At 73.4% G+C, this 55,528-nt stretch carries 54 protein-coding genes and 2 pseudogenes (1 of these 56 cut by a window edge); 26 read left to right on the top strand and 30 right to left on the bottom strand.

Translation table 11 applies throughout. The annotated features are described in order from the left end of the window. On the bottom strand, window positions 1–12 hold the start of the coding sequence (locus AB0H53_RS24030; RefSeq protein ID WP_362116936.1) for a cytochrome P450. It extends 1,182 nt beyond the left edge of the window; 12 of the gene's 1,194 nt are visible here — the first part of the coding sequence; the start codon lies at window positions 10–12; the stop codon falls past the left edge of the window. A gap of 230 nt (window positions 13–242) precedes the next feature. Between AB0H53_RS24030 and AB0H53_RS24025 the strand changes: the two genes are divergently transcribed. Next, entirely contained in the window at window positions 243–794 is a 552-nt protein-coding gene (locus tag AB0H53_RS24025) for a TetR family transcriptional regulator (RefSeq protein ID WP_362116984.1), read from the top strand. A gap of 162 nt (window positions 795–956) precedes the next feature. Here the strand turns inward: AB0H53_RS24025 and AB0H53_RS24020 are convergent, their stop codons facing one another. The 3 genes from AB0H53_RS24020 to AB0H53_RS24010 form a co-directional block, all read right to left on the bottom strand. Further along, the gene (locus AB0H53_RS24020; protein WP_362116933.1) at window positions 957–1,178 is read right to left on the bottom strand and encodes a helix-turn-helix transcriptional regulator; all 222 of its coding nucleotides are present in this window, start codon (window positions 1,176–1,178) and stop codon (window positions 957–959) included. Beyond that, the gene (locus AB0H53_RS24015) at window positions 1,178–1,675 is read right to left on the bottom strand and encodes a DUF2975 domain-containing protein (protein ID WP_362116931.1); all 498 of its coding nucleotides are present in this window, start codon (window positions 1,673–1,675) and stop codon (window positions 1,178–1,180) included. Before AB0H53_RS24015 ends, AB0H53_RS24020 begins: the two co-directional genes overlap by 1 nt. A gap of 335 nt (window positions 1,676–2,010) precedes the next feature. After that, complete coding sequence (locus AB0H53_RS24010) at window positions 2,011–2,793, bottom strand: NAD(P)H-binding protein (protein WP_362116928.1); 783 nt, start codon at window positions 2,791–2,793, stop codon at window positions 2,011–2,013. A gap of 83 nt (window positions 2,794–2,876) precedes the next feature. Here AB0H53_RS24010 and AB0H53_RS24005 point away from each other — a divergent pair, with 83 nt between their 5' ends. Then, window positions 2,877–3,350 carry an Rrf2 family transcriptional regulator gene (locus AB0H53_RS24005; protein WP_362116925.1) on the top strand — a complete coding sequence of 158 codons (474 nt, stop codon included), beginning with the start codon at window positions 2,877–2,879 and terminating at the stop codon, window positions 3,348–3,350. A gap of 121 nt (window positions 3,351–3,471) precedes the next feature. After that, a complete protein-coding gene (locus AB0H53_RS24000; protein ID WP_362116922.1) occupies window positions 3,472–3,804 on the top strand; it encodes an NIPSNAP family protein in 333 nt (110 codons plus the stop codon). A 70-nt stretch (window positions 3,805–3,874) separates the two neighbouring features. On the opposite strand, the gene AB0H53_RS23995 is transcribed toward AB0H53_RS24000, so the two are convergent. From AB0H53_RS23995 to AB0H53_RS23940, 12 genes are all read right to left on the bottom strand, one after another. Then, on the bottom strand, window positions 3,875–4,456 hold the full coding sequence (locus AB0H53_RS23995; RefSeq protein WP_362116919.1) for a nucleoside 2-deoxyribosyltransferase: 582 nt from the start codon (window positions 4,454–4,456) through the stop codon (window positions 3,875–3,877). 58 nt (window positions 4,457–4,514) lie between these two features. Then, window positions 4,515–5,162 (bottom strand): class I SAM-dependent methyltransferase, encoded by a 648-nt coding sequence (locus tag AB0H53_RS23990; RefSeq protein ID WP_362116916.1) that lies wholly within the window; start codon window positions 5,160–5,162, stop codon window positions 4,515–4,517. A gap of 67 nt (window positions 5,163–5,229) precedes the next feature. After that, on the bottom strand, window positions 5,230–7,128 hold the full coding sequence (locus tag AB0H53_RS23985) for a hypothetical protein (protein WP_362116913.1): 1,899 nt from the start codon (window positions 7,126–7,128) through the stop codon (window positions 5,230–5,232). 256 nt (window positions 7,129–7,384) lie between these two features. Continuing rightward, complete coding sequence (locus tag AB0H53_RS23980) at window positions 7,385–8,707, bottom strand: MFS transporter (RefSeq protein WP_362116910.1); 1,323 nt, start codon at window positions 8,705–8,707, stop codon at window positions 7,385–7,387. A 74-nt stretch (window positions 8,708–8,781) separates the two neighbouring features. Further along, window positions 8,782–10,062, bottom strand: a complete 1,281-nt coding sequence (locus AB0H53_RS23975; RefSeq protein WP_362116907.1) for an ATP-dependent carboxylate-amine ligase — start codon at window positions 10,060–10,062, stop codon at window positions 8,782–8,784. Then, window positions 10,059–11,237 carry a DegT/DnrJ/EryC1/StrS family aminotransferase gene (locus tag AB0H53_RS23970; protein WP_362116904.1) on the bottom strand — a complete coding sequence of 393 codons (1,179 nt, stop codon included), beginning with the start codon at window positions 11,235–11,237 and terminating at the stop codon, window positions 10,059–10,061. The genes AB0H53_RS23975 and AB0H53_RS23970 overlap by 4 nt, the downstream gene beginning before the upstream one ends. Beyond that, on the bottom strand, window positions 11,234–12,412 hold the full coding sequence (gene blsG, locus AB0H53_RS23965) for an arginine 2,3-aminomutase (RefSeq protein WP_362116901.1): 1,179 nt from the start codon (window positions 12,410–12,412) through the stop codon (window positions 11,234–11,236). The genes AB0H53_RS23970 and blsG overlap by 4 nt, the downstream gene beginning before the upstream one ends. A gap of 88 nt (window positions 12,413–12,500) precedes the next feature. Next, entirely contained in the window at window positions 12,501–13,469 is a 969-nt protein-coding gene (gene blsF / locus AB0H53_RS23960; RefSeq protein ID WP_362116898.1) for a CGA synthase-related protein, read from the bottom strand. A gap of 157 nt (window positions 13,470–13,626) precedes the next feature. Beyond that, window positions 13,627–14,616 carry a cytosylglucuronate decarboxylase gene (gene blsE, locus AB0H53_RS23955; protein WP_362116895.1) on the bottom strand — a complete coding sequence of 330 codons (990 nt, stop codon included), beginning with the start codon at window positions 14,614–14,616 and terminating at the stop codon, window positions 13,627–13,629. 189 nt (window positions 14,617–14,805) lie between these two features. Continuing rightward, complete coding sequence (locus AB0H53_RS23950; protein ID WP_362116892.1) at window positions 14,806–16,143, bottom strand: hydroxymethylcytosylglucuronate/cytosylglucuronate synthase; 1,338 nt, start codon at window positions 16,141–16,143, stop codon at window positions 14,806–14,808. Between the two features lie 1,152 nt (window positions 16,144–17,295). Beyond that, entirely contained in the window at window positions 17,296–17,793 is a 498-nt protein-coding gene (locus tag AB0H53_RS23945) for a peptidylprolyl isomerase (protein WP_362116889.1), read from the bottom strand. Window positions 17,794–17,971: 178 nt separating this feature from the next. Next, a complete protein-coding gene (locus AB0H53_RS23940) occupies window positions 17,972–18,433 on the bottom strand; it encodes a DUF6234 family protein (RefSeq protein WP_362116885.1) in 462 nt (153 codons plus the stop codon). A gap of 296 nt (window positions 18,434–18,729) precedes the next feature. Here AB0H53_RS23940 and AB0H53_RS23935 point away from each other — a divergent pair, with 296 nt between their 5' ends. Next, window positions 18,730–19,167: a nitroreductase family deazaflavin-dependent oxidoreductase gene (locus AB0H53_RS23935; protein ID WP_362116882.1), complete on the top strand. Its 438-nt coding sequence runs from the start codon at window positions 18,730–18,732 to the stop codon at window positions 19,165–19,167. A gap of 310 nt (window positions 19,168–19,477) precedes the next feature. On the opposite strand, the gene arsB is transcribed toward AB0H53_RS23935, so the two are convergent. Beyond that, window positions 19,478–20,560 (bottom strand): ACR3 family arsenite efflux transporter, encoded by a 1,083-nt coding sequence (gene arsB / locus AB0H53_RS23930; protein ID WP_362116879.1) that lies wholly within the window; start codon window positions 20,558–20,560, stop codon window positions 19,478–19,480. After that, a complete protein-coding gene (locus tag AB0H53_RS23925; protein WP_362116876.1) occupies window positions 20,557–20,862 on the bottom strand; it encodes a metalloregulator ArsR/SmtB family transcription factor in 306 nt (101 codons plus the stop codon). Before AB0H53_RS23925 ends, arsB begins: the two co-directional genes overlap by 4 nt. Window positions 20,863–20,956: 94 nt before the next feature. On the opposite strand from AB0H53_RS23925, the gene AB0H53_RS23920 reads away from it, so the two are divergent. From AB0H53_RS23920 to AB0H53_RS23910, 3 genes are all read left to right on the top strand, one after another. Beyond that, entirely contained in the window at window positions 20,957–21,370 is a 414-nt protein-coding gene (locus AB0H53_RS23920; protein ID WP_362116873.1) for an arsenate reductase ArsC, read from the top strand. A 331-nt stretch (window positions 21,371–21,701) separates the two neighbouring features. After that, window positions 21,702–22,115, top strand: a complete 414-nt coding sequence (locus AB0H53_RS23915; RefSeq protein ID WP_362116870.1) for an SSI family serine proteinase inhibitor — start codon at window positions 21,702–21,704, stop codon at window positions 22,113–22,115. 357 nt (window positions 22,116–22,472) lie between these two features. Next, entirely contained in the window at window positions 22,473–23,567 is a 1,095-nt protein-coding gene (locus tag AB0H53_RS23910; RefSeq protein ID WP_362116867.1) for a glutamate--cysteine ligase, read from the top strand. A 45-nt stretch (window positions 23,568–23,612) separates the two neighbouring features. Here the strand turns inward: AB0H53_RS23910 and AB0H53_RS23905 are convergent. After that, a pseudogene (locus AB0H53_RS23905) lies at window positions 23,613–23,747 on the bottom strand (ketosteroid isomerase); the annotation flags it as partial. Between AB0H53_RS23905 and AB0H53_RS23900 the strand changes: the two are divergent. Further along, a pseudogene (locus AB0H53_RS23900) lies at window positions 23,731–23,877 on the top strand (IS5/IS1182 family transposase); the annotation flags it as partial. The pseudogenes AB0H53_RS23905 and AB0H53_RS23900 sit on opposite strands and share 17 nt — an antisense overlap. Window positions 23,878–24,077: 200 nt before the next feature. Here AB0H53_RS23900 and AB0H53_RS23895 read toward each other — a convergent pair. Then, the gene (locus tag AB0H53_RS23895) at window positions 24,078–25,130 is read right to left on the bottom strand and encodes an aldo/keto reductase (RefSeq protein ID WP_362116864.1); all 1,053 of its coding nucleotides are present in this window, start codon (window positions 25,128–25,130) and stop codon (window positions 24,078–24,080) included. Between the two features lie 122 nt (window positions 25,131–25,252). Here AB0H53_RS23895 and AB0H53_RS23890 point away from each other — a divergent pair, with 122 nt between their 5' ends. From AB0H53_RS23890 to AB0H53_RS23870, 5 genes are all read left to right on the top strand, one after another. Next, window positions 25,253–25,873, top strand: a complete 621-nt coding sequence (locus AB0H53_RS23890) for a TetR/AcrR family transcriptional regulator (protein WP_362116861.1) — start codon at window positions 25,253–25,255, stop codon at window positions 25,871–25,873. Window positions 25,874–26,129: 256 nt separating this feature from the next. Then, complete coding sequence (locus AB0H53_RS23885; protein ID WP_362116858.1) at window positions 26,130–27,509, top strand: serine hydrolase domain-containing protein; 1,380 nt, start codon at window positions 26,130–26,132, stop codon at window positions 27,507–27,509. 253 nt (window positions 27,510–27,762) lie between these two features. Further along, a complete protein-coding gene (locus AB0H53_RS23880) occupies window positions 27,763–29,310 on the top strand; it encodes an alpha/beta hydrolase (RefSeq protein WP_362116855.1) in 1,548 nt (515 codons plus the stop codon). A gap of 287 nt (window positions 29,311–29,597) precedes the next feature. Next, window positions 29,598–31,016, top strand: a complete 1,419-nt coding sequence (locus AB0H53_RS23875; RefSeq protein ID WP_362116852.1) for a DEAD/DEAH box helicase — start codon at window positions 29,598–29,600, stop codon at window positions 31,014–31,016. A gap of 127 nt (window positions 31,017–31,143) precedes the next feature. Then, entirely contained in the window at window positions 31,144–32,145 is a 1,002-nt protein-coding gene (locus tag AB0H53_RS23870) for an NAD-dependent epimerase/dehydratase family protein (RefSeq protein WP_362116849.1), read from the top strand. A gap of 196 nt (window positions 32,146–32,341) precedes the next feature. On the opposite strand, the gene AB0H53_RS23865 is transcribed toward AB0H53_RS23870, so the two are convergent. Beyond that, complete coding sequence (locus tag AB0H53_RS23865; protein WP_362116846.1) at window positions 32,342–32,812, bottom strand: helix-turn-helix domain-containing protein; 471 nt, start codon at window positions 32,810–32,812, stop codon at window positions 32,342–32,344. Window positions 32,813–32,912: 100 nt separating this feature from the next. Between AB0H53_RS23865 and AB0H53_RS23860 the strand changes: the two genes are divergently transcribed. Together AB0H53_RS23860 and AB0H53_RS23855 are read left to right on the top strand one after the other, a co-directional pair. Then, window positions 32,913–34,382, top strand: coding sequence for an MFS transporter (locus AB0H53_RS23860; protein ID WP_362116843.1), 1,470 nt, complete (start codon window positions 32,913–32,915; stop codon window positions 34,380–34,382). Window positions 34,383–34,784: 402 nt separating this feature from the next. Further along, the gene (locus tag AB0H53_RS23855; protein WP_362116840.1) at window positions 34,785–35,282 is read left to right on the top strand and encodes a carbonic anhydrase; all 498 of its coding nucleotides are present in this window, start codon (window positions 34,785–34,787) and stop codon (window positions 35,280–35,282) included. A gap of 403 nt (window positions 35,283–35,685) precedes the next feature. On the opposite strand, the gene AB0H53_RS23850 is transcribed toward AB0H53_RS23855, so the two are convergent. Together AB0H53_RS23850 and AB0H53_RS23845 are read right to left on the bottom strand one after the other, a co-directional pair. Continuing rightward, window positions 35,686–35,958 (bottom strand): hypothetical protein, encoded by a 273-nt coding sequence (locus tag AB0H53_RS23850; protein ID WP_362116837.1) that lies wholly within the window; start codon window positions 35,956–35,958, stop codon window positions 35,686–35,688. A 306-nt stretch (window positions 35,959–36,264) separates the two neighbouring features. Further along, window positions 36,265–36,978 (bottom strand): GAF and ANTAR domain-containing protein, encoded by a 714-nt coding sequence (locus AB0H53_RS23845; RefSeq protein ID WP_362116834.1) that lies wholly within the window; start codon window positions 36,976–36,978, stop codon window positions 36,265–36,267. A gap of 672 nt (window positions 36,979–37,650) precedes the next feature. Here AB0H53_RS23845 and AB0H53_RS23840 point away from each other — a divergent pair. The 7 genes from AB0H53_RS23840 to AB0H53_RS23810 all read left to right on the top strand — a co-directional run bounded on the left by AB0H53_RS23840 (window position 37,651) and on the right by AB0H53_RS23810 (window position 45,802). Further along, window positions 37,651–39,147 (top strand): ABC transporter substrate-binding protein, encoded by a 1,497-nt coding sequence (locus AB0H53_RS23840; RefSeq protein ID WP_362116831.1) that lies wholly within the window; start codon window positions 37,651–37,653, stop codon window positions 39,145–39,147. Further along, window positions 39,144–40,862, top strand: a complete 1,719-nt coding sequence (locus tag AB0H53_RS23835; RefSeq protein WP_362116828.1) for an ABC transporter permease subunit — start codon at window positions 39,144–39,146, stop codon at window positions 40,860–40,862. Before AB0H53_RS23840 ends, AB0H53_RS23835 begins: the two co-directional genes overlap by 4 nt. Further along, entirely contained in the window at window positions 40,852–41,859 is a 1,008-nt protein-coding gene (locus tag AB0H53_RS23830) for an ABC transporter ATP-binding protein (RefSeq protein ID WP_362116825.1), read from the top strand. Before AB0H53_RS23835 ends, AB0H53_RS23830 begins: the two co-directional genes overlap by 11 nt. Then, window positions 41,856–42,545, top strand: a complete 690-nt coding sequence (locus AB0H53_RS23825; RefSeq protein ID WP_362116822.1) for a dipeptide/oligopeptide/nickel ABC transporter ATP-binding protein — start codon at window positions 41,856–41,858, stop codon at window positions 42,543–42,545. Before AB0H53_RS23830 ends, AB0H53_RS23825 begins: the two co-directional genes overlap by 4 nt. Further along, window positions 42,542–43,798, top strand: coding sequence for an MFS transporter (locus AB0H53_RS23820; RefSeq protein WP_362116819.1), 1,257 nt, complete (start codon window positions 42,542–42,544; stop codon window positions 43,796–43,798). Before AB0H53_RS23825 ends, AB0H53_RS23820 begins: the two co-directional genes overlap by 4 nt. Before the next feature lie 102 nt (window positions 43,799–43,900). Beyond that, window positions 43,901–45,106: a glutamate--cysteine ligase gene (locus AB0H53_RS23815; RefSeq protein ID WP_362116816.1), complete on the top strand. Its 1,206-nt coding sequence runs from the start codon at window positions 43,901–43,903 to the stop codon at window positions 45,104–45,106. Between the two features lie 195 nt (window positions 45,107–45,301). Beyond that, window positions 45,302–45,802 (top strand): hypothetical protein, encoded by a 501-nt coding sequence (locus AB0H53_RS23810; RefSeq protein ID WP_362116813.1) that lies wholly within the window; start codon window positions 45,302–45,304, stop codon window positions 45,800–45,802. A 23-nt stretch (window positions 45,803–45,825) separates the two neighbouring features. On the opposite strand, the gene AB0H53_RS23805 is transcribed toward AB0H53_RS23810, so the two are convergent. The 5 genes from AB0H53_RS23805 to AB0H53_RS23785 form a co-directional block, all read right to left on the bottom strand. Beyond that, window positions 45,826–46,308 (bottom strand): hypothetical protein, encoded by a 483-nt coding sequence (locus tag AB0H53_RS23805; RefSeq protein ID WP_362116810.1) that lies wholly within the window; start codon window positions 46,306–46,308, stop codon window positions 45,826–45,828. 219 nt (window positions 46,309–46,527) lie between these two features. Further along, entirely contained in the window at window positions 46,528–47,124 is a 597-nt protein-coding gene (locus tag AB0H53_RS23800) for a hypothetical protein (protein ID WP_362116807.1), read from the bottom strand. 335 nt (window positions 47,125–47,459) lie between these two features. Further along, window positions 47,460–47,912 carry a PRC-barrel domain-containing protein gene (locus tag AB0H53_RS23795; RefSeq protein WP_362116804.1) on the bottom strand — a complete coding sequence of 151 codons (453 nt, stop codon included), beginning with the start codon at window positions 47,910–47,912 and terminating at the stop codon, window positions 47,460–47,462. Between the two features lie 231 nt (window positions 47,913–48,143). Next, window positions 48,144–48,893, bottom strand: a complete 750-nt coding sequence (locus AB0H53_RS23790; protein WP_362116801.1) for a trypsin-like serine protease — start codon at window positions 48,891–48,893, stop codon at window positions 48,144–48,146. A gap of 592 nt (window positions 48,894–49,485) precedes the next feature. Beyond that, the gene (locus AB0H53_RS23785; protein ID WP_362116798.1) at window positions 49,486–50,709 is read right to left on the bottom strand and encodes a GDSL-type esterase/lipase family protein; all 1,224 of its coding nucleotides are present in this window, start codon (window positions 50,707–50,709) and stop codon (window positions 49,486–49,488) included. Window positions 50,710–50,929: 220 nt separating this feature from the next. Between AB0H53_RS23785 and AB0H53_RS23780 the strand changes: the two genes are divergently transcribed. Continuing rightward, entirely contained in the window at window positions 50,930–51,061 is a 132-nt protein-coding gene (locus AB0H53_RS23780) for a hypothetical protein (protein WP_362116795.1), read from the top strand. Between the two features lie 408 nt (window positions 51,062–51,469). After that, complete coding sequence (locus AB0H53_RS23775) at window positions 51,470–51,712, top strand: hypothetical protein (protein ID WP_362116792.1); 243 nt, start codon at window positions 51,470–51,472, stop codon at window positions 51,710–51,712. A gap of 30 nt (window positions 51,713–51,742) precedes the next feature. Here AB0H53_RS23775 and AB0H53_RS23770 read toward each other — a convergent pair whose 3' ends face one another. Further along, entirely contained in the window at window positions 51,743–52,603 is an 861-nt protein-coding gene (locus tag AB0H53_RS23770; RefSeq protein ID WP_362116789.1) for an alpha/beta hydrolase, read from the bottom strand. A 315-nt stretch (window positions 52,604–52,918) separates the two neighbouring features. After that, window positions 52,919–53,395: a hypothetical protein gene (locus AB0H53_RS23765; RefSeq protein ID WP_362116786.1), complete on the bottom strand. Its 477-nt coding sequence runs from the start codon at window positions 53,393–53,395 to the stop codon at window positions 52,919–52,921. A gap of 329 nt (window positions 53,396–53,724) precedes the next feature. Here AB0H53_RS23765 and AB0H53_RS23760 point away from each other — a divergent pair, with 329 nt between their 5' ends. Both AB0H53_RS23760 and AB0H53_RS23755 read left to right on the top strand, forming a co-directional pair. Next, window positions 53,725–53,985, top strand: coding sequence for a GlsB/YeaQ/YmgE family stress response membrane protein (locus tag AB0H53_RS23760; RefSeq protein ID WP_362116783.1), 261 nt, complete (start codon window positions 53,725–53,727; stop codon window positions 53,983–53,985). 665 nt (window positions 53,986–54,650) lie between these two features. Then, a complete protein-coding gene (locus AB0H53_RS23755; protein ID WP_362116780.1) occupies window positions 54,651–55,418 on the top strand; it encodes a hypothetical protein in 768 nt (255 codons plus the stop codon). Window positions 55,419–55,528 lie beyond the last annotated feature (110 nt).

Raw genomic sequence — 55,528 nt, 5'->3', positions numbered from 1 at the left:
AGCGGTCGTCACGGGGAACCTCCCTGGTGTAAGCAGCTGCTTACAAAACTAGAGTTGACCACCCGGCCGGTCAACGGCGCCTCCGTCCGTGGCCGTTGGCGGCGCACGGGCCGAGTGGGAAGGGATGAATGGTGGCGAAGAGGCCGGAAGTGGCGGCAGTACCGGCGGACACCGGGGCGGCACCGGAGGGCGCCGGGGCGGCGGCCGCGCGCCCACAGGACGGCACGTCGACGCGGGACCGGCTGCTGGTCGCCGCGTCCGCCCTGTTCGCCGAGCGCGGGTACGAGCGGGCGACCGTGCGGGACATCGCAGCCCGGGCCGGCGTCAACCAGGCGCTGCTGTTCCGCCACTTCGGGTCGAAGCGGGCTCTCTTCGGTGAGGTGATCTCGCGGAGCGGCCTGGAGCAGCTGCGGAGCACTCCTGCCGCGTCGCTGGTCGAGACGGTGCTGTCGAGCATGCTCCGTCCCGCGCCGGCCGAGGGCGGGGGCGGCCGGTCGCTGGAGACCCTGCTGCGGTCGGTGGGCGCCGACAACGAGGTCTCGGCGGCGGTCACGGCACTGGGCGACGACTACGCCTCGGCGCTGGCGACGCTGAGCAGCACCGGCGACAGCGGGCTGCGCGCCGATCTCGCCCTGTCCTGGCTGCTGGGCATCGGGCTGATGCGGGTGGTCATCGGCAAGCGGCCCCTGGCGGACGCGGACCCGGACGAGGTGAGCCGTCTGGTGGTGGGCGCGCTGGGCCACCTGCTGGAGGGCCTGCCGGATCCGGCGGAACGCGCCGAGGAGCGGGACTGACGGCGGGGAGGTGGTGGGAACCCTGACCGGAACGGGCACGGCGGGGCGGGCCCCGCGCTCGACCCGGGGTCAGGCGCGGGTGCCCCGCGGCGGCGGTCGGTCAGGCGTCCGCCGTGGGACGTTCCGCCCGGGCGGTGAGACAGGGATCGGGCCCGACCGGCGTCACCCGGTGGCGGCGTCCTCGGCCTCCCAGCGCAGCAGGTCGCCCGGCTGGCACTCGAGCACCTGGCAGAGCGCGGCGAGCGTCGCGAAGCGGACCGCCTTGGCGCGGCCGTTCTTGAGCACCGCCAGGTTGGCGGGCGTGATCCCGACGCGTTCCGCGAGCTCACCGACGGACATCTTCCGTTTGGCCAGCATCACGTCGATGTCGACGACGATCGGCATCAGATCACGCCGTCCAGCTCGTCCTGCATCCGCGCCGCCTCGGCATCGCGCGCGACGGCCTGGGCGAGCAGCATCCGCAGCACGAGCACGATCAGGGCGACCCCCAGGATCGCCACGGCGACCCCGCCCAGCAGGAGGACCACGCCCGGCGCGACGGCCTCACCCGGCGCCAGGAGGACCCCCAGGGCGAAGACCAGCAGGGCGGCCGCCACGAGCGCGCCGATCACGACGTGCACGTACCGGAAGGCGGCGTGGGAGAAGAGGGTGCCGCGTTTCACCATCGTCACCAGCCGCCAGACGCAGACCAGGACCACCTGGACCGTCACCAGGCCGAGGACCGTGATCACGAGGATCGGGGCGCGCAGGTGCGCGAGATCCCCGTCGAGCTCCCCCAGGTCCCTGGCCAGCAGGGCCACCATCACGGTCTGCACGAACACCGAGCCGGCGAGCAGTACCGCGAGCACGGCACGCAGCGCGAGCACTGTCAGTTTTCCCATCGCCTCTCCCTCACCCGAGTAACGATGGAAATCTATCGATTCTCGATAGGCGAAGCAAGGGGCCGGCCGGTCGGCCCATGGCTCCGTAGGCGCGGCGCGCCCGCCGGCCGGTGGGCGGCCACCCGGTGGACAGGCGAAGATCCCCGGCGGGGTGGAACGGACCTCACTGTCGATCGGCCACGCCTCCGGCGGGTCGGACGCCTCGTCCGCGGCGCCGTGGAGGGGCGGGCGTGAGCACCCGTGCGAGACGCCGCCCCACCAGGCCCTCGGGCCCCCGCCCGCTCCGGGTGGTGGGCGTCCCGCCGACCTCTTCGGCCGCGCGCCAGGACCCGCGCCTACACCGCGCCGCCGGCCCGGTCCGCGCGACCGGAGAGCCGGCGCTGGTCCGCGAGCCACTCGTCGAAGGTGGTCGGTGCGATCCGGGCACCCGGGCCCGGCAGCAGGACGTCGCCGGCCATGGACGTACCGAACCCCGCCGACCACGTCGGCACCAGCCGCACCGCGCGACCACGCGCCTCATGGGTGCGCCGGGCCATGTCGACCAGGTCCTGCGGCTCGGGTCCGGCCACGTCCGGGTAGCGCCCGTGCGGCTCGCCCGTCGCGATCTCGGCGAGGACGTCGGCCACATCGGCGGGGGCCACCGGCTGCACCAGCAGCGGCGCGACGGCTGCGACACCGTCCCGCTCGGTCCAGCCCGCCACCATCGCGGCGAAGTCGTGGAACTGCGTCGCTGGAACGATCGTCCACGGCACCGGCCCCTCGGCCACCAGGCGCTCCTGCTCCCGCTTGGCGGCGTAGTGGGGGTTGCCCTCGACCCGGTGGATCCCGGCGATCGAGAGGAGTACATGGTGACGGACGCCGGCCCGCTCCTCGGCGGCGAGCAGGTTCCGCGTGGCCGTGCCGAAGTACGCCACCGCCTCGTCCCGGTCGGCCGCCGGCCCGTTGGTCGCGTCGACGACCGCCTCGACGCCGGCCAGGGCGCCGTCCAGTCCGTCGCCCGTCGACAGGTCCACGCCGAGCGAGCGGCTGACCCGCACGACCTGGTGCCCGTCCCGTTCCAGGGCGCTGACGGTGAGAGCCCCGATGTTCCCCGTCGCGCCGGCAACCGCGATCCGCATGATGTCCTCTCCTCGCCCCTCGACTGCTCGAACGCTATCTCGGACTAAATAGATCCGCAATATCGTTCATTAGACTCGGGGGCATGAAGTTGCCTGTGAGCACCGAGTGGGTACTGCACTGCGCCACGACCCTGGCGCAGCTGGAACCGGGAGCCTCCGCGTCGGCGGCACAGCTCGCGCGCTACTACGACCTGCCGGCGGCCTACCTAGCCAAGCAGCTTCAGGCGCTCGTCAGGGCGGGTGTGCTGACCGCGACGACCGGCCCGCGCGGCGGATTCCGGCTCGCGCGGCCCACTGCCGAGATCACCCTGCTCCAGATCGTCGAGGCGGTGGACGGCACGTCCGCACCGTACGAGTGCCGCGAGATCCGCCAGCGGGGGCAGGGAGCGCTGCCCCCCGAGGACTGCCACAACACCTGCGTCCTCGCCCACAGGATGGCGCGGGCCCACGAGGCATGGCGGCGCAGCCTCGCGGAGGTCTCACTCGCCGACATCCTGAGCGAACTGCCCCCGTCGGCCCCGGCCCGCACCCGTCTCCGCCTGACCGGGAGCGCGTAGCGCGGCCACCCGGCCGGCCCGCGCCGGGCCCGGGTGCCTACCCGGCCACCGCAGTGCGTCGGGCACGGTGGATCGCGCGTCGGAACGGCCTCGGCCGGGCCGGCGCACTAGCCTCGTACGGGTGCTTACTTGTGTGGTTGAGTACGTGATCGACCCGGCGAAGATCGAGGCGTTCGAACGCTTCGGGCGCCGCTGGATGGAGCTGGTCGACCGGCACGGTGGCTCGCACCACGGGTACTTCCTGCCGGCGGAGGGCGCCAGCGACAAGGCGCTCGCCCTGTTCAGCTTCCCCAGTCTCGCCGCGTACGAGGAGTACCGGACGCTGTTCGGCCAGGACCCCGAGTTCGTCGAGGCGGACCGGATCAGGGACGACAGCGGCTGCGTACTGCGCTACGAGCGCACCTTCATGCGCCCGCTCCTGCCGGGCTCCCCACCCGGTCCGTCATACGGGTGACGCCCGCGTCGGCGGGGGTCACCGGCCGTCCGTGCCACCCGCGGGCGCCGGGCCCGCGGGTGGCGGTCGGTCAGCCCGCCTGACCGGCGGCGTCGCGGTGCCGGGCCACCACCCGGCGCAGTGCGGCGTCCACGGCCGGCAGGACCTCGGCGATGTCCGTGCACTCCACGTACTCCACCGTGGCCACCGTGTGCAGCCCCTGTACCAGGAAGGTGTACTCCCGGTCCTTCTCCAGCAGCAGCACGATCGGCTTGTCGAACGCGCTGGCCCACCCGATCTCGATGTGGGTGCCGGGGGACGCCGGGTGGCCGGGCATCGCGACGAAGACGTCCGCCTTGCGGATCTCGTCCTGGTCGATCCGCGTGCAGACCTCCGGGCGCATCAGCTCCGCGCCCCAGGCCTCCCTGCGGTGGGCGTTGTGCACGGCGAGGCCCTGCGCCTCGAAGTGGTCGATGAGCACCGTGAAGGGCGCCTGGGCGTCCGACGGCATCCGGCCGGTGAGCGGGTCGAGGAGCTGGATGAACGGTCCGGCCAGGAACAGCGAGTCCACCCCGACCAGTTCCGGCGGCTCGGCCGCGGTGGACAGCGGGGCCGGGGCCGGGAGGGGAGCGGCTGCGGTCGGAAGGGGGGACGTGGTCGGTTCGGCGGTCATGCGGGCCTCCGGGGCGTCGTCGGCAGTCTGGGGCGGTCGGTGGCGGGGAGGGTCCGGTTCAGCTCTTCACGAAGCACTGGATGTACGCGTCGCCACTGGTTCCGTAGGTGTATTCCGTCGTGTCGTACGCCGTGTACGGGTGCCGCACGACCCGGATCTCCCGGAAGTGCGGCAGGTACTGCCACCGCAGTTCGGGCTTGGTGCTGAAGAAGGGGATGAACACCCCGCCGGGCCGCAGGACCCGGACCACCTCGGGCACGGTCCGCTGCCACAGCGCCTCGTCCTTCCAGACGTCCATGTCCAGCGCCGGGTCGAAGAAGATGCCGTCGATGCTCTCCGACGGCAGCTCGAAGATCCGCTGGAAGAAGTCGCCGCGCTCGATGCTGAGCGTGTCGGGCAGTTCCGGGTTGCGTTCCCGGAACAGTTCCTCGACCTCGTCGAACAGCTCCAGGACCCGGTGGCTGCGGGTGGCGGGGTTGTTGGCGATGCGGAGGGCCGACAGCCCCAGGCCGAGACCGACTTCGTAGAAGTCCCGGCCGTACTCGCACAGCATGTCGGCGCTGGCCCACATCAGGTCGCGCTCCCAGGCCTGCATGGCCTGCTCGCCGCCGATGCTGAGCGTCACTTCGCCGTCCTGTTCGACGAGCTCGATGGCGGGCTTGGTACCGGGGCCGGAGCCGGCCTCGGGCTTCGTGGCGTTCTCCATGACAGCACTCCTTCGCGTGGTGCGGTGGTGTGTGAACAGGGGGAGACGGTCCGGGCGGGGCGCGGGCTCACGCCCCGCCCGGTACGACGCCGAAGTGGCGCCGGGCTGTGGAGACGGCGAGGTCCTGCACGGCGAAGACGGTGAAGTAGTAGGCCTGCGGTGCCGTCTCGGGCCGGAAACGCACCCGGAACGTCACGTCCTGGGCCTGCTCCCCCTTGGCCCGTACCTTCACCGTGGCGGGTTCCACCGTGGTGTCCTCACGCAGATAGGTGGGCAGGAACAGACCCAGCCGGACGGGACCGGGCCGGGGCGCGGTGAGTTCGGCGCGTACGACCAGCTCGCCGCCCTGTGCGGCCTCGTCGTCGGCGTGGGCGAGCAGGACGGGGGCACCGGGCAGCCGGAAGGTGACGTCACCGCACCGCATGCAGACCACGCAGAGCGTGTCGGGGATCTGCGGGAGCAGTCCGCGCCGGGTGAACTCCTGCGCCGGGCGCCCGCAGTGGCAGGTCACTTCGCGTACTTCCGGGTCGAGCCGGCTGCGGTCGCCGAAGTGCGCGGGATAGTTCATGATCTCGTTCTCGGGATCGGCCGCCACCTGCTCGGCGATCACGTGGTCGAGCGACTGGAGGTCGGCGGTCAGCGAGCCGTGGATCTCCTCGGCGGACTGGTCGGCGAGGTGGGTGGGACGGGCCACCCACAGGTCGACCTTGCGGGCCAGCTTGGTCAGCCGGGGGCGCAGCGGGTGGCGCTGGGTGAGCAGATCGGACCCGAGCAGGGCGTTGAGCCGCTCCCCCACCGTGAGCAGCAGGGGGTCGGGCCGGTGGTCGGAGGGGACCGGGCCGGGCAGCGGCCGCGTCGGCACGGCCGGCAGGCCGAAGCGCATGAACGCCGGGTACGGGTGCGAGCCGGCGAGGCTCGCGTTGAGGACGTCCACGGTGTCGGCGCCGTCGAGCGCGGCTCGCATCCAGGCGGTGTTCTCGGGCCGGTCGGAGTCGTGGACGGAGACCGCGGACGCCACGAGCCGGGCGGGGCTGTCCAGCGCGTTGAGCAGCAACTGGTATTTGGGGTCGTACAGGGCCAGGTCGGCGAGCGGACCGCTGTTGCAGGCGCTGAGCACCACTTCCACCGCCCGCACTTGGTGCAGCGGGACCAGCTTGTCCTCCGGCTTGTAGCACGGCAGCCCGTAGGAGCAGCGCGGTCCGAGGAGTCCGGGGCGGGCCGGGGCCGCCTGGCTGAGGCCGCAGATGGTGAACTCGCCCAGGTTGAGGCTGTCGTCCTTGCCGTGGCCCTGGAAGACGACGCGCCGCCACAGGGTGTGGAGGATCTCGCCCTGGATGTCGGCGGCCGGCCGGTCGAAGTCGCGGTCGTCGAAGACCCGGACGCCGGGCTGCCGGGGGGGCCGGTCGGTGTCGGTGAACAGCCCGACGGCGTCGGCCTCCGGGGCGGCGGTGGCGTACTGCTTGGCGACGTTCCAGGCGACGGAGTCGCCGTCCCGCCCGCTGAGCAGGGTCAGGGCGTGCTCGGGGCCCCGGTAGGTGGACAGCAGCAGGTCACGCACGACGTCCAGGGTGAGCCGGTCGTACGCCCCGAGCAGCAGCACGGTGCCGGGGTGCCGGTCGAGGAAGGTGCGCGGCTCGCCCAGGTCGTCCTCGGTGAGCCAGGTACGGGCGAGCGGGCGCGCCAGTTCGACGGTGCCGTCCGGGAGGTCCTTCGCACCCAGGACGACGCCGGTGTCGAGCGGACGGGGCAGCGCGCTGCCCGCGTAGAGCTGGGCGGCCAGCGCGATGCTCTCCGCCAGATCGGGCCGGCCTTCGACCGGTACGGGCACGGGTGTGCGGTCGGGCGCCCGCAGGAACGCCTCGACCGCGCCGGGCAGTTCCGCGTAGTCGACCGGGCGGAACGGTCCGGTGCCCGGCAGGGGCAGGGAGCGCCCGTGCTGCCGCTGGTCGTTGGTGGCTGCGTTCATGACAGGGGTACCTCGGGTTCCTGGGGTCATCGGTGGGACGGGGCGGCCGCTCGTGAGGGGCCGTACGAGGGGGACGGTGGAACGGGCGAACGGAGCGCGGCCGACGGGCGGGAACCGTCCGGCGCCGGAGCAGGGCGGGCCGGCCGGGGCGCCGCGGACGGCACCCGCGGCGGCCCGGGCGCGGGCGGGGTGCCGCTCCCCGGGTACGGGCGGCGCGCGGCGCTCCGGCCGGCTGCGGGTGACGCCGGGCGGCGGGTCACGCGGTGCGCTCCGGCGTCTCGGTGGCCTTTCTGCCCAGCAGCGTCTGGCAGCCGAAGGCCAGAACCGCGCCCGCCAGCGCGGTCGCCAGGGCGACCGCGAACACCCCGCGCGGGCCGATCGCTTCCACCAGCAGTCCGCCCGCCTGCTGGCCCAGCGCGTCGCCCACGACTGTGGCCAGCGAGGCCCAGGTGAACGCCTCCGCCAGGAGCCGGCCGTCGGCGACCTGGCTGACCAGGGTCATCTCGCTCGCCGACACGAGCGCGATGGGCAGCCCACCGACGGCCAGGGCGACCCCGAGGGTGAGCGGCGACGTGGCCAGCAGTGGCAGCCCGGCGCCCAGCGCGAAGGCCAGCACCAGCCAGGGGAAGCGGCGGTGCACCGCCACCTCCGGCTTCGACCGGCCCAGCAGCAGGGCGCCCAGGGCGCTGCCCACTCCCCAGCAGGCGTACACCACCCCGGTCCCCCCGGTCGACCCGTACTGGTCGACGAAGGCCGGGATCGCCAGCGTGAGCAGTCCGACAGGTACGGCGCAGGTCGCCATGACGGCGGTGAGGACGGCCATCGCGGGTGTCCGCATCGGACCCAGCCAAGGCCGTCCGGTGCCGTCGGCGTCCGCCGGCCTCCTCTCCGGGACCCCGGACGGCAGTGGTGTCAGGGCGAGGCCCAGGGCCCCGGCACCGCCCATCGCCGCGACGGTGACGACGGCCGTCCCCGCCGACCCGAGGAACATCAGCCCGGCGAGCATCAGCGGTGCCCCGATCACCAGCACTTCGGTGAGCAGCGCCTCCCAGAGGTAGGCGGTCTCGCGCTCCTCGTCCCGCAGCGGCAGCCGGGCCCACAGCGACCGCATGACCGCGTTGGCCGGCGGCAGGGCGATCCCGGCCGCGACGGCCGCGACGGGCTGCGCCCAGTCGCCGGGGCGGGTGGCCCACACCAGCAGCGCGAGTGCGGCGGGGTAGACGACGCCGGTGACGAGCAGCACCGCGCGCCGCCCCTGGCGGTCCACCCGCCGCGCGACGAGCGGGCTGCCCACCGCCATGCCCAGGGTGTAGAGCGCGGCGACGAAACCCGCCTGTGCGTAACCGCCGCCCTGCTCACGGACCACGAGGACCATGGCCAGCGACATCAGGTACACGGGCAGCCTGGACACCACGCTCCACCAGGCGGCCCCCGCCACGTGCGGGCGCGTCAGCAGGACGAGGAACTGGCGGGGCACACCGCTGGCCACGTGCTCGATCTCCCTTCCGCGGCCGTCGCCCTCGGGCGGCCGGCCGTTCGGCGTACGGCCGCGGTCGCGGCCGTGCGGTCCGTTCTTCACTGTCGTTCCGTGCGCTCGGCCCGGACGGCCGTCGCCGTCGCACCGGGCACGGGTGCCGATGGGCCGGAGCGGGGTCAGAGGGGCGCCGCCCCGGGTCGCGCGGCGCCCGGCTCCGGCACCGGGTCGAGCTCGATGCTGAAGGTCCCGAGCACCTCCCGCATACGCTGTTCCACCTCGCTGACGGACGCCCCGGCGACATGGACGTACCCGGAGGCGTTGTGCGAGGCCCGGCGGCCGGTGACCGTCGCGCCCGCCCCGACCTTGAGAACGGCGTCGAGGACCCCGGGGATGCGCTTCAGCTCCTCGGGGCTGGTCACGCGCCGGACCACGCCCGAGCCGGGAAGCGGCAGCAGCAGGTCGCCCACGCAGCGGCGGTGGCGGTAGCGCAGCTCCGGGCGGCGGCCGAGGTAGACGTCCAGGGTGGCGCCGAAGATGTCGAAGCCGTACGCGAGACCGTGGTTGGCCGGGATCTCGCAGCCGGCCAGCCGGATCCCGATCTCGCCCATGCGCACCGTGTCGCCGTCCACGAAGAACTCCAGGTGGGCGTAGCCGTGGTCGATGCCCATGCCGCTGACGATGCGCTGGACCAGTTCCCGTACGTCGACGGGCGGGCCCTCCCCGCTCCCGACGCTGATGTTGGCGTTCATGGCACCGTCCACGATGTCCAGCGGTCGGCAGGGCATCGCGCTCGGCCAGGCGTCGAGCACCTCTCCGGCGTGGATGAGGGCGCACGCCTCCCATTCGGTGCCGGTGAGGAACTCCTCGACCATCCACTCCCGCGCCGTGAAGTCGATGGGGCCGAGGTCGTCCGGGCCCTCCAGCCGGTAGGTGTCGACGCACGCGAAGGAGTCGACGGGCTTGAGGACCAGGGGCCAGCCGTGGCGACCGGCGAAGCGCGCGACGTCCGAGGGGGTCCGCACCCGGGCGTAGCGGGCGGTGTCCAGGCCCAGTTGCCGGAACTTGTCCTTCATCGCCGCCTTGTCGCGTACCCACCGCACCTGCCGTCGTGTCAGGTGCGGCAGTCCGGCGAGGGCGGCGAACCGCTGGGCCACGGCCTGGCGGGGTTCGGAGGGGTTGCAGAAACGGGTCGGACGCGCCGGCAGCGAATCGGCCCAGACACGGTACCGCTGCGCCTCCTCCTCGAGTGGCACTCCCTCCCGTACCCAGAAGGCGGGCAGGTGCGCCGTCTCGCGCAGGTACTCGCGCGACAGGTCGCGCCGCAGCTCGGTGAAGCGCAGCAGTACCAGCCGGCCGTCCAGGGCACGGGCCGCGTGCCGGGTGAAGGAGGAGGCCCGGTCGTCGGTCATCAGCAGCACCGGTGGTCGGCCGTCCGCCCGGTCGGGGGCGCCGCTCACACCGCCTCCAGGACCTGGCACACGGCCTTGGCGGCGACGATCTGCTCCTGTTCCGGCAGTTCGGGCGAGAGCGGTACGCACAGGGTGCGGTCCAGCAGATCACGGGTGCGCGCGAACCCGTCGCGGCTCAGGGCGAGCGGCCGGCCGGGCGCGTGGTTCCAGGGGAACCCGTCCGCGTACAGCGACCTGCGGGCCTTGAGGACGGGATGGTCGGCCAGCAGGTACTTGTCGAGGGTCCAGTTGGCGATGCCCCGGGCGGTGAGCGCGTCGACGGCCGCGTCCCGCAGCTCCCGGCTCTCCCAACGGAAGCGCAGGCTGACCTTCGCGTCACCGGCGGCCCGTGGCAGGAACCGCAGGTCCGGGCGGTCGGGCAGCAGGTCCGTGGCGATGGCGTACATGCGTTCCAGCCCGGTCAGCACCTCGTCGAGGTGGCGGAACTGCTGGGACTGCACGGCGGCCACCTCCTCACTGGTGACGAAGTTCTCCCCGTAGTGGGCGTCCTCGTCCCACGTCGGGTAGCGACCGGGGACGCGGGCCGAACCATGGTCGTGGTACGAGCGCATCCTGGCCCATGCCTCGGGGTCATTGGTGACGATCAGGCCACCCTCGCCCGACGTGAGCACCTTGTTGTGGTGGAAGCTGTACGTGCCCGCGTAGCCGGCCGTTCCGGCGTGCCGTCCGTCGGGCAGCCGCGCGCCGAGCGACTGGGCGCAGTCCTCGATCACATACGGCACGTCCCGCGGGACCCGGGCCACGGTGCCCTCCATGTGGGCCACCACCACCCTCCGGGCGTCGGGCGGCAGCAGTGTCGGGTCCATCGAGAGGGAGTCGTCCGCGTCGACGAGGACCGGGATCAGTCCGCAGGAGAGGACGGCACCGGCCACCGCGACGAAGGTGACGGCCGGGATGTGGACGAGGTCCCCGATGGAGGGACGGGTCGAGATCAGGCACAGGCGCAGTGCCTCGGTGCAGTTGTGCACCGCGAGGGCGTGGGCCGCGCCGAGGCGGTCGGCCACCGTCCGCTCCAGCCGGGAGGCCATGCTCTCGGACTCCGTCTGGTAGCGGAAGAGGACCTGCTGCTCGACGACCTCGCGCAGTTCGCTCATGTCGGACCAGGCGAGGTAGTTGGCCCCGTAGGGCAGGAAGCGCTGTCCGAGCCGTTTGTCGAGGGTCATCGCAGATCGGTCTCCCGGATCGGGTGCACCGAGCTGTCGACGACCATCTCCTGGCCGCGGTAGTTGCGCAGCAGCAGGCCGTCCGGGGTCTCGCTGTAGGAGGGCCGGGCGATGGGAATCTTGCCGATTTTGGTCGTCAGGACGTACTGCGGCACACCGAACCCGGTGATGTGGCCCTGCAGTCCCTCCATGATCTCCCACCCCTTCTCCACGGAGGTCATGAAGTGGGAGACGCCCGTGACGTTGTCGCAGTGGTAGAGGTAGTAGGGCCGCACCCGGATGCGCAGCAGCTCGGTCATGAGCGTGCGCATGGTCGCCACGTCGTCGTTGATGCCGCGCAGCAGGACCGTCTGGTTCCCCACCGGGATCCCGTGCCGCAGCAGGCGGTCCACCGCGGCGGCCGCCTCCTCGGTGATCTCCTTGGGGTGGTTGAAGTGGGTGTTCAGCCAGACGGGGTGATAGCGGGCGAGCATCTCGCACAGCTCGTCGGTGATCCGCTGCGGCAGCAGCACCGGGAAGCGGCTGCCGATGCGGATGATCTCGACGCTGGGAATGGCCCGGAGCCCGGAGATGATCTCCTCCAGTTTGCCGTCCTGGTACGAGAGGGGATCACCGCCCGTCAGCAGGACGTCCCTGATCTCGGGGTGCTCGGCGATGTACCGCAAGTCCTCGTCGTACGAACCGCCCTCGTCGTCACGGAAGTACGTACCGTCGACGTCGGTCGTGTGGAACTTGCGGGTGCAGTGCCGACAGTAGACCGGGCACGCCTCGGTGACCAGCATGATCACCCGGTCCGGGTACTTGTGCACCACGCGGTTGGTCTTGCGGTAGAACATGTCGCCGACCGGGTCGACCTCGGCGCCGGAGAACTCGGCCAGTTCGCCCATCGCGGGCACGGCCTGACGCCGGACGGGGCAGTCGGGGTCGTCGGGGTCCATCAGGGACGCGTAGTACGGCGTGATGCTCCAGCGGTACTTGCCCGCCGCCTTGACGATGGCCTCCTCCTCGTCGGGGCTCAGCCGGATCCACTGCCGGGCCTTCTCCGCGTTGGTGACACGCTTGCGCATGTGCCAGCGCCAGTCGCGCCACTGCTCGTCGGGGACAACCGGGCGGAAGGGCGCCGGAACCGCGTCCGGGGCCGTGGCGGCGTCGGTCTCACCGGGGGTACGGGACATGGCAACTCCAGTGTCGACAGGGTGGGGCAGGGGTCGGGAGGCGCGGATCGCGCCCGCTCGCGGACGGCAGGCGGTCACCACGGGGGCGTCACAGCGGGGCGAAGGAGAGCTGGCGCAGGGTGCGGGCGACACGCTGGGCGCCGCGCAGGTCGTCCGGTGCGGCGGCGAGCTCCCGCCACGGGCCGGCGGCCGGGTCCTGGGGCGGCGTCCACAGCTCCGGGTCGGCGGGGTCGGCGGCTTCCGGCAGGGACACCGCGGTACGGGTCCGCTCGGCCAGGTCCCGCTGGGCGGCGCCCAGCGCGGGCAGCAGGGCCAGGGGGGCGCGGCGCGCCTGGGCCAGCGTCAGCGCGGCCAGTGTGGGGGAGGCCAGGAACACCTCGGCGCGGGCGTGCAACGCGTCCACGTCGACCTCGTCGGCGCGGTGCGTGTCGACACTCCCGGTGGTGCCGGCCGCCACCTCCGCGCCGTTGCTCAGGGCGGCGTGGACCAGGGGACCCGCGGTGTCGTGGACGATGTCGCAGTGGCCGGTGCGGCGTGCCGCCTCCCGGGCCAGTGCCACCATCGGGCCTGCCACGAAGGCCGCCGCCTCGGCCTCCGGCACGCCCCACAGCGACAGCAGCAGCAGCGTGCCCGCCCGGGTCCGGCCACGGCTCAGCCGGGCGGGAGCCAGCGTCCCCGTCGTGCGGACGTCGCGGCCCGTGGGACGCGGGCCGGGCAGCCACCCCGGCAGGTGCACCCTGCGCAGGGCACCGGCCAGGGCCTCGTCGGCCGGCGCCGTGTCGGGTTCGTGCCCGGAGCGCAGGTGCACCACCGGCACCCCGAGTGCCAGCAGCCGGACGGCCGCGTCCCGGTCGTCGCACACGAGCGCCACATCCGGCGGGGGCCCACCGGGGTCCTCGTCGGGACGGCCGCCGGGTCCGGTGGCGCGGGCGAGGCGCAGGTCGCCGGTGTGGGCGGCGATCCGGCGCCCGGCCAGCAAGGAGTCGAGTTCGTCGTCCCGCGACACCAGGAGCAGGCGGTGGCGCGTGGCGGCCGGGACCTCCTGGGGGATGTTCATGGGTGCCTCCCTCCGTCTGCTTGTCGGGTCTTGGGGTCGTCCGGGCCCCGGTCCCCCGGTCGCCCGGGGCCGGGCGGCCGGGCGGGGAGGTCGGCGGGCGCGGGTGCTCCGGCGCGAGGGGCCACGTGGGTGCTCCGGCCGGCAGGGGCCCGCTGGTTCAGTACTGCCAAGGGGTCGCCGTCCCGAGCCTGGCGACGTCGTCGCTGTAGCCGGCGGCCGTCGTGGAGCAGCCGGCGCACAGCTCCGGGCCCCGGTCACGGAAGAAGTCGGCGTGCGCCCGGAACACCGGGGTGTCCAGGCTGATCGCCCCGCCCTCGCGCAGCGGCGCACCCCCCGGGCCGCTGTCGTCGTCCCGGTGCGGCAGGCAACTGCACGCGTACATCCGCTCGTTCTTGCCGTCGATGTAGATCACGTCGTCGACGACGTGGCACAGCGGCCGGGAGGCGCGTGGCGTCTGCGACTCGGTGAAGTACCGCTCCTGTTCATCCGGGGTGTCGCCGTAGAAGCGCTTGCCCAGGGGCACGAGCCAGGTCGCGGGATCGGCGTCGTACACCGGGTCGCAGACCGCGCGGACCTGATCCGGGTCGGGGTAGCGGATGGAACGGTCGAGCTTCAGGGCGGACAGCTCCCACTGCTTGACCCCGGCCTCGGTCAGCACCCGCTGGAGCTCCGGCATCTGATCGTAGTTGTGCGGGCCCACCACGGTGTTGACCCGGGGCAGCACACCGAGGGCCGCGGCCTCGCGCAGCCCGCGCAGTCCGCTGTCGAACATCCCGGGGGAACGGCGGTAGACGTCGTGGGTGGCCCCCGAGGACCCGTCGAGGCTCACGATGACCTGCGCGAGGCCCGCCTCGGCGAGGGCACGGGCCATCTTCGGCAGCATGCTGCCGTTGGTGATCAGGGACATCCGCATCCCGGCCGCCGTACCGGCGCGCACCAGCTCCACGACATCCGGGTGCATCAGCGGCTCACCGCCGGTGAAGCGCACATAACCCACCCCCGCCTCACGCGCCTTGGGCAGCAGATCGGCGAAGTCCTCCACGGAGAACCGGAAGGTGTCGCGGGACAGGGCGAACTCGCACATGAAACAGTCGGCGTTGCAGGCTTCCAGGATCCTGATGAAGAGATACCGCTGACGCTCGCGCATGGTACGGAACCTTCCGGCCGCTCGGATCTGCTGTGGTCTGTACGGGGGGCAGCCCATGGGGGACGCCGGTGGGTCGTGGGATGCGGTGTGGCCCGGGTGACAGGGTGGCGGGACACGGGCTCCGGCGGTGGGGTGGCACGGCGGTGCGGGCGTTCCACCGGCCGGGGAGCGGACGGGGCGCCGGGCGGCTCAGCTCGCCGACCGTGCCCCCGCCACCAGTGACAGAACGGCGTCGGCGACCTGGGCGGCGCCCTCGGTGCCGACCCGTGAGGCGAGTCCGCCCCAGCCCTGGTGTGTCCCGGCCGTGCGGAGGGCCCCCCGTATCGCGTCGCGCAGCCGGCGGCGGGCCGCGTCCGCGCCGGGGCCCGTGGCCGTCTCCGCGATGCTCCCGTAGATCAGTGTCAGCGCGTGGTCCTCCCCTTCGGCCCGCCGGGCGAGCGCCTCCTCCTCGGTGAAGACGTCCTCGGGCCACCGGGTGCGGACGTCGGCCCCCACGGCCCGGCTGTGGAAACGGCCGTTGAAGACCTGGCTCAGGTTCTGCGGCGGCAGGCACACGGTGGGCACCCCCAGGCCGTCCGCCTCCAGCAGGGTGGTCAGGCCGGGAGAGGTGAGCAGGACGTCGGTCTCGGCCAGCCGGTCGAGGAACGCGCTGTGGGGCAGCGGCCCGGCCGTCGTGCGGGGTGCTCCGGACGAGCCGCCGGTGAGCCCGGCGACCAGGTCGGACGGTACGTTCCCCGCGATGTGCACCTCGCTGACCCCCTCGGCGGCCAGTGCCTCCACGGCCGCGGGAATCACGAGGCGCGGGTAGTGCGACCAGTCGGCGAGCCTGGGGGCGCGCAGCCCGCCGAGGTTGATCAGGGCGGTGCGGTACGGGGCGGCGGAAGGTCCCGCCGATTCTCTCCGCACCTGCGCCGGCGTGCCCCGTCCCTCCGCCGGGCCGCGCGTCGCCGGCACCGCCCCGGTCCGGCGTGGCCGGCCCGGCGGGGTGGCGACGATCGCGTCGACCCACCGCAGCGCGCGTACGGAGTCGAGCACTCCGCGGCACTCCGGCGGCAGTTCGACACAGCGCTGCGCGCAGTAGACCGAGACGTCCAAGGGCAGGTCGGGGCGGTCGCCGTCGGTCCAGAGGAACGGCAGGCTGTCCACGAACACCGTGGGCACTCCGGTCGCCTCCAACGCCATGGCGAGTGGCCCGTCGAGCACCACGACCGCCGCCGTCACATGTTGGGTCCGGACGATCCGCCGCACGGTGTCGAGGGTGTCCCCGGCCGACTCCGGCAAGTCGTACCAGGTCTCCACGGGGTGCGCGGCGAGCAGGGGCCGGCCCAGTCCGGATCCGATGCCGATCAGCCGCAGGGGCCCGCCCGACCGCTCGGCCAGCGCGGAAAGGACGGCGCTCAGTTTCCCACTGCTGCCCCAGCCGAACTCCGCCCCCGCCAGGGCGATGGTCGTGGGCTCGACCGCCTCCCGTCGGGTCGGGCGGTCCGGGTCTCCGGTGGGCAGCGGCCGATCAGCTACAGGATTCATCGGTCTTCCTCGACCTCCTTGAGAGCCGGTGAGCTGAATTGGGCGCTCCGGCATCCGGTGTAACGGTCACCCGCTTTGCTTGGCCCGGCAAGGAGGTGGTCATGACTTCGAGCCAGTTGTACAGACCAGTGGACACGGAGGGGGCCGACGGGGCGGAGTGGGAGCCCTCGCCCCTTGTGAATGCGCGGGAAACAAGGGGAAGGAGGGAAGTGACGGACGGCTGCGGCCGGTCCGCTCGGCCGGATCGATGTCCGGTATATGCCAGAGGCCAGCCTCACCAGGTCGTCCGAAACTCAACGACTTACGCCGGATCCCGGCCGTCAATCTGGCGCGAAGTGGTCAGAAAGGTATGTGCTGTCGGCGTTCGGGGCAGTGGCGGCGGTCACCTGGGCCGGCGTCGGCTCGCTCCCCCGCCGCCCGGCCCGGACCGACCGGGGCACGGCGGGGGCGGGTACCGGCATCCGCGACGGCGGCGCGCGAGGGTGAACGGCGCCCACCGCGCGCACGTCACGGGCCATTTCCGCGGGCGAATGATCGTGGGACGGGACGTCATGGCCGCCGGGCGAGGGCGGTCACCGCTGGGCGGGTGCTGTGGCCCCCGGGCGAGTGCGATCACCACTGGGCAGGTGCTGTGGCGCTGGACGCGCTTTGTGGCGCTGGACGAGGCCCGGCGGGAGACGTGCCGGCCTCGGCATCCGCGACCGCACCCGGGACGGGGCCGGGCGGACGTCGGCCGGTTGCCGGCCGGCGGGACGGCGAGGACCCGTGAGTCGCGTCCGTCCACGGCCACGGGGAGGAGCAGAAATCCCTGCTGCCACGCGGGGGGACCGGAGTGGGGCGGTGGCCTTGCTCAGCGCCGAACCGCCGGCATCCGGGCCGGTGACGGCACCGGGGCCCCGGCCCCGCGTACCGTGGACGACCGCGAAGTGCGTCGCCGCCGGTGCTCGACGGCCGCCTTCGGGCGGCCGTGCCGCCGGGCGGGCGAGGCCCGGTGCATCCGGCCGCGAGGCCGTGCGCGGTGGTGAACCTCGGGGCCCGGCCGGAGCGGTGACCACATCCGGGCCCCGCTCCGGTCCGCGGGCCTCGTACGTCCCGGCGGGCCGGGGCGCGCATCATGCGACGCGTCCCGGCCACGTGCCGTGGGCGAGCGGGTTACTGGCCGACGACGCCCGATTCCGCGATGACGATCTTCGCCCGGGTGGCACCGGACTGGGAGCCCAGGGACTCGATCCGCTTCACCAGGTCCTCGCCCTCGACGACCTCGCCGAAGACCACGTGCTTGCCGTCCAGCCACGGCGTCCTGACCGTGGTGATGAAGAACTGCGAGCCGTTGGTGTTGCGGCCGGCGTTCGCCATGGACAGCAGGAACGGCTTGTCGTGCTTGAGGTTGAAGTTCTCGTCGGCGAACTTCTCGCCGTAGATGCTCTTGCCGCCCGTGCCGTCGCCGCGGGTGAAGTCGCCACCCTGGAGCATGAAGTCGGGGATGACCCGGTGGAAGCCCGAGCCGGCGTAACCGAAGCCGTGCTCGCCGGTGGCCAGCTCACGGAAGTTCCTCGCCGTCTTGGGGACGACGTCGTCGTACAGCTTGAAGACGATCCGGCCCGCGGCGTCGCCGTCGATGGTGATGTCGAAGAAAACGTTGGTAGACATGAGGAGATCCTTTCATGACTCCGGCGCTGGGCTCGGCAGCCCCCGCCCCGGGTCGACAACGGCGTGCCGCCACCGCTCTCCGCGGGGCGGCCGGGCCACGTCCGGGTATCCGGCCCGTCGGCTGCGTCCGGCGGACGGCCGGCCGCGGCGGTTCGCGTGCCCGGCCGGCCGGACCCGGTCACCCGCCGTGCTTCGCGCATTCGCTGTTGCTACCCCCACTGCGGCACCCCGGCACGCCCGAGGTCGGCGCCGGGAGGGGGCGGCCGTCGTGTTCGTCCAGCCGGTCCTGCAGGGTGCCACCGCCGAAGACGAGCAGAGTGACCAGTACGGCCATCGCCCCCTGGCTCACCACCGTGACCACGGCCCGGGCGCGGGAGGCGATCACGGCGGCCACGAGCGCCAGCAGCCCCACTCCGCCGACGGCGGGCAGGTAGCGCCACATCGACACCGGTTCCACGGGCTCGTCCGGATCGCGTGCGAGATCGAAATGGTCCAGGAAGGGCCAGATGATCAGGATCACCGCCAGCGCGGCCAGTTCGACGAACACCAGCAGACACGACATCCCCACGTCGGCGCCCCGTCCGGCCGGGGGCTTCACCGAGGCGTCATGGGCCGGTGGTGCGATCGGCAGGTTGCTCATCCCACCACCCTGCGGCGCGTGCCCGGACGGCCACATGAGTACGGATACTCAGCCCGGTGCGAGATCGGCGTCCCGGCTGGGAGAACCGGCGGGAGGAGCCCGGCGGGGAAGAGCCCGGCGGCCGGAGTGGCGCCCTTCCACGCCCTGGGGCGCTCGGCGGGTGACCGGCCGTGCCCCGTGCTCGTCCGGCCGGTGCGGCAGCCTGGCGGACAATCGCTCCTCCGGCCCATCGGGCTGAAAGGGTGGCGGCGGGCATCGGAAGACGGTGGCCGGCGATGGTGGAGACAGGAGCGGTGATGGCGAAGACCTATCGAATCGGCGTCGGCACGAAGGCGGTGAACGCCGTGTTCCTCGCGATGACTCGTGCGGGTCTGGGAAAGGGCTACCGGCACGTCCTGACCGTGGTGGGCAGGAAGACGGGGCGCGCGTACTCGATTCCGGTCGATGTGATGGAGAGGGACGGCGAGCGCTGGCTGGTGGCGGCTTACGGGGTGACGAACTGGGTGCGCAACGTCCGGGTGGCCGGCGACGTGACCCTCAGCCGGGGCGGCCGTTCGGAGCGACTGCGCGCCGTCGAGGCGGGTGCGGAGGAGAGCGTGCCGGTTCTGCGCCAGTACTGGCGCGAGGTGCCGGTCACCCGCCCGTACTTCGATGTGACCGCGAGCTCCACGCACCAGGAGTTCCTGGCCGAAGTACGACGTCATCCGGTGTTCCGCCTGGTCGGGCCTCGCTGAGAGGAGCCAGGGGCGAGGGCGGGCAGCCCGCCGCCCCTCGGCCCTGGCGCGCCGGCGTCGCGCGCGGCGGCACCGACCTGTCACACGCGTACCGGCCACTCCATGGACGCGCCATCCGGTCCGCACCGCCCGTTGTGGTCAGGGTGTTTCCGTACCTGGGGCATGCGGGCGGGTGAGCCCGGCGTGGGCGGACCGGCCACCGCCCGCCGGTGCGCGCCCCGCCGGCGCCGGCTGCCGAGCGGGGCGGCACCGGCCGTGCCCCGTGCCGGAGGGTGTGACTGTCGGTGTCAGCGGGGGATGAAGCGGTGTGTCACGGCGTGGTGGCGAACTTCCCGCGCCAGGCCAGCGACACGTACACCAGCGCGATGAGGACGGGAACCTCGATGAGCGGGCCGACGACACCGGACAGGGCCTGGCCGGAGGTGACACCGAAGGTGGCGATGGCGACCGCGATGGCCAGCTCGAAGTTGTTGCCGGCCGCCGTGAAGGCGAGGGTCGCGGTGCGGTCGTAGTTCAGGCCGATCGCCTTGCCGAGCAGGAAGGTGCCGAACCACATGACCGCGAAGTACACCAGCAGCGGCAGGGCGATGCGGGCGACATCCAGCGGCTGCGAGGTGATCGTCTTCCCCTGGAGGGCGAACAGGATCACAATCGTGAACAGCAGCCCGTAGAGCGCCCACGGTCCGATCCTCGGCAGGAAGTCCGCCTCGTAGGAGCGGCGGCCGAGCTTCTTCTCGCCGATGCGGCGGGTGAGGAAGCCCGCGAGCAGCGGGACGCCGAGGAAGACGACGACATTCAGCGCGATCTTCCACATGGAGATGTCGAGGTGGTCGCCGTCGCCCAGGCCGAGCCAGCCCGGCAGCAGGTCGAGGTAGAACCAGCCGAGCAGCCCGAAGGCGAGGACCTGGAAGACGGAGTTGAGCGCGACCAGGACAGCGGCGGCCTCGCGGTCGCCGCACGCCAGGTCGTTCCAGATGATGACCATGGCGATGCAGCGGGCCAGACCGACGATGATCAGGCCGGTGCGGTACTCGGGCAGATCCGGCAGGAACGCCCACGCGAGGGCGAACATCACCGCCGGCCCCAGCACCCAGTTGATCACCAGGGACGAGACCATCAGCTTCCGGTCGCCGGTGACCGCGTCGAGCCTGTCGTAACGGACCTTGGCCAGTACCGGGTACATCATGACCAGCAGCCCGAGTGCGATCGGCAGGGAGACACCGCCGATCTCCACCTTGCTGAGCGTGTCGTTCAGGTCCGGGATCAGGCGGCCGAGCCCGAGTCCCAGAGCCATCGCGGCGAGGATCCAGACGGCGAGGAAGCGGTCGAGCGTGGACAGCTTGGCGACGACGGAGGGTTCCTGGACGGTCGCGGGGGTTTCGGTACCGGTCACGGACAGGCCCTCTTGTTGTCGGTGGCGCGGGCGGATTCGGCGAGAGCGGCGAACTGTTCCGCGAGAGCGGCGATGACGTCGGGCCTGAGCCGGTAGTAGGTGAACCGGCCGCACGGCTCGGTCTCCACCACCCCGGCCTCCCGCAGCACCCGCAGGTGGTTGGAGAGGTTGGTCTGCCGGGCGCCGGTCTCCTCCACCAGATGCGTGGTGCACAGCGTCTCGCGGGCCAGCAGGGTCACGATCCGCAGCCTGAGCGGGTCGGCCAGTACCCGCATCAGTTCAGTGTCGACTGACGTCATCATGCGCTGATACTGTCACATCAGTGGTGACTGACACCACCGGGCTCGATGACGTTCCTCGCTCATGCCCGTCCGTCCGCCTGAGAAGAGACCTGCCGTGCCCGACAAGCCCTCCGTGCTGTTCGTCTGCGTCCACAACGCCGGCCGCTCCCAGATGGCCGCCGCCTGGCTGTCCCACCTCGCCGGGGACCGTGTCGAGGTCCGCTCCGCCGGTTCCGCCCCCGCCGGCCGGGTCAACCCGGCCGCCGTCGAGGCGATGCGCGAGGTCGGCATCGACATCTCCGCCCAGACCCCCAAGATCCTCACCGTCGACGCCGTCGAGGATTCCGACGTCTGCGTCACCATGGGGTGCGGCGACACCTGCCCCGTCTTCCCCGGCAAGCGCTACCTGGACTGGAAGCTGGAGGACCCGGCCGGGCAGGGAGTGGAGGCCGTCCGGCCCATCCGCGACGAGATCAAGGGCCTGGTCGAGGAGCTGATCAAGGAGATCGCCCCGGCGAGCACGGCCTGAGCCGTGACCGCAGCGCCTCCACCATCGGCACGGTCCCGCACCACGGCATCACCGGAATTGCCGGACCGTCCGTATCGCCCGTACCGCCTGCCGTGCGGTCGGAGGCATTCGCGCACCGGTGCGCGGGAGTGACCGCCGCCCGTCCGGCGGACAGCCCCCTGCCGCTCGCGCTCCGATGATCGGACAGGCGCCGAGCGCCGGGCCGATGGCGTGACTTCTCCGGTCGGCGGCGGTTGACGCACGAGGTGGTGCTGCCGCACCGCGCTGCTGCCGCTCGGTGCCGGTCCGGACAGAGGCTGGGCCGCGCCGAGCCCTTGCCCCAGGAGTATCCGTGCTGCGATCCAGCGGTCTCACCCTCGTACTGGCCACCGTCCTTCTCTCGGCGGGTAACGGCGCGGCGGCTGCGCCATGGCCCGGAGATCATCTGAGGCTCACCGTGACCAACAGCGGGGACCCGGCCAACGACGGGACCTTCGAGTTGTCCTGCCACCCCGCGGCGGGGTCGCACCCCGCTCCGCAGGCCGCCTGCGACAGGCTCGACGAGCTGACCAGGTGGGGCGAGGACCCCTTCGCGCCGGTGCCGCCGGGCACCCAGTGCTCCCTGCAGTACGGAGGGCCGGCCACCGCCCACCTCGAAGGCACCTGGGCGGGCCGGCCGGTGGATACGGACTTCCGGCGGTCCGACGGATGCGAGATCGTCCGCTGGGACAGGTTCCCACCGCTGCTGCCGCCCATCCGCTCCTGAGCCGGCCGATCCGGCCGATCCGGCCTTTCCTGCCGGACGCCCGGTGGGCCGAGGCAGGGGGTGTCGTTGGTGCGTGTGCGCCAATCGGCGCAGTGGGCCGGCGGCGGGCGCGCCGGGTGCGCCACTCCGTGGCCAAGCTGGAGCGTCGGAAGACCGTGCCCGGTGGACACCGTTTCAACGGGACGGTGGTATTCCTGGGGCACTGCATGACTCGCGGGCCGGCGGGCAGTGATCGACTCGACGACAACGGGCGTGGAGGCCAGACGTGAGGTGGACACCTGTCCCGGGCAGTTGGCGCGGTGGAGGCGAGCGGTGCCGGGTGGCTCGGCGGCGACCGACTCGTCGGCAGAGCGCCGGATGACCACATTCGGCGTTGAGGAGGAGTACCTGCTGATCGAGGCGGACGGCCTGTCGCCGGTGCCGCGAAACGACCGGGTGCTGGCGGAGGCCCGGGCGCTCCTGGGGGACAGACCGGGTGACCTGTCCCCCGAACTGCTGCGGTCGCAGATCGAGATCGGCACCCCGGTGTGCCGGGAACTGGACGAGGTGGCCGAACACCTCGGGCGGCTGCGCCGCCTGGTGGGCGAGGCCGCGGCGGCCGCCGGATGCCGGGTGGCGACGACGGGCGCGGGGCCGCGGCAGGGGCCGGGCCCGGTCCTGGTGACGGAGGGCACACCGTATGAGGACCTCTCCGCGGACACACCGCCGCTGATCCATGAACACATGATCAACGGCATGCACGTCCACGTGGGCATCGACGACCGCGACCTGGGCGTCGAGGTGCTGAACCGGCTGCGCCCCTGGCTGCCGGTGCTGACCGCCATGGCCGCCAACTCGCCCCTGTGGGACGGGCGGGACACCGGGTTCGCCAGCTGGCGCACCATCGCGTACGGGCGGTGGCCCGTCGGCGGTCCGCAGCCGCTGTTCGCCGACGCCCGCGACTACCGGGCCCGTACGGCGGAGCTGATCGAGTCGGGAATGATCCGGGGGCGCGGCCAGCTGTACTGGCAGGCCAGGCTCTCCGACCGCTACCCGACGGTCGAGGTCCGCGCCATGGACGTTCAGCTCGGCCTGGACGAAGCGGTCATGTTCGCCGGTCTGCTCAGGGCTCTGGTGACGACCCTCGTACGACAGGCACGCCAAGGGCACGCGCTCGTCCGCGTACCGCAGGAGCTGGTGTCGGCGGCCGTGTGGCGCGGTGCGCGCGACGGCCTGGAGAAGACCCTGCTCCACCCGATGGGGCTGCGCCCGGCACCGGCGGCCGACGTCGTCACCGCACTGCTCGAACATGTGGCGCCCGCGCTGGAGGACACGGGAGACCTGGACCGGGTGGCCGGGTCGGTCACCCGTCTGCTCTCCCAGGGGACGGGCGCTTCGAAACAGCGGGTGGCCCTGGCGGAGGGCGGCCCGTCGGCGCTGGCCGGTCTGCTGACTGCCGGCACCCGCCCCTGACCCGGGCTCACGTGGGCCGGCCCGCTCCTCGGTGCCCTCGGCCTCTCAGGGAGGGGTGCACGCCCCGGCGATCGAGAGGCTGTTCTCGTAGCGGTGGTGCCGGGTGCTCCCGCCCTCCTGAACGGTGAGGCGCGGGCGAAGGGGCCCGCGCAGGGTTTCCCCGTCCGGTCTCCTCGTCCCGCACCGCGAACGACGAGACCGGAGCCACCTCAACCCACAGCAGGAAGCAGAGCACGCCGTCCACCGCCAAGCCCGAGCACGGGTCGAACACGCCCTGTCGCGGCTGAAGAACCGGAGGATCCTGCGGGACTACGCCGACGCGCACGCCGCCGCCGGCTGCGGCACCACCGAAGCCGTCGCCGATGAACTCACCCTGTGGGCCACCTCCGTCCTGACGGGCGGAAAGCACAACACCTCGCCCAGCTCCCACGCCCCCGGCCGGCCGGCGGAGGCCGGGCCGTGCGGGGCTCTCAGCCACGGACACCGCCGGTCACTGCCAAGTCCCGTCCGTCACCCGGCGTCCCGGTTCATGACCGGGCTCGGGTTGAGGCGGGCGAAGCCTTCCTGCCGCTCGTACGGGAAGTAGGGGTAGGGAGCGGTCTTGGCGCTCGCGGCGTCGAGCCTCGCGACTTGACCCGCGGTCAGAGTCCACCCGACCGCGCCGAGGTTCTGCCGGAGTTGCGCCTCGTCACGGGCTCCGATGATGACGGAGGAGACGGTGGGACGCCGCAGCAGCCAGTTGATGGCGATCTGGGGCAGTGTCCTGCCGGTCTCCTCCGCGATCTCGTCCAGGACGTCGACCACCTGGAACAGGAGACCGTCCGCCACCGGCGGGCCGTAGTCAGCGGTGGCGTGCAGTCGGCTCCCGGCGGGAAGCGGACGGCCGCGGCGGATCTTGCCGGTCAGCCGTCCCCACCCCAGAGGACTCCAGACGACGGCGCCGACGCCCTGGTCGAGTCCGAGCGGCATCAGTTCCCACTCGTAGTCACGGCCCACCAGGGAGTAGTAGACCTGGTGCGCCACATACCGCTGGTAGCCGTGCCTGTCGGCCAGGTCCAGCGACTTCATCAGTTGCCAGCCCGAGAAGTTGGACACTCCGGTGTAGCGGAGCTTTCCCTCCCTGACGAGGTCGTCCAGTGTGGAGAGCACCTCCTGCACGGGCGTTCCGGCGTCGAAGGCGTGCAGCTGGAAGAGGTCGATGTAGTCCGTGCCGAGGCGGCGCAGGGCGTCGTCGACGGCCCTGATGAGGCGCGAGCGCGAGGTTCCGGCGTCCCCGGGGCCCTCCCCCATCGGCAGGCCGGCCTTCGTGGAGAGGATGACCTGGTCGCGCCGCCCCTTGACGGCGGCACCGAGCACCTCCTCCGAGGCGCCGCCGGAGTAGACGTCAGCGGTGTCGAACATGGTCACTCCCGCCTCCAGGCAGATGTCCACCAGACGCCTCGCCTCGACGGCATCGGTGGTGCCCCAGGCGCCGAAGAGTTCCCCGCGCCCGCCGAACGTTCCCGCGCCGAAGCTCAGCACGGGCACCATCAGTCCTGACGCGCCCAGCCGTCTCGTCTCCATGACCGACCTCTCACCCATGCCGACCCGCGGACATGGGACACTCGCTAACGGGACTCTTTTCCCGTTAACCTGAGGCCCAACGTAGCAGGAACGGCACCCTAAGTGGAACAGGAGTCCCATTAGTGGCTTCGGGAAAGACGGACCCCGGGACCGTGCGTCCGGGCGGACGCACGGCGCGCGTGCGGGCCGCCGTGCTGCGGGCCGCCGGCGACGCACTCGCCGAGGGCGGCCTCGCCCACCTCGACCTCGCCGATGTGGCCCGTCGCGCGGAGGTGGGGAGAACGACCGTCTACCGCCGCTGGGGGACGCCGGCCAATCTGGTCGCCGACCTGCTCGTGGACATGGCCGAGCGGTCGCTCCCCCGCTCCCGGACGGGCACCCTCCTCGGCGACCTGCGTGCCAATGCCCGGCTCGTCCAGCGGACCCTGGCCGACCCCCGGCAAGGGGCACTGTTCAAGGCAGTGATCGCCGCCGCGACCTGTGACGACCAGACCGCTGCCGCCCTCCACCGCTTCTACGAGACGCGTGTCGAGGAGTGGGAGCCGTGCGTGCGGCAAGCCGTGGAACGGGGCGAGCTGCCCGCCGGGACCGACACCCGCGAGGTGATCCGCGCCGTCTCCGCTCCCCTGTACTACCGGCTGCTGACCACCGATGAGCCGCTCGACGAGACGAGCGCGGACCGCGCCGCCGAGGCGGCGGCCGCAGCGGCGCGGGCGGGGGTCTTCACCACGGCCGCGGCCTGAGTCCCCCGGTTGCCGCCCGGCCGGCGCCCGTCCGGCAGCGGCGACGGGTGGGGGGCGGGCGACCCCCGCACCCGCCCCGCCACGCCGCACCCGCCGCGCCGTGTCCCGCCGTGTCCCCCGCCGGTGACGCCTGACAAATGTCATCTGTTCCTGTGCGCAAGGTCGTTCCGTGGGTGGAGGGCCCGCCGCACCGGCGCGACAAGGATGGGGAGCACCGAGCACACACCGTGCGAGAGCTGACGGAACTGGAGTGTCGATGCCCCTCAACCGTGCGAACAACCGCTGCCCGGACCGGCGGAGGACCCGCCTGGCCGCGGTGGCCACGGCTGCCCTTCTCTCGCTCGGCGTGACGGCGCTGCCCGCGCAGGCGACACCGCGCCCGGCGTCCGCGTCTGCGGTGTCGGTGTCCGGCCTGACGGGGCCCTCCACCGCCGCCTTCTCCACGCCCGGCCGCCCACTCGACAGAGCGGCTCTCCGCGAGTCCCTTCAGGCCTTCCACAAAGCCGGTATGTACGGCGCCTATTCGTCGGTGCGTGACGGCGCGGAGCAGTGGCGGGGAGCCGTCGGGCTGGCCGATGTGGACACCGAGCGGCGTATGCGACCCGACTTCGAGCACCGCATAGGCAGCGTCACGAAGACCTTCACCGCCGTGGCCGTTCTTCAGCAGGTCCACCGGGGGCGCGTCGAACTCGACGCGCCGATCGGGCGCTACCTGCCCGAGTTGATACCGGGTGAGCGCGGCCGGCAGGTGACGGTCCGCATGCTCCTCAACCACACCAGCGGCATCGCCGACTACGTCCTGCCCGCCTTCCCGGGGCTGGCCCAGGACCCGGGCGGAACACTCGACGAGCACCGTTTCCGCCGCGTCGCCCCGGAGGAACTCGTCCGGCTCGGTCTCGCGGCCCGACCCGTCGCGGAGCGCGGCACACACGCGTACGCCAACACCAGTTACATCATCGCCGGGTTGCTGTTGCGGGAGGTCACGGGACAGGACCCGGAAACGTACATCACCCGCAACGTCATCCGTGCGGCCGGGCTGCGGCACACCTATTTCCCCCGCGCGCCTCACCTTTCGGGGCCGCACGCGAGGATGTACGAGTCGATGTACGGATACATCGACCCGGCCCGCGATTACAGCGTCTATGACATGTCCTGGGCCGGCACCGCCGGAGCGATGGTCTCGACGATGCGCGACCTCAACGACTTCCACCGGCAACTGCTCGGCGGCAAGCTCCTCGGCCCCGCCGAACTGCGCGCCATGAAGACCACCGTCCCCGCATACGAGCCGGAGCCCGGCCAGGAAGTGGCGCTGCGGTACGGCCTGGGGCTCTACACCCTGCGGATGCCCGGCGGAGGTTGGTACTGGGGCCACGACGGCGGCGTCTTCGGGGCCGGCACCTGGGCCCTGTCCACCGAGGACGGCCGCCGGCAGGTGTCGATCGGCTACAACCTGATGAAGTACGAGCGTTTCGACGAGAACGACAAGCCGAAGCCGAACCCGATAGGCGCCGCCCTGGTCCGGTACGTCGACAGGGCACTCGGCGGTCCGGGCATGCCGTTCCCCGGGCGCGCACAGCCGCAGGCCGAGGGATTGACCGGCCCCCGTCCTCTGATCGCCCCGAACCAACTGCGCTGACGTCGACGGCACGTGCCAGTCGGCGCACCGGCCCGGCGGCGGGGCCGGCCCCCGCGGCGGGGCCGGTCCCCGCGGCGGGGCCGGTCCCCGCGGCGGTCGAGGCCCCGGCGGGACAGTCGCACGCGATCTTCGGCCAGTGGCCGGATGCCCACTCCATCGTGAGTCGTAGACGAACCACCCTCCGGGGGGATTTGCCCGGCCCTTCGATGCAACAGGGTGGCTTTCGAAGGATGTTCATCGAAAGGAATGGTTAGTGCGCAGCCAAAGATTCGCACCACTGATCGCCGCGGGCGTCCTCGCCTCCCTGTTGCCCGCGCTCGTCCCGGCGGCGCAGGCCTCGGCTGCCCCAGTGCCGCAGTACCTCCAGCAGAAGCCGGCGTGGCACCGCTGCGACCCGGAGCAGCCGGCTGCCTTCCAGTGCGCAACGATCAAGGTCCCCCTCGACTACCGCAAGCCCGCCGGCCGGAAGATCGACCTGTCGATATCCCGGCTCAAGGCCACCAGCCCCACCAAGCGGCACGGCGTGCTGCTGCTCAATCCGGGCGGCCCGGGGGGTGGCGGAGCCGACCTGCCGCCGATGGTCGGCGAGTTCATGCCCAAGCAAGTGCGGGAGCGGTACGACCTGATCGGCTTCGACCCCCGGGGGGTCGGCCGCAGCAGCCCGGTCTCCTGTGGTCTCACCGACGCCGAGCAGAACACCGAACGTCCCTACAACGCCGCGACGTTCAAGGCCGACGTCTCATGGGCACGTGGCGTCGCGCGCAAGTGCCAGGCCAAGGCCGGGGCCGTGCTGCCGCACCTCACCACCCGCAACACGGCCCGGGACATGGACGCGATCCGCGCCGTACTGGGCGAGCGGAAGATCTCCTACCTGGGCTATTCGTACGGCACCTATCTGGGCGCCGTCTACAGCCAGATGTACCCCCACCGGACCGACCGCTTCGTCCTCGACAGCGGTGTCGACCCGCAGCGGATCTGGCGCGGCATGATGCAGGTGTGGGCGTCCGGTTCGGCGCCGGCGTTCACCCGCTGGACGAAGTGGACCGCCGAGCGCGCGAGCCACTACCGGCTGGGCAGGACGCCGGCCGCCGTGTCCACGACCTTCTGGGGCCTGGTGGCCCGCGCCGACCGGGACCCGATCGTCATCGACGGCCAGAAGTTCACCGGTGACGACATCCGGGCACACCGACCGATCTTCTTCAGCCCCAAGGATGCCGCCGAGTTCGTGGCCGCCCTGAAGGCGGCCGCCGAGGGGGGAACGGCGAAGGCGCGCCTGCCCGAGACGGCGCGCCGCGCCGTCGAGGCCCCGGAGGACAACACCACGGCGGTCTTCTGGGCCGTTGTGTGCGGTGACACCGGCGCCTGGCCGCGCGATCCCGAGCAGTACCGCCGTGACGCGGTCCGGGACAAGGCCAGGTACCCGCTGTACGGCGACTTCGCCTCCAACATCAAGCCGTGCGCCTTCTGGCAGAAGCCGGTCGAGGCCGCGACCCGGGTGGACAACCGGAAGGGCGTCCTGACCGTCCAGAACGAGTGGGACTCCCAGACTCCGCTGTCCAGCGGCCGGGGCCTCCACCGGGCGCTGAAGGGGTCGCGCATGGTCCTGGCGGCCGGTGGGGAGGGCCATGGCGTCTACCTCTTCGACCCCGCCTCCTGCGTCAACGGCACGGTCAACGCGTACCTGACCACCGGCAAGCTGCCGGCGAAGGACGTGACCTGCCGTTCGGTCGGCGCCCCGAAGCGGGACGGGCTGGCCCGTGAGCTCCCGCCGCGCTTCCCGGCCGAGGCCGGCCGCTTCTGATCCGGCTCTGCGCCGCCTCTGATCCGGCAGGGTCCCCGTGCGGCGCGGTCTTCGGGCCGCGCCGCACGTGCGTCCGCTCCCGGGCGGTCCCGGTACGGCTCCCGGCGGGGCGGTTGTGCCCCGGGGCCGGGAGAGCCCGCCCGGGGTGACCCGGCACCGCCACGGCGACCGGCCGGAGGGGATCCGCCCGCTGGTAAAATGGCACCACGCTTGAGGCATCCGGGGCCCGTACCGAGACGAGGTACGGGCCCCGCCCGTTCCGGGCGCCAGATCGAGGAAGGTTCCCCATGAACGCGAAGCCGTCAGCCGCCGGGCACTCCGGCGCCGGCAGGACCGGACGTGCCACGGCGCCGCGGGGCGAGCTCTCGGTGCCCGAGACGGTGGTACCGGGCCTGCCTCCGGCCGGGTCCTTCGCCGAGCTGGACCTTCCGGCGGAGCTGGTGGCGACGATGACCGGTCTCTCGGTCCGGGAGCCGTTCCCGATCCAGGCGGCCACTCTGCCGAACGCCCTCGCCGGCCGTGACGTCCTCGGCCGCGCGCGGACCGGCTCGGGCAAGACCCTCGCCTTCGGTCTCGCGCTGCTGGTGCGTACGGCGGGCCGGCGGGCCGAAGCGAAACGGCCCCGCGCACTGGTCCTCGTACCGACCAGGGAACTCGCGCAGCAGGTGAGCGACGCGCTAGCCCCCTACGCGCGGACGCTCGGGCTGCGGCTGGCGACCGTGGTCGGCGGGCTGTCGATCGGGCGGCAGGCGACGTCGCTCCGGGCCGGGGCCGAGGTCGTCGTCGCCACCCCGGGACGGCTGGCCGACCTGGTCGCCCGCCGCGACTGCCACCTGGACCAGGTCCGGATCACCGTGCTGGACGAGGCGGACCAGATGTGCGACCTGGGCTTCCTGCCGCAGGTCTCGGAGATCCTGGACCTCGTGCGCCCCGACGGGCAGCGCATGCTGTTCTCGGCGACGCTCGACCGCAATGTCGACCATCTGGTGCGGCAGTACCTGCACGATCCGGTGTTCGCGTCGGTCGACCGGGCGGCGGGCTCCGTCACCACGATGGAACACCATGTGCTGAACGTCCATCCGGCCGACAAGTACGCCACCGCGACCGAGATCGCCGCCCGGGACGGCCGGGTGCTGATGTTCCTGGACACCAAGCTCGGAGTGGACCAGTTCACCCGGCATCTGCGGGGCAGCGGGATCCGGGCGGCCGCCCTGCACAGCGGGAAGTCACAGCCGCAGCGGACGCACACGCTGGCCCAGTTCAAGGACGGCGCGGTCACGGTGCTGGTGGCCACCAACGTCGCCGCCCGCGGCATCCACATCGACAGCCTCGACCTCGTCGTCAACGTCGACCCGCCCGCCGACCCCAAGGACTATCTCCACCGCGGCGGTCGTACGGCCCGCGCGGGCGAGTCGGGCCGCGTGGTCACTCTGGTCACGCCCGGTCAGCGGCGCGATGTGAACCGGATGATGTCGGACGCCGGGATCCGGCCGACCGTCACCCAGGTGCGGTCCGGTGAGGAGACGCTGACCACCCTCACCGGGGCCAAGCGCCCGCCGGCAGGGGACAAGCCCAAGAACACCAACGCCCCCTTCCGTGGCATGGGGACCCGCACGGGCCGTCCCCCGAAGGAGTCCCGCAAGGCCGCCGAGGCCCGCCAGGCCGCGGAGGCCCGCAAGGCCGCCCGGGTGCGCAGGGGCCGCTGACGGGCGGAGGGACGGCCCCGCGAGCGGGCCGGAAACCCGGCGGCGAGCCGCGGGTCGGCCGGCGGCAGCGGGTCCGCTGTCAGCGAACCCGCCCGGAAGCCCGGTGTCCCGGTGTTTGGGTGTCGGCATGGAGATCTTGGTTCTGGGTGGAACGGCATGGGTGGGCCGCGAGCTGTCGCGGCGGGCGATCGAGCGCGGCCACCGGGTGACATGCCTGGCGCGTGGTGAGAGCGGGCACGTCGCGGACGGTGCGCGGCTGGTGGCCGCCGACCGGCGCACCCCATCGGCGTACGCCCCGCTGCTCGACCGCTCGTGGGACGCGGTCTTCGAGGTGTCGTGGCAGCCGGGGTTCGTCCGTGCGGCGCTCGACGAGCTGGGCGGCGCGGCCCAACACTGGACCTACGTCTCCTCCGTCAGCGCCTACGCCTCCCACGCCGCCCCGGACGCGGACGAGTCCGCGGCCCTCCTCGCCCCGACCGGCATGAGCGAGGTGGACCGGGCGCTGTACGGCGAGGCGAAGGTTGCCTGCGAAGAGGCGTCGACGGCCGTCGTGGGCGACCGCCTCCTGGTCGCGCGCGCCGGTCTCATCGGCGGTCCCGGCGATCACAGCGGCCGCTCCGGCTACTGGGTGGCCCGTGCCGCCCGCGATCCGCGAGGACCCCTGCTGGTGCCCGGCACACCTGCCATACCGACACAGGTGGTCGACGTGCGGGACCTCACCACCTGGCTCCTCGACGCCGCGGAGGCGGGGCGCACGGGGACGTACGACGCGGTCGGTCCGGTCGTCCCGTTCAGTGAGTGGATCGAGCTGTCCCGCGCTGTCGGCGGACACACCGGTCCGGTGGTCACCGCCGATTCGGCATGGCTGCTGGTCAACGGTGTGGCCGAGTACATGGGGCCCGAGTCGCTGCCGATGTGGCTGGTCGAGCCGGGCTGGGAGGGCTGGTCCGCCCGCAGCGGGGCGGCTGCGCGTGCCGCCGGGCTGCGCCACCGACCCCGGGCGGAGCTGCTGGCCGACACGCTGGTCTGGGAACGCGAGCAGGGACTGGACCGGACGCGACGGGGCGGCCTGAGCGCCGGACGCGAGCGCGCGCTGCTCGACGCCCTCGGCCGCCGGTCCTCGGGCTGAGCCCTGGCTCAACGGCACCCGGGGCTGAGCCCTGCCCGCCGGGCCTCGGGCTGAGCCCTGGGCGGCCGTTGTCGGCCGGCCTCTGACCTTGCGACACCCGGGCCGGCCCCTGGCTGACGGCGGCCGTCAGGCTGTCCGGCCGGCGACTCCGGCAGCCCGCCACCGCGCGCGCCCGGTGAGGCGCGTCCTGACCCGCCTACGTCGACGCTCCGGACGACATCGCCGACCGCTCCTCCCGCTCCCGCTCGTCGTACGCGCTGCGGGCGGCCGCGATCTCGTGCTGGTGCCGCTCGGTCCAGGTGACCAGGGCGCGGATCGTGGTGTGCAACGTGCCGCCCAGTGGGGTCAGTTCGTACTCGACGCGAGGCGGCACCACCGGGTGCACCGTGCGCCTGACCAAGCCGTCCCGCTCCAACTGGCGCAGGGTGACGGTGAGCATGCGCTGGCTGATGCCGTCGATCTCGCGGCGCAGCTCGGAGAAGCGGAGCGTGCGGCGGTCGAGCAGGGCGATGACCAGGAGGGACCACTTGTCGGCGACCCGGTCGAGGATCTGCCGCACCTCGCAGTCCTCCCGGGTGTCCCACTGGAACGGGTCGGTGTCTCCGTAGCCCGGGCCGGGGCCGGTTACTCCGCAGTGACCAGGTGACTTCGAAGTGCCTTCTTCCATGTCACGCCATGCTGCCGCACAGTTCGAGTGGTTACAAGAGGGAACCGACCCTCACCCGGGTAACTCCCCTGCTCATACCGCCACTTCACCGGAGACCGTCATGTCCGTACGCGCCTGGTCCCTGCTCCTGGTCCTCTGCGGGACCATCTTCCTGGAGGGGATCGACGTCGCGATGCTCGCCGTCGCCGTACCGTCGATCCGTTCCGATCTCGCGTTGTCCACCGGAACGGCGGCGTGGGTGATGAGTGCGTACGTCCTCGGGTACGCCGGTTTCACACTGCTCGGCGGGCGGGCGGCCGACCTGCTCGGCAGACGGCGGATGTTCCTGGCCTGGCTCACCGTCTTCCTGGCCTTCTCCGGGCTCGGCGGCTTCGCGACGGAGGGCTGGACACTCGTCGTGGCGCGCTTCATGACGGGCGTAGCGGCGGCGTTCATGACCCCGGCCGCCCTCTCCATCATCACCACCTCCTACAAGGAGGGACCCGAGCGCAACAAGGCGCTGCTCGTCTTCGCGGGCACGGCGGCCGGTGGGTTCTCGCTCGGCCTGGTCATCGGCGGGCTGCTCACCCAGTTCGGCTGGCGCTGGGTGTTCTTCGCGCCGGTCCTGCTGGCGGGCGCGCTCCTGCCGGCCGCCGTCCGACTGGTCCCGGCCGAGCCCCGTCCGGTCAGGACCGGTGGTTTCGACCTCGGCGGCGCGGCCGCGGCGGCCGGGGCCATGCTGCTGCTGGCGTACGGGATCGTACGCTTCGAACACGGGACGGCCGGCTGGGTGCTGACGCTGGCCGCGCTCGCCGCCGGACTGCTCCTGATCGGTGTCTTCGTCGCGGTCGAGCGCCGCGCGGCCACCCCGCTGGTGCGGCTGGGCGTCCTGCGCAACGGGGCGACCGTGCGTGCCGATCTGGGCGCCCTGCTCTTCGTCGGCTCCTTCATGGGGTTCCAGTTCCTGCTCACCTTCTACCTCCAGGAGCTGCGCGGCTGGTCGTCCCTGGAGACGGCGCTGGCCCTGCTGGCGCTGGGCCTGGACGCGATCCTGGCACCGACGCTCACCCCGCGCCTGGTCGCCCGGTTCGGGAACACCCGGGTGATCCTCGGCGGATTCGTCCTCGGGGCCGTCGCCTACGCGCTGTTCCTGCCGCTCGGCCAGGACTGGCCGTACGCGCTGATGCTGCCGGGCCTGCTCCTGTCCGGAACGGCCTTCGCCCTGGCCTACGGTCCGCTGACCATCGCGGCGACCGACGGGGTGGTCGAGCGGGAGCAGGGCCTGGCGAGCGGTCTGCTGAACACCGCGATGCAGTTCGGTTCGGCGGTGGGCATCTCGGCGGTGACGGCGGTCTACGGCGTCGTCGCGGCGACCGGGGGACGGATGGACGCCTTCCGGGCCGGCCTGGTGGTCCCGGTGGTGATGGTGGCGCTCGGCGCTCTGATCACGTTGACCGGCGTACGCGGCCGGGCGGGCGGGCGGCGGGTGGCCACCGGCGGTCTCGTCGGCGACGACCCGGCGGGCGGCGCCGACGGTGGCGCGGGCGACGGCGCGGCCGGGGCCCGGCCGACGGCCGGCACGGTGGGATGACTCGCGCGGGGCGGCCGAGCAGCGGTCCGGCCGCCCCGGCGGCCCCCTCGCCCTTCGGACCGGCACCGGGCGACCGGTTCCGGCCCGTACCAGGCGCGCCGCCCCGGACCGCGGCGAGGCATGGGCTCGATCGAGTCACATTCCCGACCGGCGGCCGGGTGGTGCCGCCGGCGCCCGCGCCGGCACATCAGTGCACGCGGGAGGCGCCGGCGGCACGGGGCCGGGCGGGCCGGGACACCCTGGGCACCCGGGCGGATCGGGCCATCGAGAGGGCCTGGCGCCAACGGCCCGACGTGTACGGGCCGTTACGGGCTCATGGATATCCGGCCATTGCCCCCTCCCGGTCCTCCCGCCGGCTCATAGGTTGGCGTCCAAGGATTCAGCCGACCAGTGAGGGACCCCATGTCTGTGACCGACGAGTACCTGCTGAACAACGCCGCTTACGCCGCCTCCTTCGAAGGCCCTCTTCCGCTTCCCCCGTCCCGGCACGTCGCGGTGGTCGCCTGTATGGACGCCCGCCTGAACGTCTACGGGATGCTCGGGCTCCGCGAGGGTGAGGCCCATGTCATCCGCAACGCCGGAGGTGTGGTGACCGAGGACGAGATCAGATCCCTGACCATCAGCCAGCGGCTGCTCAACACCAGGGAGATCATCCTCATCCACCACACGGACTGCGGAATGGCCACCTTCACCGATGACGAGTTCCGCCGCGGCATAGAGGAGGAGACCGGGATCAAGCCGGGCTGGGCGGCCGAGGCCTTCGTGGACGTCGAGGCGGACCTGCGGCAGTCCATCCTGCGCATCACCAGCAGCCCGTTCGTGCCGTACAAGGACTCCGTGCGCGGGTTCGTCTTCGATGTGGCCACCGGCCTGCTGGAGGAAGTGAAGCCCACCTCGTGACCGAGGCCCGGACCGTCAGCGGCCCGGAGTAGAGCGGTCCCGGCGTCCGGCGGGGAGTGCCGCGCCGGAGTCCGGGCCGAAACCACGCCGGGTGGGCCGGGCGGCGGCGCGGTGTTCCCACCCGCGCCGCCGGAGCCGTCGGCCCGGGGCCCATGCCCGGGCGGTCACCCGGTGGCCGGGGTGCGCTGTCCGGTCCCATGGATCCGGTTGTGGTGGATCGTGGTGTCGTCGGTGATGTCGCCCGCCGTGGTGGAGCGGCGCCCGCACCCGGCGGTGGGGGCCGGCCAGCAGTCGCCGCCGCACGGCGAACGGTGGCCGCCCCGCCGGCACGGCCCCCGGACGGCACGCGGCCGGCACCGCCCCCGTGCGGGTGCCGGCTCATGCGGGTGCCGGGGATCGCGTGTCAGGTCAGCGGCGCGGCGGACGGCAGCCCGGCGAGGACCTCCGGGTAAGTGGTGCGGACCTTCTGCCGGTCGAACCCGAACTTGTCCATGGCCGTCGAGGTGATCTCGCGCTCGCAGCCGTGGGAGACGAGGTGAACGGTCGGGTCGGTGGTGCTGCGGGCCAAGTGGGCGTAGGCCGTGAGCGGACCGCCGTCGGCGATGTTCTGAAGAGCCGCGAAACCCGCGAGGGCGATCCAGCACCAACCGCACTCCTCCTGCCCCTCCGGGGGCATCACACCGGCTGCCGGTCACCGTGCGGCCGCGGTCCCCGCTGCGCCGGGCCGGCCGGGGGCACGCCGGCTTCGCCGGAGGGACGGGTCGGGACCGGCGCGGGACAGGCCGAGCAGGCCCCGGCGCGCTTCCTCCAGCGGTACCGATGCCGTTCCGGTCGCGCCGGACGCGGTGGCTGCCGTGGGCGATCGCGCCGGTGGCCGGGGCGACGGAGCCGTCACCAAGGGCAGGGGACACACGGACCGGCGGGACCAGGTCGGCGGGACCAGGTCGGCGGAGCCTCGGGCAAACCCCGCGCCGGGGCGCGGTCAGGCGGCGTCGGGTGGGCGGCTCAGGACTTCGGCGGTGATGGCCGCCAGGGTCTGTCCGGTGCGGAACGCCTGGGCGCGCATGAGTGCCAGGGCCTCCTCGGGGCCCAGTCCCCGCCGCGCCGCCACCGTGCCGACGGCACGCCGGGTGTCGAACCAGTGGGCGCGGACGATGTCCTCCGGCTCCCAGTCGGGTGCCTCCCCGCCCGTAATCAACTGGGCGCGGGCGGGCACCAGGGCGGCCGCCACCGCGTCGGCCACATGCGGCCCCTGCCGCATCGTGGCCTCACCGAGGGTGCCGGGGCGCAGGGCGAGAACGTCCAGACTGCCCAGGACGTAGTCCCCGAAGTACACCGGGAACGCGTACACGGCATGAACCTCGGGGAGTTGTTCGCGCATGCTCGCCCCGAACAGCGGCCACGGCGTGGGCGTGCCGGGCAGGTCCTCCGCCACCACCGGCTCACCGCTGGAAGCCGCGCTGATGCACGGGCCCTCCAGGACGGTGAACTGGATCTCCTCCAGGCGCAGCGCCATGGCGTTCGACGCGCCGAGCAACTGGCGGGACGGCGTGTCGGTCAGCAGCGACAGGGTCGCCCCGTCGGCGCCCAGACTCTCGCACACCGCGGCGCACAGCCGTCTCGGCAGCTCGCGCGGCGACACTCCGGCGGTGGCCTCCGTGACCCACCGGGCCGCCCCCATCTCGTCGGCCGTCACCCGGCGCTCCGCTTCGAGGAGGAGTTCCCGGACGGTGGTGGGGCGCCGGTGCCGGCCGCCCGGCGGGGCGGACGGTGGCGGCGCCGGTCGATGAGCGGCGGAGCGCTGTGGTCATTGGCCATGCATGGGGCGTACCCGGCAATCGCCGACTGCAACGCGGTCTCCTGGAGGCGGGGGCCGGGCCTTCTCTCGGCGCCAGGTCCGGCCGTGCCCGCGGGCGCGGCACGGTGCGGCGCGGCGACCGGCCCGGGGGCCGGCGGCGACCGCCTTCGAGCGGACGCTCAAGTGCGCGTGGTCCGCCGGGAAGGGGACCCGGCGGTCGCGGCGGAGCGCGTCGCGGCCCGGCGTGAGCACGCGCCGCGCCCCTCGCGGTCGGCCCGGCAACGGCCCTTGGCAACCGGGGCGCCGCACCGCGCCGTTGGGCTTCCCGGGCGGCCGGCGGCGGGAGGCGGCGCACGAGGCCGCGACGGCCGATGGTCCCCGGACGACGAACGGCGCCCGGACGGCGAACGGCGCCGGCGCCGGAGCGGCTGAGGCCGTCCTCCTGCCCGGTCGCGGCCGGATCCCGGGAAGCCCGCAGGCCCGGCTCACCCAATTATTGAAAACGATTGTCATCGTGTTACGGTCGCGTCTCCCCGTCCCCCGCCGCTCTCCCCGCCCGGAAGGGTTCCCGTGCGCCTGCCCGCCCACCTCCTCCGCATCACCGCGCTGACCTCGGTGTCCGTCCTGCTCACCGGCTGCTTCGCCCCGTCCGGCAGCACCTCCGGAGCGGGTTCCGGCTCAGGCAAGCGCATACGCGTGGCCATGATGAACCCCCCGCGCTCCGGGCTCTCCCCGCTCTCCGACGACGCCTTCAAGCTGTCGCGCTGGGCCACCGCCGAAACCCTCGTCACCCTCGACGCCGACGGCGACGCGCGGCCGGCCCTGGCCACCGCGTGGCGGCGGTCCGGGCGGACCTGGACCTTCACCGTCCGCAGCGGTGTCACCTTCCACGACGGCAGCCCGCTCACCGCGCGGGCCGCCGCCCACTCCTTGACCAAGGCCGCCACCGCCTCGCCGAAGCCCCGCATCCTGGACGGCGTCGACCTCGACGTACGGGCCTCGGGCGACACCACCCTCACGGTCACCACCGCGGTGGAGGACCCGCTCGTCCCGCAGCGGCTCAGCTCACCCCAGTTGTCGATCCTGTCCGCCGGGGCGTACCGCGGAGAGACCGTCAGCCCGGTCGGCACCGGCACCGGTGCCTTCCGGCTCACCGAGGTCCACGGCACCTCGTCGGCCGCCCTCGACCGCTACGACGGTTACTGGGGTACGAAGGCGAAGGCGCCGGGCATCGACGTCACGTTCGTACCGGACGGCACCGCCCGCGCCGCCGCGCTGCGCGGGGGCGAGGCCGACATCGTGGAGGCCGTCCCCGTCTCACAGGCCGCGCTGCTGGACCAGAAGCTGATCACCGAGGTGCCGATGCCGCGCACCAACACGCTCTACCTCAACACCGCCAGAGGTCCCTTCAAGGACGCCGGGCTCAGGGCCGCCGCCCGTGAGGCCGTCGACGCCGGCGCTCTCGTCCGGGGCGTGTACGAGGGGCGGGCCGATGTCGCCCAGGGACTGCTCGGCCCGGCCCTGCCCTGGGCCGCGGACGCGCGCCTCGAACCGGCACGGGGCCGGTCCCGCGACCCGGAGGGCGCCGCGATCACCATCGGCACCTTCACCGACCGCGCCGAACTGCCGGAGGTCGCCCAGACCCTCCAGCAACAGCTCCAGAAGGCCGGCTTCCGGGTGAAGCTGGAGGTGCGCGAGTACGCGAACATTGAAGCGGACGCCCTGGCCGGCGCGTTCGACGCGTTCATCCTCTCCCGGGCGACGGTCCTCGACTCCGGCGACCCGGCCGCGTACCTCTACAGCGACTTCGCCTCCCGCGGCTCCTTCAACCTCTCCCAGCTCGCCGACCCCGCCGTCGACAGGGCCCTGGCCAGGGCGACGGCGGCGCAGGCCGGGGCCGCGCGCCGCAAGGCGGTCATGGCGGCGGAGGCCGCCGTGCTGGCCACCGACGCCGCGGTCCCGCTGCTGCACGAGCGGGTCGTGCAGGGCGACGCGGCGGGTGTCGTGGGTGCCGAGCACGACCCGCGGGAGCGGCTGCTCGTCACTCCGGCCACGCACGTCGAATGAGGGCCGGTGCGACCCGGGCCGCCGGGCTGACCGGCGCGCTCGCCACCGTCCTGACCGTGGTCGGACTGCTGCCGTGGCTCTCCGGCCGGGACCCGGCGCTCGCCCTGCTGCGCGCCAGGTCCGCCGAGCAGGAGGCCACCCCGGAGGCCCTGGACGCCATCCGCGCCGACCTGGGGCTGGACGCCGGGCCCCTGTCGCTGCTGGGCGGTTGGGCCACCGGGCTGGTGCGGGGCGACCTCGGCACGTCGTGGGTGTCCGGCACGGACGTCCTGTCGTCGGTGGCCGGCGCGCTGCGGGTGTCACTGGGCCTGATGGGGGCGGCGCTCGCCGTGGCGCTGGTCGTGGCGGCCGCCGTCGCCGCCCCGGTCCTGGTGCGCGGCCGGGGCACCGCCGGCGCGTTCGCGGCGATGCTCGCCGCCGTACCGGAGTTCCTGCTGGCCACCGTGGGCCTGCTCGTCGCCGGGGTGTGGCTCGGTCTGCTGCCGACGTCCGGCTGGCAGGGGCCCGCGAACCTGGTGCTGCCGGCCGTCGCGCTCGGCGTTCCGGCGGGCGGGCTGCTCGGGCGGCTGGTCGCCGACGCGCTGCCCGCCGTGTTCGCGGAACGGTGGGTGGAGCTGTGGCGGGGTGCGGGCGTCCCGCGGGTACGGATCGCGCACGCCGTGCTCAGACGCGTGACCCCGCCGCTGGTCCCGCAGTTCGGCATGGTCGCCGTGGGGCTCACGGGTGGCGCGGTCGCCGTGGAGACGGTCTTCGCGGTGCCCGGCATCGGGCGTACGTCGCTGGGCGCGGCCAAGTCCCTGGACCTGCCGCTGCTCCAGGGCTCGGTGCTGGCACTGCTCGCGCTGGGTCTGGCCATCGGTGCGTCGGCCGCGCTGGGGAGACGGCGGCTGCTCGGCCCGGGGCTGCGGAACGCGGGGCTGACCCTGCCCGCCGCCCGGCCGGCCCGCCTCGCCCCCGCCGTGCCCGCCGTCCTGGCGGCCGTTCTGGTCGCCGTGGTCGGGTGGGGGCTGCTGCGCGATCCGTACGCCGTGGACACGGCCGCCCGGCTCGCCCCGCCGTCCCCGGGCCACCCGTTGGGCGCGGACGGCCTCGGGCGTGACGTGCTGGCCCGGCTCGGGCACGGGGCGGCGGCGACGGTCGGGACGGCGACCGCCGTGTGCGCGCTCAGCTGGCTGCTCGCGGTCACCCTCGGCTTCGCACCGAACGTGACGTCGGGCCTGTCCGACATCGCCAACGCGCTGCCCCCGGTGATCGTCGGTCTCCTCCTCGCCGCCGTCCTCGGTCCGGGAACGGGCGGCGCCGCGCTCGCCGTGGCCCTCATCTCCTGGCCACCGCTCGCGGGGCACGCCGCCGCCCTGACCGAGGAGGTGCGGGCGTCCGGATTCCTGCTGGCCCAGCGGGCGATCGGGGCGGCACCCGGCTGGATCCTGTGGCGCCACGTCCTGCCGTCGGTCGCGGCCCCGGTCGCCCGCCACGCCGTGCTGCGCCTGCCGGGCACGGCTCTGGCCCTGGCCTCGCTCGGCTTCCTGGGCCTCGGCGCCCAGCCGCCGGCCCCGGAGTGGGGGCTGCTGCTGGACGAGTCGCGCTCCTATGTGGAGCGGGCGCCCTGGGCGGCGCTGGCCCCCGCCGGGGCGCTGGCCCTGCTGGCGGGCCTGGCGGTGTCACTGTCCTCGTACACCGGGACGAACCGGAAGGAGCTCTCCCATGGCCACTGAGCCACTGCTGTCCGTGCGGGACCTGCGGGTGGGTTTCGGGCCCGGCGACGCCGTGCGCGGGCTCTCCTTCGACGTGTACGCGGGTGAGGTCCTGGCCCTGGTGGGCGAGTCCGGGGCGGGCAAGTCCCTGACCGCGCGGGCCGTGCTCGGCATGCCCCCGCCCGGTGCGGAGGTACGCGGCAGCGTCCGGCTGCGCACGCCCGGTGGTGCCCGCGAACTGGTCGGCGCCCGGGCACGGGACCTGCGCGCCCTGTGGGGTCGGCAGGTGGCGCTCGTACCGCAGGACGCGCTGTCCGCGCTGTCGCCGGTGCACCCGGTCGGCGACCAACTGGCCGCCGCCGTGCGCTCCGTACGGCACCCCTCGCGGCCTTCCCGGAACGACGCGCGGGCCCGGGCCGCGCTGGCACTGGAGCGCGTCGGCATCCCGGCGGCCAGGAGCGGCGCGTATCCGCACGAGCTGTCCGGCGGGATGCGGCAGCGCGCCGTGATCGCCATGGCGACGGTCCACGAGCCCCGGCTGGTCGTCGCCGACGAGCCGACCACCGCCCTCGACCCGGACCTGCGCCACCAGGTGCTCCAGGTGCTCGGCGAGCGGCGGAAGGCGACCGGCGCGGCGCTCGTCCTGGTCACCCACGATCTGGAGGCGGTGCGCCAGCACGCCGACCGGGTGCTCGTCGTGTACGCCGGCTGCCAGGTCGAGTCGGGACCGGTGGCCCGGGTGTTCGAACGGCCACGGGCCCCGTACACCGCCGGGCTGCTGGCCTCCCTGAGCCCCACCGCGCGGGGTCGCCGCCTCCCCGTGATCGGTGGCGCGCCGCCGGCGCCCGGGACACTTCCCCCCGGGTGCGCCTTCGCACCGCGCTGCCCGCTCGCCGAGGACCGCTGCCGTGCCGAACGCCCCGCGCCCCGGCCCGTGGCGGACGGTCACCAGGTCGCCTGCCACCGCCACCGCGACATCCCCGAAGACGCCACCGACCTGTTCCGGGAGCCCGTGTGACCGCCCCCCTGCTGGACGTGCGCGACCTCGTCGTACGGTACGGACCGACCGTGGCCGTCGACCACGTCTCCTTCGACCTGCGCGCCGGGGAGACTCTCGCCCTCGTCGGACCGTCGGGCTGCGGCAAGTCCTCCACCGCCGCCGCCGTGCTCCAGCTGCGCCGCCCGGCGGGCGGTCAGGTGTGGTTCCGGGGCCGGGAGCTGACCGGTCTGGGCGAGCGCGAGCTGCGGCCACTGCGCCCGGCGATGCAGCCCGTGTTCCAGGACCCGTACGGTTCCCTCAGCCCCCGCCGCAGCATTCGCCACGCCGTCGCCGAACCCCTGCGCGTACAGGGCCGCTGGGATCCCGCCACCGGTCCGGCCCGGGTCGCCGAACTGCTCGCCATGGTCGGTCTCGACGACGGCGCGCACGGTGGCCGGCTGCCGCACCAACTGTCCGGCGGCCAGTGCCAGCGCGCCGGGATCGCCCGCGCGCTGGCGAGCGAACCGGAGCTGCTGGTCCTCGACGAGCCGGTCTCCGCGCTGGATCCGTCCGTCCGCGCAGGGATCCTCAACCTCCTCGCCGACCTCCAGGAAAGGCTGCGGCTCGGTTTCCTCTTCATCTGTCACGACATGGCGCTGGTACGGCACTTCGCCGACCGGACCGCCGAGATGCGGGCGGGCCGGATCGAACGGATCCACCCGTGACCCCGCTCGGCCGCCTCCTGGTGACCAGCCAGTTCGCGTTCAACCTCGGTTTCTTCGCCGTCCTCCCCCACCTCGGCCAGCACTTGAGCGGCTCGCTGGGACTGGGCGGCTGGCTGGTCGGCCTCGTGCTCGGCCTGCGCACCTTCAGCCAGCAGGGTCTGTTCGTGGTCGGCGGTGTGCTCACCGACCGGTTCGGCCCCCGTCCGCCGGTGCTCACCGGCTGCGCCCTGCGGGTGGCCGGTTTCCTGTGGCTGGCCGCCGCGGAATCGGTGTGGTCGGTGACGGGCGCCGTCCTGCTGGTGGGTTTCGCGGCCGCGCTGTTCTCCCCCGCCGTGGAGTCGGAGATCGCGCGGGAGGCGGTACGCCACGAGGCGGCCACCGGCACGCCCCGCACCCGGCTGCTCGCCCGGTTCTCGGCGGGCGGCCAGGCGGGCGCCCTGCTCGGCCCGGTGCTGGGCCTGCCACTGCTGCACGGCGGGTTCGGCACGGCCTGTCTGGCGGGGGCGGCGGTCTTCGCCCTCGTACTGGCCGGTCACTGGCGGCTGATGCCGCGCGCGGAGCCGGTCCCGGACCGCCGCCGGTCCGCCGCACCACCCTCCGGGCGGCCCACCGCGCGCCGGCTCCTGCGCGACCGCCGCTTCCTGGCCCTGGCCCTGGCGTACTCCTCCTACCTGCTGGCCTACAACCAGCTCTATCTCGCGCTGCCCGCCGAGCTGGAGCGGGCGACGGGTTCCCAGGCCGCGCTCGGCTGGCTCTTCGCCCTGTCGTCCCTGCTCGTGGTCGCCGGGCAGCTTCCGCTGGAGCGGTGGGCGGCCCGGCTGTCCTGGGGGGCCTCGGTCCGTACCGGCCTCCTGCTGATCTGCGGCGCGTTCGCGGCGGCCGGCGCGCTGCGCCCGGCGGGCGGCCTGTGGGCGTCGCTGGCGTTCGTGGTGCTGCTGACGCTGGGCCAGATGCTGGTGGTGCCCGCCACCCGGGCCTGGCTGCCCGACCTGGCCGGTGAGCGCCGCCTCGGGCTGTACACGGGCGCTCTGTCGTCCCTGTCGGGGCTGGTGGTCCTGGCGGGCGGCGCCCCGGCCGGGGCGTTGGTGGAGGCGGGGGGCGTGTGGTCCTGGCCGGTCCTGGCGGCCGTGCCACTGGCCGGGCTCGCCCTGGTGCCGACCGGGTCGGGGAGCGCGCGTGCGGCCACCTCCCCGGCTCCCCCGGCCTCCGCCTGCCCGGCGGACCGCCCGGGTCCGGCCGGCCGGGGGCGGTGAGGGCCCCGGTCGGGTTCCGGCCGGGGGCCGGGCGGATGGGCGGGGGACGATGTCGCTTTTGCGTTCTGCCCGGCGTCCACGGCACATGACAGCATCGTGACCATGACGAGCAGAGGGCACACGCCGCCCGGCCCGCCGGAGCCGTCCGGCGCGGAGCCCGGCCGGAGCGGATCCGTCTCCGGAGGGCTGGCCCCCCTGACCATGGGGGCTGAGGAGGAGTACCTCCTGGTCGATCCGGCATCGCGGCTGCTGAGCGCCGAGGCGGGGCAGGTGGTGGCGGAGGCCGCCCGCGCACTCGGCGACCGGGTCACCACGGAGCTCACGCGGTACCAGGTCGAGGCGCGCACCGACCCGCACACCAGCCTCGCCGCGTTCGGCGAGCAGGTGCGGTCCATGCGGACATCGGTCGCGAGGGCCGCCGCGAACAGGGGTCTGCGTATCGTCTCCAGCGGAACCCCCGTGCTCGGCCAGTCGCACCCGCCGCCCCTGACCGCGGACCCCCGCTACGCGCGGAGTGCCGCGATGTTCCGTGCGTTGGACGACGAGCAGAGCGCCTGTGCCTGCCACATCCACGTGGGCGTGCCCGATCTGGCCACCGCCCTTCAGGTCAGCAACCACCTGCGGCCGTGCATTCCGGTGCTGATCGCGCTCGCGGCCAACTCGCCGTACTGGGACGGCCGGGACACCGGGTACGCCAGTTGGCGCACGCCGCTCTGGGGGCGGTGGCCGGTGGCCGGCCCGCCGCCGTACTTCGCGTCCCCCGCCCACTTCGAGAGTCTCGTCGCCGACCTCATCAGCACGGGCAGTGTGCTGGACCGCGGTGGCCTGTACTGGGACATCCGGCCCTCCCACCATGTGCCGACCCTGGAGTTCCGCGTGCCCGACGCGACCGCCACCGCCGACGAGACCGTGCTGCTCGCCGGGGTCGTCAGAGCGATGGTCGCCACCGCGCTCCGGGCCATCGAGGCCGGGGAGCCCGCCTTCCGGCCCGGCCCGGAGATGCTGCGGGCCGCCTGCTGGCGCGCGGCACGTGACGGCCTGACCGGTGCGGGCATCGACCTGGCCACCGGCCGTCTGTCGCCCGCCGTCACCCAGGTGGACCAGCTCCTGGCCCGGCTGCGCCCGGCGCTCCGGCAGCACGGCGACACGGACGTCGTCCATGCCATCTGGTCGCGGCTGCGCGCCGAGGGCGGGGGCGCCGACAGGCAGCGCGCGGCCCACCGGCGGCGTGCCAGCCTCACCGGCGTCGTCGACCACCTGATCGAAACGACCGCCCCGACCGGCTCGGGCAGCGCCCGGCTCCGGTGAGTCCCGCCTGCCGGCACGGGCCTCCGTCCGGCCACGGTGCGCGGGCCCACGGAACCGGGCCCGCCCACGGTGCGCGGCGTTGCCCGCCCGCGAAGGCCCCGCTTCCTGGACGGTGCGGCGCCAAAGGGCCGTCGCGGGTCAGGATTTCCCACTTCCGGAGTGAACGTACGGCCACCGGGCCGCGTCCTTCCGGACGTGATCGAACTACTCGACCCCTACAGTGATGACGACTCCGGCAAGCCCGTGCCGCCGGCCCCGCTGTGGCGCCACGCCCTGTGGGTGGTGGGCACCGCCGCGGTCGGGGTGTTCCTGGGCTGGACGAGCTCCCTGTTCCGCATCGGTCCGGAGGAGTACGGGCTGCCGTCCGCCCTTCCGGGGGCGCTCTGGCCGTACTTGGCCGCCTGGGCGGCCACTGGTCTGATGGTGGCGGCCGCGCTGCGCGCCGCCGCCACCCGGGCCCCGGTCTACGCGGCGGGCCGGATCGCGATCCTGCTCACCGCCCTGGGCACCCGGCTCTCACTGGGTTGGCGACCGGAGGCACCGGTGCTGGGCGCGATGGTGGCGGCCGCCCTGGCGGCGGCGGGCGTCTGGTGTGCCCTGGCACTGCGTCCCGGCTCCCGCCCGGCCGGCTCCGGCTCCGGCTCCGGTGTCAGTGGGGGCGCGGCGGGTGGACAGGACCGGGCGACCGGCGCCTGAGGCCCACGCCCTGTTCGCCGCGCTCACGCCCGGGCATGGGAACACGGCGCGTCGCTCGCGGTGGCGGCGATCCGCATACGGCGAAACAGATCGCGAGTGACGCGCCGCTCCAGCGTGGTGCGCCACACCAGGTCCGGATAGCGGGCGCGCAGATGCGACAGTGCCCTGGTGCCCAGTCCGCTGTCCTGGAACTGGTCCTCGATGACCACCCCGGTGATCACGCCCGCGGCGCATTCGTCGCAGACCCGGAACGTCACCTGCCCGACCACCTTCCGGATGTGCACCAGCAGCAGGCACCACGCACCACGTCCCTGCGGCGCCGGAGACTGCAGGAGCTCGATGTCGCGGTACGCGAGGATCCTGCGGCGCCACCTGCCGCGCAGGGGTGTGGAACGCCGGTGCTTGGCGCCTCTGGCGCGCTCCTGGACGAGGCCGCCCGGCCTCGACAGCACGGAGTGCAGCAGACGTGGTCCGGCGGTCGTGGCACGCGCGTGGTGTCCCTGCATGCGCTTCCGTGTGCCCGGCGGTGTCCGGGCCAACCCTCCGGCCTCATCGGCGGCCCGCCGCCCGGGACGTCCGGCGTGCGGGCCGGGGGCCGTCCCCCGGGCAGCGCGGCGGCCGGGCGCCCGCCGTGGAGGGCGGCACCGCGACGCGGCGGCCCGGGACGCCGAGTCCCGGGCCGCCGGCCCCGGGCGTTCGGTACGCCGGCGGGCCCGCGCGTCTCCTCAGTGCATCCCGTGCCAGTGCGGCATGGGGGGCATGACCGGCGCCATGGAGCGGGCGCGCTGCCACATGCCGCGCGCCTGTTCGTCGGGGCGCTGCTGCTCGCCGTGCAGGGCGTTGAGGACGAGCAGGCCGCCGGTGAGCGCGGGGACCGCCCACTGCATGCAGGCGAGCTGACGCTGGGCCTTGTCGGTGTCGACGGGGTGCTTGGCCGCCTTCTCGGCGTCCTCGGGGCTGTCGGAAGCCGCGAGTTCGATCTTCTTGCCCAGCACACGGCTGTAGGCGGTGGCGGCCAGGGCGGCGCCGGTCAGGACCGTCTTGGCGAGGGTGGAGGCGGCCACGCCCTGCTGGGTGACGACCCGGGTGGCGTTCGACGCCAGCATCCCGCTGGCTCCGACCAGGTGAACGGCGATCGCGGCGGCGTTGACCGGTGTCCACTTGGCCCACCCCGCGCTGGCGATCCGGGCGGTGTTCCGCCATGTTCCGCCCTCGGTGACAGCGGCGCCGTTCAGACCCACCGCGCCCATCAGTGAACCGCCGAACCATGCGGCCAACCCGAGATCGTGCATACTGCGCAGTCCGGTAACGCGTTCCGTCATCTCATCCGCTCCCTCGCGTGGGCACCACGACGCCGGCGGGCCGCCGGCGCTCTCCCCACCGTTGCCCGTGCCGGGCGCGACTGCATGCGGGGATGGTGCGAACGGAGCACTGCCCGGGTGAGGGGCTGCCCGGTGGGCGGCACGCGGAGCCGGGTCCCGAGCCCGTGGCCGCTGCCCTCAGGGCTCCCCCGGAGCCGCCGGGGCGGGCTCCGGATCCGCGTACCGCCCATACCGCCCGTGGCCCCGGGGCGCCGGGGTGCCCGGGCGTCGGGGCACCGGGTGCGAGTCGACACCGCCCTTTCGTGGGGGTGGGCGGCCGGCTCACCCGAGCGGTGTCACGCGGCCCCGTCGGAGAAGAGGCGCAGTCGCGTCCGGGTCGCCTCCTGCCCGCCGGAACCCGCCTGGATGTCGCTCGCCCGGTCCATCCGCGACCAGCCCGTGCCTGGCTCCGCGTTCACCTCGTCCCGTACGTCCCGGAGGCCGAAGCAGGTGAGGAGCCTCTCCTCGTCCGCCACGGACAGCACGATCCGCCCTCGCACCTCCACCTTCGCCGCGGCCTCGATCACGGCCGCGGGGAACGGGACCTGGACGTGGTCACCGAGGTGGACGGCGTCCCGCAGCGGAACGACGACATCACCCGGCCCCGACGAGTCGCTCCGCAACCAGGCCCACTCGGCCCTGCCGGTGGTGTCGTCCACCAGGACGTGGACCACGTCTCCCACCTTCGGCCCGTCGGCGGTACGGACCGGCTGACCGACCAGATCCGTGAGCTGCTCCTGAGTAATCACTGCCGCTCCTGAACTGCCCTGCCGCGCTACCTGTCCCGGCCCGCCTTGCCCGGCATCCGTCCGGCAAACGGCCTCGTGGCCATGTCCTCGGCCGGGCCGCCGGACACCCGTCGGCCCGGGCGGCCGGGGCGGTCGCTCCCGGGTGCTCCGTCGCCCGGTCCCGCGTCGCCACGGAACCGGCGAAGCAGCCGCAGCAGGTGGCGCTGCGACTGCTTCGTGGGGCGGGGCCGGTCAGACGCCGGCGACGCTCTGTATCCAGGAGCGGTACGCGGTCACGTTCGTGTACGCGGTGGTGGTCTGGCGGTCGCTGGTGGAGGCGACGCCGACCTGCACGCCGTTCGCCATCATCGGGCCGCCCGAGTCGCCGCCCGCCGTGATGCCGTTGCCCCGGCGGGCGCAGATGGCGGAGCCGTTGTAGGCGTCGCGGCAGCCACCGGTGACGATGACATCGGCCACCTTCAGGTACTGCGACTGGCAGTTGGCCTCCGAGCCGCACTGGGAGGTGGCTCCCCAGCCGTACACCTGCACGGTCTGGTTCACCGACACCGAGCCCGGCTGACCGAGGCGCGCGTAGGTGCCCGCGACGGAGCGGTCGAGCTTGACCAGCGAGAGGTCCGAGGACGCGTTGTTGTAGATGCCGACGCCGTTGGCCACGGTGCCGCCCGTGGTCTGGTCGAGGCTGCCGATGCGGAACGACAGCCCGCCGCCGGTGACGCAGTGCTTGGCGGTGAGGATCCAGGTCGGGGCGATGATCGAGGCACTGCAGGTCTGCCGGCCGTTGGAGAACAGGCGGGCGGCCCAGGGGGCGTTGTTGGCGTAGCCTCCGCCGATGATCGGCTGGACGGCGGTCTCGGACGCGACGACGGGCGCCGGCCCGGACGCCGACGGCTGAGCCGTCGCGGTGGGGGCGATCGCGAGCACGGAGAGCGCGGTGGCCGCGAGGGCGGGGATCAGTCCGGTGATTCGCACGTTCTTCTCCATTGTGTGGGGGTTGGAGCGTCCTTCATGAGGACTGGCCGCATAAATATGCGGGCAGATATGCACGCAAGGCCGGGGTAAGCCTGTCGCGTTCATGCCATGTGCGGCTGCGGTGAATCTCCCAGACGAACAATCGCCGGCGCAAGGGGTTTGCGCCGGGCACTTGCCGCCCGGCACCCCCCGGCGGAACCCGCCGCACACCCTTTTCCCAGTTCAGACTGGGTACATCGAATGTGGAACGAGGGCGCGGAAATTAAGGCTGCGCCAAAAGGCCCTCCCGCCCGGGGCCGGCGGCCCGCTGCGGACGAGCGGCCGTTTTCGGGCGGGCCGGGGTCGGAGCGGGCGACACGGGCCCCGAACGCCGGCCGACACTCGGCGACAATCGCGCGTGTAGACATGCATTTTAACGAATAATCAAGCCGAATGACCTGGTCTGGACCAACCTGCGCCAAAAGGTGGTTCCGCCCGTTCCATCGGGATACGGCCGGTGGTACCGCGGAGGACGCCCATCCCGGCACACCCCGGGTCCGTCGCCCGGTCGCGGCCCCGGTGCGGCTCGATACCGTGCCCGGAACCGCGCGCGGTAACCCTTCCCTCAGGCCGGCCCGGTGGCGAAGGGGCCACCGGAGCCGAAGGCCAGGGCGGCGAAGCGCTCACCGATGCGGCGGTGCGCGGCGGCGTCCGGGTGCAGCCCGTCCGGCAGCGGCAGTTCGGCGAAATCCGCCTCGCCGTAGAGGTCACGGCCGTCCAGGTAGTGCAGACACGGGTCGTGGACCGCCCGTTGCCGCACGAGGCGGGCCAGTTCGTCCCGGATCACATTGAGGGTGAGCTTCCCGGCGGCCCGCTCCGCGGGATCACCCGTGGCCCGGAACCTGAGCCTGCCCGCGCCCAGTTCGCTGAAGTCGGGCGCGCTGGGGCCCGGGGTGTCCTCGTGGACAGGGCACAGGATGGGCGAGACGACCAGCAGCGGAGTGGTGGGGTGGCCTTCCCGGATGGTGTCGAGGAAGCCGTGCACCGCCGGGCCGAAGGCGCGCAGACGCATCAGGTCGGTGTTGACGAGGTTGATACCGATCTTGACGCTGATCAGGTCCGCGTCGGTGTCGCGCAGGGCCCGGGCGGTGAACGGGTCGAGCAGGGCGCTGCCGCCCAGTCCCAGGTTGGTCAGCTCCACACCACCGAGGCGAGCGGCCAGCGCGGGCCAAGTGGTGCTGGGGCTCGCGGCGTCGGAGCCGTGACTGATCGAACTGCCGTGGTGCAGCCACTTTTTATTGCCCGTGTCCGGTACGGGCTCGACGGGGGCGTCGGTGCGCAGGGCGACGAGCTGGGTGATCTCGTTGTGGGGCAGCCAGATCTCGATGTCCTTGACGCGGCCGGGGAGACCGGAGAACCGGACGGTGCCCACCGGGCCGGGTTGGGTTTCGGCGGTCCCGGTGACCATGTCCACCAGGAGGACGTTGCCGCCGGGCACACTTCCCTGACCGGCGGGTCGGCCGTCGACCAGCAGGTCGTACACGCCATCGGGACGGGGCGGGGCACCCCGGTACGCGTTCTTGGTACGGAGCGCGTCCAGCTCGACGGCGGTGGCCCGGGTGCGGAACACCAGCCGTACGCCGGAGGGCTGGGCCTCAGCCATGGCCAGTTGTCCGTCGGCGCACTGTGCTCGGGCACGGGCGGGCAACCGGTGCGGGAGGATCCCGTGTTCGGTGCGCTCCAGGTCCAGCGCGCCCCGCAGGACGGCCGTGGTGATGGGTGTGGTGATCCAGGCGGTCGCCCGGCCCCCGGGGGGAGCGCCGGAGACACCGTCGAGCCAGTCGTTCATGGTGGCATTCTGCTGGTCGGACGCATCGCCCGCCCCATGTTTTTCCGCCCACCCCCACCGCCGGCTTCAGGTCCGGCGAGGCTCGGGATCCGGTGCGGGTCCTGTGCGGTGCCGCGGCGCGGGTGTGGTGCGGCGCGGGCCCGGTGCGGCGTGCATTCGGCTCGGGAGCGGTGGCTACGAACGGGCTCCTCCCTGGGCGCCGGCTCGTATGCTGTCGGTCATGGCAGACACTCCGCACGGGGACGGCGCATGGCCCCAGGGACGCAACCCGCAGCGCCGCGGGATCGGCGTGCTCGGCTGGGCCTTGCTGGTCCTGCTCGTGGTCGCGCTCCTCACTCTGGGCCCGCGCTGACCCGGCCCCCGCGATGGGAACCACCGTCCGGCCGTGGGTCGAGCCGTCGGTACTCGCCGCGATGGACGAACGGTGGTCACGGCCGGGCAGCGGCCGCCAGGGTGTCCAACCGACGCGCTGACGCAGGTGTGGTGTCGCCGAACACTCCGTCCCCGCCCTCACCTGACCGGGGCCGACACCCCCGCGCCCCCGAGTCGTTCGCACGCACCCGGCGCCGCTCCCCGCGCGGTACCGGCACGGGCGAACGGGATGGCCGGCCGTCTCCTCCCGTATGACCCGCGCCTATGCCAGCCCCTTATGCCCTGGGTACGGGCAAGATGGCGATTGGATATCGGAACGGTGCCACGGCATTGCCTCGCGGCCGGTCGATGGGTTTGACCCGGCATGTGGAGCACTCACCACGCCGTCATGGACGGCACCCCTGCGCTCGGCGCGGACGAATTGCCCTGCCCGTTCTGCGCCAGCCTGTTCAGCCCCGGCGGCACCCAGGGCCGTGGGGCTTACGGGCCGCCACCGACGGCCCGTGAGCCGGCGGCCGACCCGCTCACCGGTGCGGGCGCCGTGCGGCTCCGCGCGGTCACGCTCAGGTGGTGCGCCGTCGCCGTCACCATCATCGCCGCCGTCGTCCTGGCGATCCCGCACGCGAGGTGACACGAACGGGAGGACGACCTGGGCGGCCCCTCACTCGCCGAAGAACCCCGCCAGGGCGCCGGCCACTGACTCGGGCGCCTCCTCGGCCATGTGGTGCCCCGAGTCGATCCCGTGTCCCCGCACGTCGTCGGCCCAGTGCCGCCAGATCTCCACCGGGTCGCCGTACAGCTCTTCGAGGTCGTCCCGCTCGGACCACAGGACCAGCGCGGGGCAGCGGACTTTCCCGCCGGCGGCTCGATCGGCCGCCTCGTGCCGCGCGTCGATGGTGAGCCCGGCGCGGTAGTCCTCCAGCATGGCCCGCACCACGTCGGGGTTCCTCGTCGCCTCGCGCCACTCGTCGTGGTTCTCCTGGCCCATGGTCCGGGGGTCGCCGCTGTACCAGCCGTCCGGGTCCGCGTTGATGACCCGCTCGGGAACTTCCGGCTGGGCGAAGAAGAACCAGTGCCACCACTGGGTCGCGAACCTGGCGTCGACGCGCGCCAGGTGCTCCGTGAGGGGCAGGCAGTCCATCAGGGCCGCGCGGGACACCGCGGCGGGGTGGTCGAGGGCAAGGCGGAGAGCGACGCTGCCGCCCCGGTCGTGCCCGGCGACGCCGAACCGTGTGTGCCCCAGCGAACGCATCACCTGCACCATGTCCTTGGCGACCGCGCGCTTACTGTGGGCTGAGTGGTCGGCGGTGGGCGCGGGACCACGGGAGCGCCCGTACCCCCGCAGGTCGGGACAGACGACGGTGAAGCCGCGTTCGACCAGGCGAGGGGCGACGCGGTGCCACGTCGCGGAGGTGCGGGGGTGGCCGTGCAGCAGGAGCACGGGCGGACCGTGCCCCCCGTGGCGTACGAAGATGGACGCCTCGTCCACGTCGACCGTCTCGGCTTCGAACTGTTCGAACATGACACCAGCATCTCTTACGGCGTTCCTTGCCGTGAGCGGTTCGGCGGTCCGTCCGTGGGGCGGGAGGCGCTGAGGTGACGGAGGCCCGCACCGCCGGGTGTAGGGAGGAGACCGCGCGCGGAGCTCCCGCCCCGGGGGGCGTGCGTTGGCTGCCCCCACAGCGAGGAGTCCGATGAGCACCGGTCGCGCACGACCGTTCGCGTACGCGGCCCGGCTCGGCCCCGAGGTCCCGACGCTCGACGGGGGGCCGTTCCGCCGGGACGCGCGGCGGCCGGGCAGGCGCAGGCCCCCGGGCCCGGGGGCCGCGCCGGCGGCTCAGCCCTTGTCGAGCTCGTCGGCGAAGGCACGCAGTGCGTCGGCCAGTTCCTTCTTGGTGGGCAGCTCGTCGACCTTCCGGTTCAACTCGTCGACGCGTGCGCTGAGACGGGCGAGGTCGGGCGGGGTGGCCGGGTCGGTGGGACCGGGGCTCGCGGAGAAGGTGGGGCTCGGCCCGTCGTCGCCGCCGGTCTGCCCGCCGGAGACGGCGCCACCGTCCGTGCTTCCCCCGCTGTCCGCGCCTTCGACGTCGGCACCGCCCACCGAGCCGCCGCTGACCATGCCGGCGGTGCCGTCGTCGGGCGGGGTGGTCGGCTGGGGCTGTGCGGTGACCGGAGGTGTCGTCGGCTCACCGCCCGGCGGTTCGTCGGTGGCCCCGGCGGCGAGGGCTCCGCCGATGCTGAGGACCGCCGCCACCGCCGTGCTGGCCACAGCCACGGCGATTCGTCTCGTACGCATGTTCCGTGTGGGTGTCATGGGGTGGAACGTAGCGGTGCCCCCGGGACGGATGGAGAGCTTCCGGTGAGTTCGCACAAGAGGAGTCGCCGGCTCCAGGAACAATCCGCGCACCGGGGTTCTCATCCCGATCCGCCCCCCGGGGCGCGGCCGGGCCACCGCGCGCACCCCAGCCGCCCTGCGCGGCCCCGGCCCCCTCAATTCGCTTGGCTGGCACGGCACTTCGACGGTTCGGGAGGCCGATGTCGAGGACAGCGCACGTGCCGGTCAAACATGGCACGCGTGAGGTGGCGTTGAGAGGGCAGGCGGAGACGTAACGAAGGACAGAACATTGGACGGAAGGAGTGGCCGTGTCGTTTCTCTGGGCCATCATCGCGGGACTCATCATCGGTCTGTTGGCCAAGCTCGTCGTTCCCGGACGCCAGCCCATCCCGCTGTGGCTGACGGTCCTTCTCGGTATCGTCGGCGCGGTCGCCGGCAACGCGCTGGCCACGGCTTTCGGTGTACGTGACACCGGGGGCATCGACTGGATCCGTCACATCTTCCAAATCGGCATCGCCGCCGTCCTCATCGCTTTCGTCACCCCGCTGTGGGCCCGACGACACGCCTGACCCGGCCCCCTGCCGGCAGCCCCGCCCACCGCGTCGCCGGTCGGCGGGGCGCTTTGTCGCGTGACCGGCGACAGCTTCGCTGAACCACCCGGACCGGTGGCTTTTCCGTATCCGCGTTGACCCCGCCCGGCCGGCCCCGGCCCGGCCCACCCGACCGCTGACCCGGCCGTTCGACGGCCGGGCGGGAAGCCCACCGTTCCACACGGACAGGCCCCTCTACCCCGTCCCGGGTCAGTGGATCCGCGCACGTCATCGGCCCTGTTGGTCGGCCACTTCACCCCCGGAGGACCACACGTTGCCCGGCGGCGCCCGATGGGGCGCTCAGGCCGCATGCGGCGGGAACGGGAGTGTTGCGTCCGGCCGCCCCGCCGCCGTGCGGGTGCGTCCGCGACACACTTGCCACGGGCATGGGTTCAAGCGCCCGGAACGTGGCATCGGCGCGACGGGACAGAGGTGTCGTGGGCCGTCGGCGCCCCCCGGATTCCCAACGCCCCGCCGTCATGTACAGGGCTCTCCTTGCCGCGACGGTGTTGACACCTCGGCCCACTGCGCCCATTGTCACCGCTACCCGGACTCTCTCCACCGGCGAATTACCGCAACGCAACAGGATTAGGCTGCACGTCAGCGGCCACCATGAGGCGCAGGCAGATCAGGAAAGGTGCACCATGACTTCCACAGCCGGCACACCGAACAGCATCGCAGCGACAACAGCTCTGCTGGAAGGCGAACTCCCACTGCTGGAACAGCGCCAGCAAGCCCTGGAGAAGGAACTCGCCGCTGTCAGCGACCGGGCCGACTCGGTACGCACCGCCCTCAGCGCCCTGCACGCCCTGGCCAGTGGGAGCCCGGTGCAGGCGGCCGCCGCTCCCACCGGCGAGCCGGGCACCGAGCCAGTCACCGAGCCGGTCGTCCCCTCACCTGCGACCGAGGCCGAGCTCGCCACCGGTCCCAAGATGGCACCGCCGTCGGACGAAGAGCCCAGCGCCACCACAGAGCCCGAGCCGGAGCCCCAGCCGGGCCCCGAGCCGAAGTCCGAGGCGAAGGAAAAGGCACCGGCCGCACCCCGCAGGGCCCGCAAGGCGACCGCCCGGCGTCAGCAGCCGGCCGCCGCAGCGCCGCGGACGCGCCGCCCCGCCACAAAGACCACAACGGCCAAGAAGACCACAACTGCCAGGAGCACCAAGGCCACGACGGCGAAGAAGACCGCCGCCCCCGTTGCCGACGCGGACAACGGCAACCTCACCGAGCAGGTGCTCGGTGTGCTGACGGCCTCCGGCGACAGCCCCGTGCGCGCCCGAGACGTCGCCAAGGCCGTCGGGCGCCCCGACACACCCGGCAGCATCAACACCGTACGCAGCACCCTGGATCGTCTGGTGGCGACCTCCCGCGCCCGGCGCGCCGGCCGTGGCCTCTACCAGGCCTGGACCAAGTAGCGCCTCCCGGCGCCCGGCCCAGCCCCCGGGCCGGGCGGGGGGGGGGGGGGGTCAGCGCCGGCCGCGCCGCCCCCGCCCGCCCCCCCCCCCGCCCCCCCCCCACCAACCCC

The sequence above is a fragment of the Streptomyces sp. NPDC050856 genome, from assembly GCF_040653855.1.
Lineage (GTDB): Bacteria > Actinomycetota > Actinomycetes > Streptomycetales > Streptomycetaceae > Streptomyces.
The sequence above is the reverse complement of the archived record's forward strand: the minus strand, read 5'-3'. Positions and strand labels throughout refer to the sequence as shown.

What these genes read in the sequence shown, in the direction of transcription:
- AB0H53_RS24020 (WP_362116933.1), bottom strand. Translation starts at nt 1,178, where the DNA reads ATGCCGATCGTCGTCGACATCGACGTGATGCTGGCCAAACGGAAGATG.
- AB0H53_RS24015 (WP_362116931.1), bottom strand. Translation starts at nt 1,675, where the DNA reads ATGGGAAAACTGACAGTGCTCGCGCTGCGTGCCGTGCTCGCGGTACTG.
- AB0H53_RS24010 (WP_362116928.1), bottom strand. Translation starts at nt 2,793, where the DNA reads ATGCGGATCGCGGTTGCCGGCGCGACGGGGAACATCGGGGCTCTCACC.
- AB0H53_RS24005 (WP_362116925.1), top strand. Translation starts at nt 2,877, where the DNA reads ATGAAGTTGCCTGTGAGCACCGAGTGGGTACTGCACTGCGCCACGACC.
- AB0H53_RS23995 (WP_362116919.1), bottom strand. Translation starts at nt 4,456, where the DNA reads ATGACCGCCGAACCGACCACGTCCCCCCTTCCGACCGCAGCCGCTCCC.
- AB0H53_RS23990 (WP_362116916.1), bottom strand. Translation starts at nt 5,162, where the DNA reads ATGGAGAACGCCACGAAGCCCGAGGCCGGCTCCGGCCCCGGTACCAAG.
- AB0H53_RS23985 (WP_362116913.1), bottom strand. Translation starts at nt 7,128, where the DNA reads ATGAACGCAGCCACCAACGACCAGCGGCAGCACGGGCGCTCCCTGCCC.
- AB0H53_RS23970 (WP_362116904.1), bottom strand. Translation starts at nt 11,237, where the DNA reads ATGACCCTCGACAAACGGCTCGGACAGCGCTTCCTGCCCTACGGGGCC.
- blsG (WP_362116901.1), bottom strand. Translation starts at nt 12,412, where the DNA reads ATGTCCCGTACCCCCGGTGAGACCGACGCCGCCACGGCCCCGGACGCG.
- blsF (WP_362116898.1), bottom strand. Translation starts at nt 13,469, where the DNA reads ATGAACATCCCCCAGGAGGTCCCGGCCGCCACGCGCCACCGCCTGCTC.
- blsE (WP_362116895.1), bottom strand. Translation starts at nt 14,616, where the DNA reads ATGCGCGAGCGTCAGCGGTATCTCTTCATCAGGATCCTGGAAGCCTGC.
- AB0H53_RS23950 (WP_362116892.1), bottom strand. Translation starts at nt 16,143, where the DNA reads ATGAATCCTGTAGCTGATCGGCCGCTGCCCACCGGAGACCCGGACCGC.
- AB0H53_RS23945 (WP_362116889.1), bottom strand. Translation starts at nt 17,793, where the DNA reads ATGTCTACCAACGTTTTCTTCGACATCACCATCGACGGCGACGCCGCG.
- AB0H53_RS23940 (WP_362116885.1), bottom strand. Translation starts at nt 18,433, where the DNA reads ATGAGCAACCTGCCGATCGCACCACCGGCCCATGACGCCTCGGTGAAG.
- AB0H53_RS23935 (WP_362116882.1), top strand. Translation starts at nt 18,730, where the DNA reads ATGGCGAAGACCTATCGAATCGGCGTCGGCACGAAGGCGGTGAACGCC.
- AB0H53_RS23925 (WP_362116876.1), bottom strand. Translation starts at nt 20,862, where the DNA reads ATGATGACGTCAGTCGACACTGAACTGATGCGGGTACTGGCCGACCCG.
- AB0H53_RS23910 (WP_362116867.1), top strand. Translation starts at nt 22,473, where the DNA reads ATGACCACATTCGGCGTTGAGGAGGAGTACCTGCTGATCGAGGCGGAC.
- AB0H53_RS23895 (WP_362116864.1), bottom strand. Translation starts at nt 25,130, where the DNA reads ATGGAGACGAGACGGCTGGGCGCGTCAGGACTGATGGTGCCCGTGCTG.
- AB0H53_RS23885 (WP_362116858.1), top strand. Translation starts at nt 26,130, where the DNA reads ATGCCCCTCAACCGTGCGAACAACCGCTGCCCGGACCGGCGGAGGACC.
- AB0H53_RS23875 (WP_362116852.1), top strand. Translation starts at nt 29,598, where the DNA reads ATGAACGCGAAGCCGTCAGCCGCCGGGCACTCCGGCGCCGGCAGGACC.
- AB0H53_RS23870 (WP_362116849.1), top strand. Translation starts at nt 31,144, where the DNA reads ATGGAGATCTTGGTTCTGGGTGGAACGGCATGGGTGGGCCGCGAGCTG.
- AB0H53_RS23865 (WP_362116846.1), bottom strand. Translation starts at nt 32,812, where the DNA reads ATGGAAGAAGGCACTTCGAAGTCACCTGGTCACTGCGGAGTAACCGGC.
- AB0H53_RS23860 (WP_362116843.1), top strand. Translation starts at nt 32,913, where the DNA reads ATGTCCGTACGCGCCTGGTCCCTGCTCCTGGTCCTCTGCGGGACCATC.
- AB0H53_RS23855 (WP_362116840.1), top strand. Translation starts at nt 34,785, where the DNA reads ATGTCTGTGACCGACGAGTACCTGCTGAACAACGCCGCTTACGCCGCC.
- AB0H53_RS23850 (WP_362116837.1), bottom strand. Translation starts at nt 35,958, where the DNA reads ATGCCCCCGGAGGGGCAGGAGGAGTGCGGTTGGTGCTGGATCGCCCTC.
- AB0H53_RS23835 (WP_362116828.1), top strand. Translation starts at nt 39,144, where the DNA reads ATGAGGGCCGGTGCGACCCGGGCCGCCGGGCTGACCGGCGCGCTCGCC.
- AB0H53_RS23830 (WP_362116825.1), top strand. Translation starts at nt 40,852, where the DNA reads ATGGCCACTGAGCCACTGCTGTCCGTGCGGGACCTGCGGGTGGGTTTC.
- AB0H53_RS23815 (WP_362116816.1), top strand. Translation starts at nt 43,901, where the DNA reads ATGACGAGCAGAGGGCACACGCCGCCCGGCCCGCCGGAGCCGTCCGGC.
- AB0H53_RS23805 (WP_362116810.1), bottom strand. Translation starts at nt 46,308, where the DNA reads ATGCAGGGACACCACGCGCGTGCCACGACCGCCGGACCACGTCTGCTG.
- AB0H53_RS23800 (WP_362116807.1), bottom strand. Translation starts at nt 47,124, where the DNA reads ATGACGGAACGCGTTACCGGACTGCGCAGTATGCACGATCTCGGGTTG.
- AB0H53_RS23790 (WP_362116801.1), bottom strand. Translation starts at nt 48,893, where the DNA reads ATGGAGAAGAACGTGCGAATCACCGGACTGATCCCCGCCCTCGCGGCC.
- AB0H53_RS23785 (WP_362116798.1), bottom strand. Translation starts at nt 50,709, where the DNA reads ATGAACGACTGGCTCGACGGTGTCTCCGGCGCTCCCCCCGGGGGCCGG.
- AB0H53_RS23780 (WP_362116795.1), top strand. Translation starts at nt 50,930, where the DNA reads ATGGCAGACACTCCGCACGGGGACGGCGCATGGCCCCAGGGACGCAAC.
- AB0H53_RS23775 (WP_362116792.1), top strand. Translation starts at nt 51,470, where the DNA reads ATGGACGGCACCCCTGCGCTCGGCGCGGACGAATTGCCCTGCCCGTTC.
- AB0H53_RS23770 (WP_362116789.1), bottom strand. Translation starts at nt 52,603, where the DNA reads ATGTTCGAACAGTTCGAAGCCGAGACGGTCGACGTGGACGAGGCGTCC.
- AB0H53_RS23765 (WP_362116786.1), bottom strand. Translation starts at nt 53,395, where the DNA reads ATGACACCCACACGGAACATGCGTACGAGACGAATCGCCGTGGCTGTG.
- AB0H53_RS23755 (WP_362116780.1), top strand. Translation starts at nt 54,651, where the DNA reads ATGACTTCCACAGCCGGCACACCGAACAGCATCGCAGCGACAACAGCT.